Here is a 55,355-nt window from a genome sequence, read left to right on the forward strand (position 1 = left end):
ACACATCATGGTCCCGATTCTGCTTGTCCTGCTCCTCGCACTTCTTCTGTTCGGTCTCGGCTTCGCGGTCAAGATGCTCTGGTGGATCGCGATCATCGTGCTCGTCGTGTGGCTGCTCGGATTCCTGGTGCGTTCGACGACAGCGTCCGGCCGGTCGCGCTGGTACAGGTGGTAGCGGAAGGTTCAGGAACTCTCCCTCGGAAGCAGGGGGCCGAGCGGGCCGAGGTCGATATTGAGATCTTCCGGGCGCAGCCCGAATTTCGACCTCAGCTCGCTCATCCTGCTTTCCAGGAGCATCAGTGTGAGCCCGATCCGCTCTTCCTGATCCTCGGTGAGTTCGCCGGTCTCGACCCTGCGCAGGGCCTGACGCTCCATCAACTGCCGCAGTAGTTCGACGACGGTCAGGACCAGCCGTGCGAGATCGCGCTCCACGGTGTCGGGGTCGAGTTCCACCAGCCGTTCCGCCCGACGCCGGGGCCCTCCGCTCCCGTGCGCGTGGGGGCCCTTCCCCCTCACCCCGTCCACTGCGTCCGCCCCGTCCACCGCATCGCCGTTCACATCGACTCCTCACATGCCAACTCTTCAAAAGGGGACGGGACTTCGGCTCGGACCGAGCTGACGAGCGCGTTCAGGTCGATGCGTACGAGATCCACGTCCGCGATCCGCAGCGTGAGGTCGCCCGTGATGACCACGCCGCCGGCGAGCAGCCGGTCGAGCAGGTCCACCAGGGCGACCTCGCGCTGCGCGAGGGCTTCGCCGTCGCCGCTCACCGCTCCTCCTGCCCGTCGCCCGGTGCGCCGGCGAAGGAGTACGGCGCCCAGGGCCCGGTCAGCTCCACGCGTACGCCTTCGATGTGCGGGATGCGGTCCCGTACCGCCGCGACGAACTCCTCGCTCCGTTCGCGCGGGACCAGGTAGGCCGCGTTGAGCACGTTCTCGCCGGGCTCGCCGGACAGGCGTGCGTTCTGGGGGCGGTGCAGCCGCCCGGCCTCGGCGCGCTCGCACAGTTCCGCGTGCAGGGTGCGCGCGAGCGTTCCGGCGCGCCGCCAGGTCTCGTCTCGGGACTGCCGCTGGCCGAGCCGTCGGCGCAGGTAGTCCCGCCCGGTGGCTGCCTTCAACTCCCTTGCCGGTTCAGTCGGTTGCGCCTGGGCGTACACCTTGACGCCCCATTCGATGCGCCCGTCGAGGCGTTCGATGGCCGGTACGAAGCGGGCGCGTCCGGAGTCCAGCAGCCGCCGCACCCCGCTCCCGTCGCGGCACACGGTGGCGAGCCGGAGCGGCACGGGGCAGGTGACCGTGGCGAGCGCCGCGATCACCGCCTGGTGGACGCGGGCGGTCCGGCCGAGCCAGTCCAGGTCCTCCAGGTGGGCTTGGAGCGGGATGGCGTTGAAGTCCTCGGCGGAGACACGGCTCACCGCGGCACACAGGCCGCGGTGCTCGATCAGGCCGGGCGGCTCCCCGTCGAGCCCGCGCACCCCGTCGGGCAGCGCGGCGTCGAAGGGACGCGCCACGGCATACACATACAGCAACTCGCCTTCATGAACGCCATGGTCGCTATGCATGTTATGGACATCATTCATCGGCCACTGCCCCTTGTTCCTTCTTCGCGCTCGCCGACTCCCGCTCTTTCTTCACGCCCGTCGGCTCCTGTTCCTTCTTCGCGCTCGCAGCCCTTTTCTGCTGCGCCGCGCTCTCCGCGGTTTCGACGCTCCGCGCCGATTCCAAGGCGGCTATCCTTTCCTTCAACTCGTCGTTCTCTCTGGCGAGTTCGCGGCGGCGGGCGCCGGTGGAGAGGGCGGGGTCGTCCTCCCACCAGTCGATGCCCATTTCCTTCGCCTTGTCTATGGAGGCGACGATGAGCCGCAGTTTGATGGTGAGGAGTTCGATGTCGAGGAGATTGATGCGAATGTCCCCGGCTATGACGATTCCCTTGTCGAGGACGCGTTCGAGAATGTCGGCGAGGTTCGCGCCGCTGCCGTCGGGCGGGTAGGCGTCGGGAAATCGGGCGGGGGTCGCCATCAGTTCCTCCGGGGATCGGCGGCAGCGCGGGTGGAGTGTTCGAGGCGGTCGAGGAGCTCGTCCTCACGGCGGTCGAACTCCGCCTCGTCGATCTCCCCGCCGGTCAACTTCTGTTCCAGAGCGGCGAGTTCGCGTCGCACGGTCGCGGGGTCGTAGTACTGCCGCTCCGCCTCCGCGGCCACCCGGCCGAGCACCCAGAAGGTGCCGCGGACGGGTGCCGCGGGAAGCAGCAGCAGTTCCTTCAGGAGACCCACGCGCTCACCCCGTGAAGCTGTAGGGCGGCAGCGGGCCGTGGACCTGGAGGACCAGGTGCGGGGCGCGCTCGCGCAGGGCGTCCACGGCGGCGATGAACTCGGCCGTGCGCTCGCGCGGCACGAGGAAGGAGATGTTGGCCAGCCAGCCGGTGGACTGCGGCCCGGGGCTCCGCTCCTCGGAGGCGTCCTCAAGGGCGCGCTCCACCAGGACGGCGTCGGTCGCCTCGCGCTGCTGCACCGCGGCGGCGATGCGTTCGCCGAGCCGCAGTTTCTGTTCGTACGTGCCGCCGCCGGCCTTCCGGTTGGCGTCGCTCATGGCCCTCAACTCGGCGTTCTCCGCGAGGACTTGATGCAGCACGGCCTCTTCGTCGTGCGTGGCCTTCACGTTGTACTCGACCTTGCCGTCGAGTGCTTCGAGTCGCTCCAGGTAGCGCTTCTCGTGTTCGGCGAGCACGGCCCGTACGGCGTCGTCGTCGGGCGAGACCCCGCCGAACCGCATCGGCAGCACGGGCCCGCCCGCGCCCGCCTCGGCGAGGACGTTCTGGTGGGCGAGCAGATCGCGGCGCTTGGGCCTGAGCTCTTGAGGAGCGTCGCTGACCAGCGCCACCAGATCGCCCTGTTCGATGGTGCGGACCGGGCACGGCGGATCGCCGATGCCGCCCATCCGCTCCGGCAGCCGGCCGTGGCCGCGGCGGGCGATGCCATAGACGTACGTGGTCATTCCTGCTCCTCCTTCCGGCGCGACGCGGTGCGCCGGGCTCGCGGCCTGGGCTCCTGCTCGCCCTCCTCGCGGGCCTCCTTGAAGGCGTCGGAGATGGTCTGCGCGGCGCCCGAGAGCGCTCCCTTGGACTTGCCGCGGGCGCCGGACTCGGTGATCTCGCCGACCAGGTCGGGCAGTCCGGGGCTGCGGTGCGGGCCCGCCTCCAGGTCGAGGCGGTTGCACGCCTCGGCGAACCGCAGATAGGTGTCGACGCTGGCGACCACGACCCGTATGTCGATCTTCAGGATCTCGATGCCGACGAGGGAGACCCGCACGAACGCGTCGATCACGAGCCCCCGGTCGAGCACGAGCTCCAGTACGTCGTACAGGCCACTGGTGCCGCCGCTGCCGCCTTGCTGTGCCGGGACAACCGTCATGGTGTCCGGCCCTCCTTGTCTGTTGGCTTGTTGGCTTGTTGCCTTGTCGCGTTGTCGTCTGCCTTGTTGCCGTGTCGTCTTGTGGCTTCTGCTTCTTCCGCGCCCGGTGGCCCCTGTATGACTCCTGTAGGACCCCTGTAGGCCCCCTATGAGTGGGCGGGGTCAGTTGTTCCGGTCGGCCCGGCCGCGTTCGTACCTGCGCAGCCGCCGGTAACCGGTGAGTTCGCCGCGCGGGTCGAGGTCGACCTCGTACGAGGCGAGCAGGCTCATCGTGTCGGGGACCCGGGCGAGTTCGAGGACCTCGATCCTCAACTGCCAGCCGTTGTCGGAGCGTTCGAAGGACGAGACGGATTCGGCGGGCATGCCGATGAGTTCGGACAGCTGGGCGCGGGCGCCCCGCAGGACGTCCACCGCGCTCGGGTTCTCGGGTTTGTTGGCCATGTCACCTCGCGTGGTAGGCCTTCCGGGTAGCCACGGCGGGGCGGATCAAACCAGCGCGGGCGGGCCCGGCGCGAGGGGGTGGCACGAGGGGAGACACGGCAACGCCCGGCCGGGCGGCACGGTCGATCCGGGCCGCCCGCCGGGCGCGGGGGTGTGAGAGGTGTTGGGGGTGTTACTGCAACGGCTCCGGGGTCAGAGCGTGAAGCGTTCGGCCGGCTTGAGGAGGTGCAGCCGCTCGCCGAGCCCGGCCGCGCCGAACGCCTCGACGAGGGTGTCAGAGCCCTGGCTGAAGTGGGCCCAGTGCTCGAAGTGGAGCGGTACGACGTGCCGGGCGCCCAGGATCGCGGCGGCCTCGGCGGCGTCGGCGCTGGACAGTGTGAGGTAGGCGTCGATCAGCGGGGTGCGGGCGCCGCCCGCGAACAGCACGGCCACATCGACCGGCCCGAAGCGGTCGGCGATGCTCCGCACATGGTCGAGGGAGGCGTTGTCGCCGCTCACGTACACCGTGGGCAGGCCGTCCCCGTGCAGCACGAAGCCGGTCACCTCCCCGACCACGGGCTCGCAGCCCTCGGGGCCGTGCAGCGCGGGCACGCCGGTGATGCTCAACCGCCCACTGCGGTACGTCTCCCAGTTCGGCAGCACCGTGACGCGGTCGCCGAGCCTGCTGTGCGCGGCGGCCGTGGAGAGGACGACGGGAACGCGGTCGAGGTAGTCGCGGCCGGCGCCGTCGAGGTTGTCGGGGTGCTGGTCGTGCGAGAGCAGCACCAGGTCGGCGGCGCCGACCTCCTCGGCGTCGACGCCGGGACCCGCGCTCTTGACCAGCTTGCGGTCGCCCATCGGGTAGTCGCCGGGGGCGTCGAAGGTGGGGTCGGTCACCAGCCGCACCCCGCCGATCTCGATGACGGCGGTGGGACCGCCCACGTACTGGATGGCGAGGTCGCTCATGATTCCCTCCCGAGTGATCACTGCTCAGCAGGGAGACAACGAGCGCGGACGGCCGCTTGTTCCCTTCCCCCGGGCGGCCGCCCCGCCGCGTCTCCCCAGGTGGCTAGCGGCTCCTGTCGTGGGGTGCGCCGAGCGGGCCCCGGGGCGGTACGGGGGCGCCCGGCGGGACCATCGGCGGGATGACCGGGGCGCCGGGCGGCACACCGGGTTCCAGGGGCTGGGACACCGCGTCGGCGGGTGCGCCCCGACTCCTGCGGGCACCCCGGCTCAGCAGCACGGCGGCCCCGATCAAGAGCACCGCGATGATCAGCGCGGCCGCCCAGTAGGGCAGCGTCATCGCGAGGACGAGCAGCAGGAACGCGGTGAGCGCGGCGCCTCCGTAGAGCCCGGCCGCACCGGCTCCCGCGTACATCCGCGCGGCTCGGCGCTGTTTCCTGGTCTGTTCGCGCAGCTCGTCCCTGATGGCGTCCCGGACGACCTGGGAGAGCTGCTCCGGCAGGTTCGGCAGGTTCGTTTCCATGCCGGTCGAGTACCCGGATCGCGCCGCTGGATGTGCGGACGTTCGGCCATGGACCGTGGTCGGCCGGCCGCACTCCTGTGGTCCATATAGCAAGACGGCGATCTCAAAATCTGGCCGCTCGCTCTAAAGTGGCTCACCACCAGGGCAGTTCACGCTTCACCTCTCGGAGAGGAAGTCGCTCATGTCGCAGGAGACGCCCCCGGCCACGCCGGGCGAGACCGCCGTCTACACCCACGGCCACCACGAGTCCGTGCTGCGCTCGCACACCTGGCGGACCGCCGCCAACTCGGCGGCGTACCTCATCGGTGAACTGAAGCCGCACATGCGGGTCCTGGACATCGGCTGCGGGCCCGGCACCATCTCCGCCGACCTGGCCGCGCTGGTGCCGGACGGCCATGTGACGGCGGTCGACCACGCGCCGGGCATCGTCGAGCAGGCCCGCACGTACGCGGCCGGACGCGGCCTGGGCAACATGTCGTTCGCGGTCGCGGACGTCCACGCGCTGGACTTCCCGGACGACACGTTCTGCGTCGTGCACGCCCATCAGGTGCTGCAGCACGTCGGCGACCCAGTGCGGGCGCTGCGCGAGATGCGCCGAGTGACCAAGCCGGGCGGGATCGTCGCGGTGCGCGACAGCGACTACGGCGCGTTCACGTGGTTCCCCGAGACGCCCGCGCTGGACGGATGGCTGGAGCTGTACCACCGGGTGGCTCGCGCCAACGGGGGCGAGCCGGATGCCGGGCGGCGCCTCAAGTCCTGGGCGCTGGAGGCCGGTTACACCGACATCAGGGCTTCCGCGAGCACGTGGTGCTTCGCCACCGAGGAGGAGCGCGCGTGGTGGAGCGGACTGTGGGCGGACCGTACGGTCGCCTCCTCGTACGCGGGGCTCGCGGTCGACGGCGGGCACGCCACGGCGGACGAACTGACCGCGATCTCCGAGGCGTGGCGGTCGTGGGGCGCCCGGGACGACGCCTGGTTCATGGTGCCGCACGGCGAGATCCTCTGCCCCGTGTGAGCCGACGAGCCGGGCGGGCCGCCGCGAACGCCCCGCGCACGCGGCCCGCCGTCCGGGCCGGGCGGATCCCCTGCCGCGGGCGATCTCTCCCAACTAGGCTTCGGGACATGGAGATTCTGGGCACCACGCTGCGCATCTGCGTCGACGACCTGGAGAGCGCGATCGTTTTCTACGAGCGCGTCACCGGCAGTCAGGCGCTCCGCTTCGACCGCGGGGGCGTGTCCGTCGCCGCCGTCGGCGCCTTCCTGCTGATGAGCGGCCCCGAGGCCGAGCTCGAAGTGCTGAGGAAAGTGGCGGCGACGGTGGCCGTCAAGGACGTCGACGAGGCCCACACCACCCTCACCGCGGCCGGCGCGCACATCGTCGCGGGCCCTGTCCCGACCCCGGTGGGCCGCAACCTGATCGCCCTCCACCCCGACGGCTCGGTCTTCGAGTACGTCGACCGCAAACAGGCATAGCCGGCCGACCGCTGAAACCCTGCTCAGCCGCCAGGTCGCGGATGACCGCGTGGACCACCGTCCTGCGGGCCGGGCTCTTACCCCCCGGGCCGCATCCGGTAGTCGTAGCGGTCCGGGAGCGGGGCGTCGGTGAGGCGGGACCACACCTCGTTCAGGGTCTCCGCGCCCTCGCGCAGGTCGGCGACCTCGAAGCCCGCGTCGAAGAGGGCGCGGGCGGCGTCCGGCTCACCCTCCGCGAGGAGGAGCTGGGCCTCGACGAGCCGGAAGCGGCCGCGCTCGCGGACGGCGGGGCGCAGCCGGTCCCATATCGCCCGGGCGTCCGCCGGGCGGTCCGCGGTGAGCAGAGCCTCGATGGCCTCACGGCCGAGTGCGGCGTCAGCCGCGGTCCACGGCTCGCCGTCCCTGCGCTCGTCGCAGAAGTCGTCGTAGGCCTCGGCATAGCGGTCGGCGGCGCGGCTCGCGTGGCCGGACATCTGGTCGGCGACCGCGAGACAGCGCAGCAGCGGCCAGCGGGAGGGGGCGAGCGGCAGGCCGCGCTCCCAGCTGCGCACTGCCTGGGCGTGGTCGCCCGCATGCCACTGGGCGACGCCGAGGTGGTACTCGGTGAGCGGGTCGGCCGGTGCCGTCTCCAGCATGTCCCGCCAGTGCGGGGCGACCAGCGTGGGGCCGGGCGGGGTCACCTTGCGCGGCTCGGGGAGCACGCCGTTGTGCAGCAACTCAAGCCAGGGGCGCTGTTCCTGAGTGAGCGTCATCTCGTGGAACGGGGTGCCGGGCAGCTTCCCCCCCGTACGCAGGACTTCGAGGGCGCCCCAGCCCGATCCGGTGGCCAGGTACTCGCCCGGCTCGGCGTCGGCGAACGGGCGCCAGGCGGCGTACGCCTCCTCCACCGTGACGCGCGGAAGGGCGCGCTCCAGGCTGTCCTCGGTCTCGGCGCGGGCGGCCGCCCAGTCGGCGCCGTGCACCGGCGCCGGGTCGGCGGACAGCGGACCGTACGCCTCCAGCCAGGCGAACTCGCCGCCCGGGTCGAGCGGCACGTGCTCCAGCTGGGTGCGGGCGAGGCCCGCCTGTATCTCGGCGTACCCGGCGGTCCCCGGCTCGGTCAGCCACTCCTGCCAGCGGCGGCCGCCGCGCCCCGAGCCCCACAGGAACAGCTTGCGGCCGCGCAGGGTGTCCGTGGAGGTCTGAACGAGGCCGCGGCCGCTCTCGTCGAGGGAGGCGATCCAGCGGCGTGCGCCGTCGGGGACGTCGTAGAAATAGTCGGCGGGGTACTCGCTGCGCAGCGGGTACGTGCGGTCGATGCCGTCCGTGACGGGCACGGGCACGCGGCGCAGGGTGTGCTCGTACCCGAAGTGCCAGGCCTCGTCGGCCGGGGCGAGGACGCGGGTGCGCTCGCCCTCCTCGACGGCGATGTTGGACCACCAGTAGACGGGCGCCGTCTTCTCGTGCGGATTGCGGATGCGGACGCCCACGTACAGGAAGTCGGAGCCGTCGGGGAGCCAGAGGTCGACCTGGAAGGGGAGGTCGCGCAGCCGCTCCCACTCCCACAGGCGCACCATCTCGCCGCCGTCCGGGGCCGGGACGAGGGCCGCGTGGACGGGGGCGCAGGACAGGGTGGTGTGGCCGGTGGCGCCCATGTTCCACTCGATGCCGCCGGAGAACCAGGCGCCGTTCAGCGCGAAGTCGGCGGGCTGGAACACCGGGTTGACGTAGAGGAGTTCGCGGCCGGTCGGCTTGTGGAACAGGGAGTGGACGCGGCCGCCGAGGCCTGGCAGCACGGTGGCGCGCAGCCGGTCGTTCTCGATCACGATCGTGTCCAGCTCGACCGGGCCCCGCTCTCTCCCGTAGCCGTCGAGGACCCGTACGGGCAGCAGCGTCTTCAACGGTTCGTACCCGATCTGGCGGGCCATGTCCCGGGGCAGGCCTTCGCGGGCCCGCTCGTCGAGCCGGTGCGTCTCGTCGCGCGGCCGCAGCGCGGGCAGGGGGTTCGGCTCGCCCAACGGGGCGCCGGGCAGGGTCAGTACGGCACGTCGCACGGTCGTGGCCAAGGCAACCTCACTCCCTCGTACGGGGCTCCGGCAGCCCTTTCGGCCGATCCCCCGATGACCATGGAACACCGCGCCACTGACAACGGCCAGGGGACCCCCGCTCAGGATTGCGCAAAGGCGCCCACGACGAGCTCGGCGAGCAGCGCGCCGGCCGTGCCGTCCGGGTCCGGATCGGGGTCATGGATGGTGAGGTTGAACCCGACGCAGCGCTCTGACCGCACCAACTCGCGCAGAAGCGGGGCGAGTTCACCGGGTGGCAGGCGCCCGGGTCCGGACTGTCCACGGCGGGCACGACGGAGGGGTCGAGGACATCGGCGTCCAAGGGACGGGGGCGGTTGCTTCAAGGGCGCTTGTGGGACGGCTCGGGGCTTCGCCGTATAGCGGCCGTATATCGATCGACACGTTCCGATCGGTGGGCGACGATCTTCCCGCGACAGCGGTTCGGGCACAGAGGCTTCGGACGCGGAGACGCGGAGACGCGGACATGCGGTACGGAAGGACAGCAGGACATGAGCGAGCAGCACACCTACCGGGTCATCGTGCGCGGCGTGTGGGACGGGCTGAGCGAGGATTCACGCACGCGGCTGCTCGCGGAGGTCGACGACCATGGTCTGACCGCGATGACCTTCACCGAGGAGGGCTCGCTCACCTATGACCGGGCACTGAAGCACTTCTCGTGGCGCTACACCGTCGTCTCGGACGCCGCCGACGGCGAGGAGATGGCCGCGGCGATCGCCGAGGACAGGGCGGAGTCCGCGCTGGCGGCGCTGGGTCATGGGTTCCGCGAGCTGCGGTCGACCGTGACAGACCTCGACACGATGAAGATCAATTACAAGGGTGGGCGTCGGTAGGCCGTGTCCAATGGCTACGGCGTGCGGCTCATGCGGCTCAACGGCGGGCCGGCGACGACCGCCGCACCCTCGGCCAGGGCGGTGCCCGTCGAGGCCGCCGTCGCCAGGATCGGACCCGCCGTCACCGTCGCGGCGCGTGCCCGCGTGCGCATTACCTGCTCCGCCTCTTCATGAAGTAGCCGCCGCAGCACAGCCCCACCACGAACACCCCGAGCAGCGCGAGGTAGAGGGGCATCGAGACTTCGGGGATCAACAGCCGGATCTTGACCTGTCGCGTGTTCTCGAAGATGAAGACGAGCGCCAGGACGGCGAGGGCGAGGATCGCGATCCTGGCCGGTGTGAAGGCGCCGCCCGCTCTGCCCTGCGTGCTGCTCGACTCGTCCCTGGGGCTCATGACCCGGCCCTTTCCGCTGGTGCTGCCGTCGCTCCCTTCCGCCCAGGTTGACGGACACGCCGCTACGGGGTGCGGTGGAGCGGGCCGTACGGGTGAGCCCCTACGACCCCGGGCCGCCTTGTCAGACAAGTCGGGGCCGGGTCATGCTGGGCGTCCGGCATACCGAGGGGCAGGTTCATGGCCATGAGCGGGCAGCAGCGCAGGCCGGTCGTCGCGCTGTACGAGCGGATCGCGGACGCGATCCACGACGGCACCTATCCCCCGGGCTCCACCCTGCCTTCGGAGCCCAAGCTCGCGGGCGAGCTCGGGGTGAGCCGTCCCGCGCTGCGCGAGGCGCTGCTCCTGCTCCAGGAGGACGGGCTGCTCTCGGTACGGCGCGGGGTGGGCCGGACGGTGAACGACCGGCCGCCCCGGCGCGGCTTCGAACAGCTCCAGCCGCTCGACGACCTGCTCGGCCCGGTCCGGGTGCGGGCCCTGCTGCGCAGCCGCGAGGAGCCCACCGACTTCACCGCCCAGCACCTGCTCGCGCCTGCCGGGTCCGAGCTGCGGTTCTGGGAGTCGGTGCTGGTCGGGGAGGCTTTGGCGGTCGCACTCAGCCATGAGTGGGCGGCGCCGGAGGGCGTCCTGGAGAGGCTGCACCCCGCGTTCGGCGCGGCCCTGTCCGCCGAGCCCGCCGTCTCGATGCTCACCGTCCTCGCCGAGGCCTCGCGGGGCGTCCCGCTCACCGCGCACAGCGGGGTCAGCGCGACGCTGCTCGGCCGGCGCAGGGGCGAGCAGTTGGACCGCCCGGCGGACACCCCGGCCGTGCTGATCACCCAGGTCGTACGGGTCGACGGCACGCCGGTCATGGCCGCCAAGCACATGCTGCCGACGGGGGCGCCCGCGCTGCCGGTCCTCCAGTCCTCCTAGCACCCCGCAGGGCTCCGGCGCGACACGCTGTACACTCCCGCCTCATGCACTTGTCAGACAACCCTGCCGCCGCCGCTTCGGTCGCCCCCGCCGAGTGGATCCGCCGCGCTCCGAAGGCCGTCCTCCACGACCACCTCGACGGTGGCCTGCGCCCCGCCACCATCGTCGAGCTGGCCCGCGCCTGCGGGTACGCCGGTCTGCCGACCGAGGACCCGGCCGAGCTCGCGGTGTGGTTCCGCGACGCCGCGGACTCCGGCTCCCTGGAGCGCTACCTGGAGACCTTCGCCCACACCTGCGCGGTGATGCAGACCCGCGAGGCGCTGCACCGCATCGCGGCCGAGTGCGCCGAGGACCTGGCGGCCGACGGGGTCGTCTACGCGGAGGTGCGGTACGCGCCCGAGCAGCACCTGGAGGGCGGCCTGACCCTCGACGAGGTCGTGGACGCCGTCAACGAGGGCCTGCGCGAGGGCGAGCGCCGCACCGGCGGAAGGATCACCGTCCGTGCGCTGCTCACCGGCATGCGCCACACCCGGCGCTCCCTGGAGATAGCCAAGCTCACCGTCGCCCACCGCGACCGCGGGGTGGCGGGCTTCGACATCGCGGGCGGCGAGATCGGCAACCCGCCGGCCGAGCACCTGCCCGCCTTCCAGCACCTCAAGCGCCACAACTGCCACATCACCATCCACGCCGGCGAGGCCGTGGGCGCCGAGTCGGTGCACGAGGCGGTCCAGGTGTGCGGCGCCGAGCGCATCGGGCACGGCGTCCGCATCACCGACGACATCGCCGCGGACGGCACCCTGGGCCACCTCGCCGCGTACGTCCGGGACAACCGGATCGCCCTGGAGGTCTGCCCGACGTCCAACCTCCAGACGGGCGCCGCGCTCTCGTACGAGAAGCACCCGATCGACGAGCTGCGCCGGCTCGGCTTCACGGTCACCCTCAACACCGACAACCGCCTGGTGTCCGGCACGACCATGAGCGAGGAGTTCCAGCACATGGCGGACGCCTTCGGCTACGGCCCGGAGGTCTTCGAGGAGTTCACCGTCGCCGCGGTCGAGGCGGCGTTCCTGCCGCTGCCGGAACGCCGTCGCATCATCGACGCGATCGTGCGTCCCGGCTACGCGGCGATCAGTTCAACTTCCCACTGACCACGGGCAGTTGGAGCGTCCCCGGGTCACCGGGGGCACTCACGACGGTCACCGGCTTGATGCCCTTGTTGCCGAGGTAGGAGTCGTCGCTCGCGGCGACCACGAACTCGATGCGGTGCCCGGCCTCGTAGCGGTGCGCGATGCCGGGCAGCGCGACGGTGAACGGCTCGGTGACGTCGGGCACGCGCACCGGGGCGACCAGGCGGCGCACCAGCGTCTTGGTGCCGTCGGGCGCCACGTCGTACAACTTGGCGAAGAGGACCAGCTTGTCGGCGGCGTCACCGGAGTTCTGCACCTTCTCCGCCGCCGGTGAGGAGACCTTGAGGGTGGCCTTCGCCGAGCCGACCACGTCGACGGGCGCCGTCAGCGGGTCGGTGTCCCAGCCGAGGTAGGTGCCCGCGGTGTCGTACGGCACGGGGTCCGGCAGGCCGAGCATGCCCGCCAGCGGGCTCTCCGAATGGCTCGTCGGGACGAGCCAGTTGGTGTACGCGCGGCTGCCGCGCGCCACCTTCGCGCGGTTGTCGACGAGCTTGCCGTCGCCGGAGAGGTAGACCTTCTGTGTGAGCGGGGGCACCTTGGCAGCCTCCCCGTAGCCGCTCCGCCAGTCGCGGTAGTAGGCGAAGGCGGGCCCGGTGTCGGTCCTCTGCTTGCGGAGGTAGCGGTCGAACCAGGCCAGGATGCGCCGACCGGTGTAGCTGGTCTCCAAGTTGCCCAGGTCCACGTCGAGTTCACCGGGCGCCCGGCCGCCACTGTGGCCCCAGGACTGCCAGATCATCTTGGTCGTGGTGCCGTTCTCCTTCAGCGCCTCGTACGTCGCCGTCGCCTCGTTGAGGTTGAACAGGGCGTCGGTCTGGCCCTGGATGAGCAGGGTGGGCGCCTCGATCTGGTCGAGGTAGCCGACCGGGGACACGCTGCGGGCGTAGCGCTGCATCGCGGCGGTGGGAGCGGCCGGGTAGCTGCCCGAGTTGAGCAGCCCGATGGTCTTGCAGACGCCGGTCACGAAGTGCACACAGCCGAGCGAGCCCCAGCGGGACGGGTCGAGGTTCGGCAGCGTGATGGGCTGGCTCTCACCGATGAGGTAGAACCCGTTGGTCCACTGCCATTTGAAGGCTCCGGGCACATCGCGGTCGGCCACGTTGTTGGGGTCGAGCGCGTACGTCAGGTCGTTCCAGGTGATCATCGGGATGAGGGCGTCGACGCGGTGGTCGACGGCGGCCGTGGCCATCTGGATGGCGCCGCCGTACGAGCCGCCGATCATGCCGACGCGCGGGTCGCCCGGGTGGTCCTGGGTGACGTAGTCGATCCGGGTACCGTCGTCGGCGGCGCGGGTCCCGGCAAGGAAGTCGACGAGGCGGGACGCGGCGCGGCCGTCGAGACCCGGGTCGTCGAGGGAGATGAGGCAGCCCGACTTACCGAAGCCGAGCCCCGAATAGGCGAGCGCGACATAGCCGCGGGCGGCGAACGCCTTCGCGGTGGCGTCGGTCGAGCCGTCCGACTTGCTGCCCCCGAAGCCGTTGGTGGTGAGCACGGCGGGCGCGGGGTGGGCCTTGTCGACCCCGGCCGGGCGGTACACGTCGGCGTCGACGGCACAGGTCCGGTCCCCGACCCTGACGGTGAACCTCACCGCGGTGACGGTGACTTGGCCCTCGGCGGCGCCCCGCGACGCGGCGGCCGGTGCGGCGGCTGACGGCGCGGCCGCGAGCAGCGGTAGGGCGAGTGCGGCGCCGAGGGCGGTCGCCAGCGGTTTGCGGACTCTGGGCACGGTACGGCGACGGGTCACGGCGTCCTCCACGGCGAGCGAGCCTACCGATTGGTAGGTCGGGCTCATGCTGTGACACGTGCAAGTTCTGCGTCAACGACTGTGACACGGGCGGTTTGACGCGTTGTCGGACCGCTGAGGGTCGGCCGCGGCTCGTCGCTCTCCCGAAATCTCGGCTCCGCTCGAACAAGGGGACCCCCATCGCGGCGGAGCCGCGCCGTGTCACCGCCCCGCGCTCCTGACGGTGCGTCACCTTCAGGCCAGTGCGGGCCTCTCCAGCGTGATCGTCCCCCCGTCCGCGTCCAGCACCGCGGGCACCCCCAGCGGCATCGTCAGCGCCGTGTCGCAGTGGCCGAACCCCAGGTTCTCCACCACCGGCACGCCCAGAGGGGCCAGGCGGTCGTACAGAACCGGGCGCACCCTCTCCTCGTACGGTCCGCACTCCAGCCAGGAGCCGAGGGCGACGCCGGTGACGCCGTCCAGCCGGCCCGCGCGCAGGAGCTGGGTCAGCATGCGGTCCAGGCGGTAGTCCTCCTCGCCGATGTCTTCGAGCAGGAGCAGTCCGCCCGCGGCGGACGGGCGGGCGTGCGGGGTCGCGAGGTCCGCGGCGAGCAGGCACAGGCAGCCGCCGACGGTGACGCCGCGCGCCCGGCCGGGGATCAGCGCGCGGGCGCCCGGCAGGCCGAGGGTCATCGCGGCCTCCGGCTCGAACAGGGTGGTGCGCAGGGACTCCTGGGTGGCGGCGTTCTTGATGAAGGCGAGCGCCGAGGCCATCGGGCCGTACAGGGTGGCGAGGCCCAGGCGGACGGCGAACGCCTCGTGCAGGGCGGTCGCGTCGCTGTAGCCGATGAGCACCTTGGGGCCGGCCGCCCGCAGCGCGTTCCAGTCGAGGAGGTCGACCATGCGCTGGGCGCCGTAGCCGCCGCGTGCGCACATCACCGCGTCGACGGCGGGGTCGCACCAGGCCCGCTGGAAGTCGCGCGCCCGCTGCTCGTCCTCGCCCGCCAGATACCTCAACTCCCGGTTCAAATCGGCGACTTGGGGCGTGGCGACCGGGTCGAGGTCCCAGCCGCGCAGGACGTCGAGCCCGGCCTGGAGCCGCTCCTCGACGACGGGTCCACTGGGGGCGACCACGGCGATCCTGGCGCCGGGCCGCAGCCGGGGCGGGCGGGTGAGTTCGGCGGCGGTCACTTGGTGAGTTCCAGGAGGGGGATGTCGGTGCGGTCGATCGCGAACACCTGGGCGTACAGGGAGAATTCGGCCTCCAGGGCGCGGACCATGGTGTCCGCGCGGCGGAAGCCGTGGCCCTCGCCCTCGAAGGTGAGGTAGGCGTGCGGGATGCCGCGCCCCGTCATCTTCTCCAGGAAGTGCTCGCACTGCGCGGGCGGGCAGATCGCGTCGTCCAGGCCCTGGAGCAGCAGGAAGGGCGCGGTGATGCGGTCCGCGTGCTGGGCGGGCGAGCGTTCGCGGTAGCGGCCGGGCAGTTCGGCGTACGGGCCGACGAGGCTCTCCAGATACCGCGATTCGAAGTCGTGGGTGGCATCGAGCCAGCCCGCGAGATCGAGGACGGGGTAGCTGATCGTGCCGCAGGCGTACACATCGGTGGCGGCGAGGGAGGCGGCCGTGGTCCAGCCGCCCGCGCTGCCGCCGCGGATCGCGAGGCGCCGCGGGTCGGCGGTGCCCTCGTCGGCCAGGGCGCGGGCGACGGCGGCGCAGTCCTCGACGTCGACGACGCCCCACTGTTCGCGCAGCCGGTTGCGGTAGGCGCGGCCGTATCCCGTGGACCCCCCGTAGTCGACCTTGACGACGCCGATGCCGCGCGAGGTGAAGTAGGCGGTCTCCAGGTCGAGTACGAGCGAAACGTTGCTGGTGGGGCCGCCGTGCGCCCAGATGACATAGGGCGGCAGTTCGTCAGCGGGGGCGATGCGGTCGGGGCTGTGCGGCGGGTAGACGTGGGCGTGGATGTCGCGGCCGCCGGGCCCGGTGTAGGTGCGGATCAGCGGCTCGGGGTAGTAGGCGGGGTCGACCGCGTCGTCGTGGCCACAGCCGATCACGCGGGCACGGCCGGTGGCGGTGTCCAGTTCGACGAGTTCGTACGCGCTGCGCGGGCTCGCGGCGACGCCCACGACGCGGCTGCCGTGCGCGGCGAGCGTCGGGTTCCACTGGGTCCAGGGTCCGGCGGCGTCGACGAGTTCGCCGCTCTCCGGGTCGAGTATGCCGAGCGTGGTGGCGCCCCGGCCGTGGACGGCGGCGACCAGGCCGCTCTCCAGTGGCTGGAACCAGCGCCGCCCGACCTGCCACAGCGGTCCCGCGAACTCCTCCTCGCGGGGGCACAACGCGACCGCTTCCCCTCCGTCGGGGTCGGCGCGGTACAGGTTCCACCAGCCGCTGCGGTCGGAGGCGAACAGGAGCTGCCCGTCGGCGGCCCAGTCGGCCTGCGCGATGGATTCCTCGGGGCCGCCCGCGAACGTCCGGGCCCGGCGCAAGGTGCCGTCCTCGCCGACGTCCGCGAGGATCAGCTCGGTGCCGTCCCACGGCATCCGGGGGTGGTCCCAGCCGATCCAGGCGGCCCGCCGGCCGTCGGGCGAGAGCCGCGGTCCGGTGACGAACCGGTGCCGCCCGTCGCTCAACTCCCGTACGGCGCCCCGGTGTTCGGCGGCCGATCCGTCCAAAGGCACGGCCGCGATCACGCGGCGTACGTCGGTGGGGCCCTCCCCGGTGAACTCCTCCAGGACGCACCACACCTCACCCCGGTCGAGGTCGATCCGGGGATCGACCCAGCGCAGGCCCCCGCCGATCGGGGACAGCGGGGTGAGCGGCCTCGGCGCGGCGGTCGCGTTCGGCTCGTACGCGTAGAGCCGCTGGTCGGTGAAGTGCACGAACACGACGAGCGGGCCCTCGGCCGCCCGGGCGGCGCCGTCCCAGGGCCGGCCGCCGTACTCCATGACCCGGCTGCGCACGTTCCACGGCTCGGGCAGGACCGGCCGCGCCTCGCCTTCGGGGCGGCGACGCACCAGGACCCGCCTGCCGCCCTCGGTGGGGCGCGCCTCCGTCCACCACAGGTCGTCGCCGACCACCCCGACATGGTCGGGGTATCCGTCGTGAGCGGCGGCCAGGGCCGCGTCGATCGGCGACGGCCAGCTTCCGTAAGGCGCGATGGGCACCATCGTTGCAACTCTCCCTCGGGGCTATGCGGACCGCAGATAGTGGTCGAGGACCTGGACGCCGAAGTGCAGGGCGTCCACGGGCACCCGTTCGTCGACGCCGTGGAACAGCGCCTGGTAGTCGAGCCCGGCCGGCATGCGCAGCGGCGCGAAGCCGTAGCCGGTGATGCCGAGCCGCGAGAACTGCTTGGCGTCGGTGCCGCCCGACATGCAGTACGGCACCACCTGGCCCTCGGGCGCGAACCGCTCGATGGCGGCCTTCAGTTTGAGGTACGTCGGCGAGTCGACCGGCGCCTGGAGCGCGACCTCGCCGTGGTGGAAGTCCCAGTCGACGTCGGGCCCGGTCAGCCGGTCCATCGTCGTACGGAACTCGGCCTCGCCGCCGGGCACGATCCGCCCGTCGACGTAGGCGGTCGCGTGCCCCGGGATGACGTTGACCTTGTAACCGGCCTCCAGCATCGTCGGGTTGGCGGTGTTGCGGATCACCGGCTCGACGAGGGCTGCGGCCGGGCCGAGCTTGCCGAGGAGTTCGTCGGCGTCGAAGTCCTCGGCGTCCGGGTCGGCGTCGATGCCGTGCAGGGCGGCGAGTTCGACGAGGCTCGCGCGGACCGTGGGGGTGATCCTGACCGGCCACTCGTACGCGCCGATGCGGACGATGGCGCTGGCGAGCCGGCTGACCGCGTTGGAGCGGTTCACCTTGGAGCCGTGGCCCGCGCGGCCGTGCGCGGTGAGCCGCAGCCAGGCGGTGCCGCGCTCCCCCGCTCCGATCGGGTAGATCTCCATGCCCCGCCCGGCGTGGAAGGTGACGCCGCCCGACTCGCTGATCCCCTCCGTGCAGCCCTCGAACAGCTCGGGGTGGTGATCGGCGAGGAAGCCGGAGCCGTCGACGGCGCTTGCTTCCTCGTCGGCGGTGTACGCGATGACGATGTCCCGCCGGGGCCGCACCCCGTGCCGGGCCCAGGCCCGTACGACCGCGAGGACCATCGCGTCCATGTTCTTCATGTCGACGGCGCCCCGGCCCCACACCAACCCGTCCCGGACCTCGCCCGAGAAGGGGTGCACGCTCCAGTCGGCGGCCTCGGCGGGCACCACGTCGAGGTGCCCGTGCACGAGGAGGGCGTCGGCCGAGGGGTCGGTGCCCTCGATCCGGGCGACCACGTTGGTACGTCCCTTGGTGCGCTCCAGCATGTGGGGTTCTAGGCCCGCCGCGGCGAGGCGCTCGGCGACGTACTCGGCGGCCGGGCGCTCCTGGCAGTCGCCGCCGCCCCGGTTGCTGGTGTCGATCCGGATCAGCTCGGAGGTGAAGGCCACCACCTCGTCGAGCGCCACCTGATCGGCCGTCTCCACCTCAGCCATATTGCTCCTCCACGGCGGACGAGACGATCGTCGTGACCGCCTTGAAGGTGCGAATGCCCTCATACATCGTCAAACTGGTGTAGGAGACGCGCCGTTCACCCGTACGCGCCACGCCGGGCACCACAGTGGCCGCGTCGGCGAGGTGCTCGGCGTCGAACTCGATCTCCACGGTGAACGGGCCGCCGTCCACGGGCGCGGCCCTGCGCGCGAGGGCCGCGGCCTCCTTCGCCGCCGCCCTGATGTCCCCGGCGGTACGCGCGGGGGTGCGGCAGACCGCCGCGTACCGCGAGACGTGGTCCTTGACGGCCACCTTGCGGGCGTCCGGCGCATACCCCTCGGCGTCGGCACAGGTGAGGTCGTCGCCGGTCACCAGGACCACCGGCACCCCGTACTCGGCGACGACATGCGCGTTGAGCAGCCCCTCGCTGGCGCGGGCGCCGTTGAGCCACACCCCGGTGATGGAGTTGGCGAGGTAGGTGTGGGCGAGCACGCCCGCCGTACCGGCGCCCGTGTGGTAGCCGACGAAGGCGATCCCGTCGACGTCGCCGTGCTGGATGCCCTCCACCATGGACAGCGACTTGTGCTTGCCGGTGAGCATCTGGGCCCGTTCGTCGAGCCGTTCGAGCAGCAGATTACGCATGGACCAGTGCGCCTCATTGATGAGTACGTCGTCGGCGCCCCCGTCGAAGAAACCGAGCACGGCCGCGTTCACGTCGGACGTGAACATCGCCCGGCAGCGCTCCCACTGCGGTGTTCCCGGCAGCACATCGGCCGGCCAGGTGACTCCGGTGGCGCCTTCCATGTCCGCACTGATGAGGATCTTCATGGCGCCCCACGGTACCCGCCGCCGAATACCCAGGCCAGGGACCGGACGGTCACCAGAGGTCCACACCTTTGACGCCCCGGGCGCCGACCGGGAGCACTGCGTCCACGTGGCTCAGGCACACGGCACCCCTACGTCAACTACCTGGGCGGTGAAGTGAGTTGACCAGTGTCGGCGGCGCCAGACGGGCTCCCGGGATGGTGGGAGGACACCGGGCACGGGCGCGCCCGAGGTCCGGTCTCGGGCGCGGTGCCGCGCGCTCGGCATGCGGTGGCCGGGCGGGCGGACCACCCTGGGTACATGGGCAGACCGAGGGCAGTGAGCACCCGCCCACCCGTACGGCGCGGCGCGGTGCGCGCCCGGGCCCGGCGGGCGGGGTGGGCGGCCCGCCTGGCACGCCGCATCTGGGCGGCCGGGCGCGTCGCGGGCCGCTGGGAGGAGCGGCTGCGCCGGTTCCGGCGGCGCGTTGGATAGGTCCCGGCCGGCGGGCTCACCCGCGGGAGGTGGAGCGCGTCTTCCGCGGGCCGGTGGGGGCTGGCCGCTCGCGGTTCCCCACGCCCCTTTCGGGGCGCGTATTGCGCGGCGGACTGCACACCCCCTCAGCGGCCGGCGGCCGGCACCGCGTGCAGTTGCTCCAGACGCCGCTGTACGGCCTCCACCGCGCCGCGCTGGCGGCCTGGCACCTGTCGACGCAGGGCAACCAGATCAGGGGCCAGCGATCGGGCGCGTTCCGGGTCGCGGAGCTGCTCCCACTGGTGGTGCGCGCGGTCGACGGCGCCTTGGACGTCTGCGTCGTCGGTGGTCTGCCCACGCGCGAGCCTGGCCTGCGCGGAGGTCATCCACAACTCGCAGGAACGGGCCGGTTCCCCGGCGAGCCGGGCGAGGTCGGCACGGACCTCCAGCCAGTGGATCGCCTCCAGCGACCCCGGCCCGTACGCACGCAGTGCCTCGCTCTCCCACATCGCCGCCATCGAGGCCGCCTCACCGTGGCGCCCCGCGCCGGCGGCGGCCAGGATCGCGGGATGCGGGTCGGCCGAGGCCTGCGATACGGACTGCTGCGGCACCGGGGCCCGGCCCGTGTCGGTGGGCACTCCGTCCATGGCCAGGTACAGGGCGTCGCCGGGGCCCGCCCGGTCCGCCGCGTACGCGTGGAGCTCGGCGAGCGAGGGCCGGGCGCCGCCGCGCCACACCTCGGCGTACACCTTCAGATAGTCGGGGGTGGCGATCTCGCGGCGCGGCGCGGGCGCGGTGATCCGCCCGTACAGGCGGACGCCGTGGCCGAGGGCGAGGCCCTCCTGCCGCAGCCGCTGCCAGGCCGCCGGGTCGGCGACGAGGTCGACGACCACCGTGGTCATGCCGGGCGGGCGCACCTGGAACTCGTGCGCCAGCCAGGCCCAGGGAAGGCCGGTGTAGCGCACGGTCGCCTGTGTGGTGCGGGCGAGTGCGACATGGATCCGCCGCTGTTTGGCGTCCACGTGCACCTGTCCGGCCAGGTAGACGAACAGCGGGCCGGGCGCGGCGGCCACGGCGCGGATCCGGGTCAGTACGGTCTGCGGGTCGACCGGATCGGCGAGCTCCACGACGGTGGCCGCGCCGGTGCCGGCCAGCACGCCCGGGGCGACCGCGGCCAGGCCCGGCAGGACCGACGCCGCGTCGATGAGACGGCCCTTGTTCGCCGGGGCGGCCGCCAGTAGCAGCGCCGTCCCCGGGTCCTCCCCCTTGATCAGCACAGCAGCACCGTATCCGGTCTCCCGGTAAGGCGCCCCGTCGATCGGCGGGAAGGGGTTCCGGGAGTGCGGGCCGCGACGTACGTCGCTGTCCGGGAGGACGCCACCCTGCGCGCGGCGGCGACGAGTTCGAGCCATTCGCGGCGAGCTCCGCGCAGGCCCGCCGGGCGCCGACCGCCCCGGACCGCGGGGCCCGCGGCTGTCTGGTGGGTCACACTTTCCTGACGGATCATCACCCCTGGCTCCGTGTAGGCATCACATAGTTCGTGAAGACGCCGCACCGCACCCCCCACGCCCCTCAACTCCTCGGAGAAGTCCCCATGTTCTTCCGCCTCGACGAGTTAGCCGTTCCGATCGTGCAGTCGCCCATGGCGGGCGGCGCCTCCACCCCCGAACTGGTCGCAGCCGTCAACAGCGCGGGCGCCCTCGGGTTCCTGGCCGCCGGATACCGCACCGCGCAGGGCATGCGCGAGCAGCTCGCCCGCACCCGTGAGCTGACCTCGCGGCCGTTCGGCGTCAACCTCTTCGTGCCGGGTGTCTCGGATCCGGGCGCCGTCGAGGCCGTCGGCGTGTACCGCGAGCAACTGCGCGCCGAGGCCGACCGGTTCGGCCTCACGCTGCCGATGCCCGACGCCGGGTTCGACGACGACGGGTGGGACGAGAAGATCGAGGTGCTCCTGAGCGAGCCCGCGCCTCTCGTCTCCTTCACCTTCGGGCTGCCCTCGCCCGAGACCGCCGAGGCCCTGCAACGGGCGGGCAGCCACCTCGTGGCCACCGTCACCACGCCCGCCGAGGCCGTGGCGGCGGAGGCCGTGGGCATGGACTCGCTCTGCGTCCAGGGGCCGCTGGCGGGCGGCCACCGCGCCACGCACGATGTCGCGGCGCGGCCCGAGGACGTACCCCTGCTCGATCTGCTGACCTCGGTACGCGACCGCGTACGACTGCCGCTCATCGCCGCCGGTGGGCTCGGCACGGGCGCGGACGTCGCCGCCGTACTGCGCGCGGGGGCGTGCGCGGCCCAGCTCGGCACCCTGTACCTGCGCGCCGACGAGTCGGGCGCCTCGGCGACCCACAAGGACGCCCTCGCCGACGAGCGCTTCGGGACGACGGCTGTCACCCGGGCCTTCTCCGGGCGCCCGGCCCGCGGCCTTCGCAACCACTTCATCGACACCTACGACGCCGCGGCCCCCAGCGCGTACCCGCAGGTGCACCACCTGACGCGCGCGCTGCGCTCGGCCGCCGCCGAGGCCGGGGACGCCGAGCGGCTCCACCTGTGGGCTGGGACCCGCCACCGCCTCGCACGAAGCGCGCCGGCCGCCGAGATCACCCGCACCCTCTGGGCGGAGACCCACGCGGCGCGGCACGCACCGCACTGAGGACGCCGATGAGCGGGTTCCCGGCCCTCCGGGTAATCCGCTCGCCGTGCGAAGAGCGTTACGGTGAAGGTCGTTTCAGCCTCGTTCAGCCCAAGGACCGCCATGCCGAGCAGCACAGTCCCGTACACCGCGGTGGACGGATCCGCGCCCCGACTCCTCGACGTGTACCGCCCGCAGGGCGCCCAGGCGACCACTCCGGCGGTGCTGCTCTGGCACGGCATGGGCCCCGACTCGCGGTTCGAAGTCGGCGCCCTCGCCGAGGAGACGGCCTCGCACGGACTGACCGTGTTCGTGCCGGACTGGCGCTCGGACGCCCCCGACGGCGGCCGCGCACACCTCGTCGCGTCGTTGCGGTACGTACGCGAGAACGCGGCCGGCTTCGGCGCCGACCCGGAGCGGCTCGTCGTGGCGGGCTGGTCGGCGGGGGCGGGCGCGGCGATCGGCACGGCGCTGCGGCCGGACCTCACCGACGGCCGGCTTCCGAAGGCGGTCGTCGGCATCGCCGGCCTCTACTGGCACCCCGCCCGCAGCACGGGTTCCGTCCCCCTGGACGACTTGGCGGAGGCGGCCACGTCCGAGGTGCCCGTCGTGCTGATCCACGGCACGGCGGACACGGTGGTCGAGTGCCACCACTCCCGCGACTTCCTCACCGCGCTGGAGAAACGGCACCGGCCCGCGAGGCTGCACGAGGTGGACACCGACCACGCGGGCATCATCATGACGACGTACGACCCCGGGCTCGGCCACTGCGTGCCCGCCACCGACGCCGACGCCCTGCGGGCCGGGCGCGAGACGGCCCGGGTCCTCGCGGAGGCGGCGCTCGGCTGACACCGGGGGCCCGGGCGGGGTTCAGACACAGGCTCTCACCTGCCTCGCGTGGCTCGTGCCGGTCGGTGCGCCCATGCTGGAAGCGTGATGACCGTCCTGCTGGTAGCCGACGACGAGGAAGCGGCCCTGCTGCGCGAGCGCATCCACCGCAACCGCCACTTCCGCGTCATCGCGCACACCCCGAGCCCCCGGCTCGCCCTGGCCCAGGCCCATGTCCTGCTGCCCGACGTCACCGTCCTCGACCCCAGCATGGACGGGGACAGCGATCCGGCCGCCCTGTTCACGGGGCTGCGCTCGCTGACTCCGCCCAGCGGCGTCATCCTGCGGACGACGCCCGCCACCGCCGGGCTCCCGGAGCTGCACGCCGTCCTTGAGGAAGGCGCCGTCCACGTGGCGGCCCGGGACGATCACGACGCCCTCATGGCCGCGCTGATCACGATCGGACGGCGCAGGGAGAGCTGCGACCCCGACCAGTGACCGGCGCCGGACGGCTCCGGCGTGCGAGCGGGGGCCGGAAGCGGGACAATAAGGGGGCCATGTGCCGGTATGCCGAAATTCCTGAGAGCGAGGGGCTTTCGTGACGCCGTCACCGAGCAACGCCGACACCGCTGCGGATCCGCGCACGCCCGCCGATTCGAGCGCGGCCGTGTGCGGGGCTCCGTGCTGGGTGAGTCTGATGGCCCGCGACCTGGGTGCCGCGCTCGACTTCTACGGCGCGACGATGGGCTGGACGTTCCGGGCCGGGTCCCTCGGTGAGGAGTTCCGGGTCGCCCTCGCGGACGGCGTTCCGGTCGCCGGTATCGGGGCCCTCGCGCCGGCCCTCCAGGTCGCGGTCGCCTGGACGCCGTACTTCGCGGTGGAGGACGCCGATGTCACCGCGGGCCGCATCCGCGAGCGGGGCGCCACCGTGGCAGTCGGCCCGGTCGCCCTGCACACCGGGCGCGGCGCGCTGGCCGCCGACCGCGACGGGGCCGTCTTCGGCATCTGGCAAGGCCCACTCCTGTCGAACTGGGAGGCCTGGCGCGACGCCGCGCCCGCCTGGACGCGGCTGCACACCCGCAACGCCTTCGACGCGGCGATCTTCTACGGCGAGGTCCTGGAATGGGCCTGCGACCGGCCCGGCTGCTGCGACGTCCAGTACGAACACGACGAAGTCGTCCTGCGCCACGCGGGACACATCGTCGCCCGCCTCACCTCCGGCGCCGTGGAGGCCGCCCCCGACCCCAGCCTGCGCCCCCACTGGCACACCCACTTCGCCGTCGAGGACCCCCACGGCCATGCCGAGAAGGCCCTTGCCTACGGCGCCACCGTCCTGGCCGACGGCGTCTCCCGCACCGGCACCTGGGTCCGCGTCAAAGACCCCGACGGAGCGACCTTCACGCTGAGCGCCACCGCGCGCTGAGGCCGGCTATCCGCGCCGCCGGCGCAGGCGATGGCGCAGGACGAGGGCGAGGACCCCGGTCAACGCCAGCGCGACGGCCCCCGCGGTCAGCCAACCGCCGTGCCGCGCAAGGGATTTGCCGCCCACCTTGAGGTGCGCGGTGCTGGTGTTGCGGCCGCCGTGGCTGACGACGGTGAGCGGGTACGTCCCCGCCGGGAGGTCGCCGCGGACGGTGGTGTGTCCGGAGTACACGGTGGCGCCGTCGTCGCACTTGCAGCCGGGGTCGTCATCGTCGTCGTCGGTGGTGATGGTCATGGGCGCTTCGAACGCCCTGGACCTGACGGTGAGGGTGTCCTCGTCGGGGGCGGGGTTGTGGTCGGCGAGCAGCACGACGATCTGGCTGCCGGGCCGCACGGTCACGCGGGGTGTGGAGTCGGCCCTGCCCAGGTTGCCGCTCTTGGGCCCTGCCACGAAGCGGGTGATGAGCGCGGGGGCCTGCGGTGTGACCGTCAGCCGGGCGCTCGCCACGGTGTGCCCGTCGCGGGTGGCGGTCACGGGGTAGGTGCCCGGCGCGATGTCGCCGCGGACGTCCTCGCCGTCCGATTCGGGGAACCGGCGCGAATCCGGACCGCCCGGCTTCTTGGGCGTGAGGCGGACCGGTGCGGTGAGGGCGGGCGAGCTGACGGTCACCGCGTCCCAGCCCGGCGGCATGCCCGTGATCGCGACCCCAGCCCAGCCGCCCACTTCGACCTGGTCCCAGTCGAGGGTCAAACGCGGCCCGGCCTGGCTCGCTCCGGGCACGGGGGCGCCCGTGTCCGCGACGGCCGCGCCGGATCCGGCCCCCAGGAGCGGAAGGGCCAGGCCGGCGACGGCCACGGCGCGGGCTGCGATGCGGAACACGGTGCTCCTTCTGGCGGGAGCCGGCCCGGCTCCCGGGCGCTCTCGGGGGTTGCTCGTCCGAGAAGAGGGAGGCCGGGTGCATTGCGTTGCTCCGCGTCCAGGTGAATTCGCGGGAGGTCGTCCAGGTGATTTTCGCGGGAGATCGTGCGAGTGAATTGGCGGGAGATCAGGGCTCCTTCGGGCCTTCGCTCCCCGCCGGGCCGACCACCAGCCATCTGGACGGCAGCTCGATGCGCCGGCCGTCGGCGGTGTATTCCGTGGTGGTGAGCGGGAGTTCGCCCTGCGCGAGGACCGTCAGGCCCGCGCTGGTGAGCAGTTCCACGAGCGCGGCGTCGGAGACCTCTCCGGGTGCGATGCCGTGGGCGAAGACCGGGCGGAGCTTGGGCGGCGGGCCCGCCGGGCTCTGGGCGAGCCCCATCAGGACGGGCTTGGCGGCCTCGGCGAGCTCCACCACGAAGGCCCGGCCGTGCGTGCCGAGCAGGGTGGCGATGGCGTCGGCGACGGGCCGGCGGTCGGCCGGTTCGCACTGGTGCAGGACGCCGCGCACGTACACGTTGGCGTCGCCGAGGCGGGTGTGCAGCTCGTGGACGGCCTTGGTGTCGGTGGCGTCGAGCTGCTCGAACTCGGCCTCGCCGTCCGGGTCTTGACTCCGGGCGTGCTCGACGGCGGCGGGCGAGAGGTCGACTCCGGTCACCTTCGGGTAGCGGGCCGCGAGGTAGCGGGTCTGGGTGCCGTTGCCGCAGCCGAGGTCCACCAGGGGCAGGTCGGGGCGGTCGATACGGGCGCCGAAGTGGGCCAGGTGGCGGGCCGCGGTGAGGGCTGGTTCCGCGTCCCAGAAGACCGCGCCCTGCTCGTCCGGCGCCTCGCGCCAGAACCCCTCCCAGGCGTCCTTGTACCGACTCGTCACGCTCATGACCGACTCCCCAGGCTGCACGCACAGTGTCAAGATCGGTCTATCGCGCGGGGCGCACGCGGGCAAGCACCCGGCGCATACCTTCACCCGCCGTTCGACCGGCGGGAGTTGGGCCGCCTCTGGGCTGCGGCCGGTCTGGGTGGCCGCCGAGCGTGCGGCCGATATCAGCGCGCCCGGCGTTCCGTGCGCGGCAACGTCACATCGAACCAGACGGTCTTGCCGTTGCCGGTGCGGCTGGTGCCCCACTCCCGGGCGAGCGCGCTGACCACGCGCAGGCCCCGGCCCGCCTCGTCGCGCGGGCCGGCGCTGAGCAGCGTCGGCAGGGTGTGGTCGTCGTCGACCACCTCGCAGAGCAGCGCCTCGGCCCGCACCAGGCGCAGCTCGACCTGACGGCCGTGCGCGTGCCGGATGCCGTTGGTGACGACCTCGCTGACCAGGAGCTCGACCGTTTCCGAGACGGCCGACAGGCCCCAACGGGCGAGCTGTTCGCGGACCAGGCGGCGGGCCCTGCCGACCTCGCGCGGGTCGGCGTCGAGCCGCCACTCGGCGACGTGCTCGCGGCTGATGCCGTTGAGCCGAGCCATGAGGAGAGCCACGTCGTCCTTGCGGCCGCCGCGGGTGTTGAGGGCGCGGATGATCGTGTCGCAGGCGTCGTCCATGGAGGCCGCCGGGTGCGCGGCGAACTCGCAGAGCGTGGCGAGACCGACGCCTATGTCCTCGCCTCGCACCTCGACGAGCCCGTCCGTGCACATGACGAGCCGGTCACCGGGCTCGACCCGGATGCGGGCCGTCTCGAAGGGCACTCCGCCGACGCCGATCGGCGCTCCGGTGGGCAGTTCGAGGAGCTCGCTGCGACCGTCCGCCGACCGTACGATCACCGGCGGCACATGGCCCGCGTTGGCCATCAGGAGCTCGCCTCTGATGGGGTCGTACACGGCGTACAGGCAGGTGGCGAGGTAGTGCTCGCCGAGGCGCTGCGCCAGGTCGTCGAGGTTGCGCAGGAGTTGGTCGGGCGGCAGGTCGAGCGCGGCCATGGTCTGCACGGCCGTACGCAACTGGCCCATCATCGCCGCCGAGTTGAGGCCGTGGCCCATGACGTCGCCGACCACCAGGGCGGTCCGTGAGCCGGGCAGTTTGATCGAGTCGAACCAGTCGCCGCCGACCCGGCCGAGCAGGGTGCCGGGCAGATAGCGGGTGGCCGTGTCGCAGCCCGCCATGCGCGGGGTGACCTGCGGCAGCATCGAGTCCTGGAGGGTGTCGGCGACGCTTTCCTGGTAGGTGTACATGCGGGCGTTGTCGAGTACGAGCCCGGCGCGCGCGGCGAGTTCGGCGCCGGTGACTCGGTCCATGTCGTTGAACTCGGCGCGCTCGGCGTGCCGCAGCAGGATCATGAAGCCGAGCACCACGTTGCGTGCCTTGAGCGGGACGACCAGCATCGAGCGGCCGTTGATGAGCGGCCGGATGTCGCGCTTCTCGAACTGCGAGGCGATGGCGGTGCCCATCTGCTCGCTGATCCGCGGCACGAGGACGGGCTCGCCGGACGTCATGCACTGGAAGAACGGGGTGTGTGCGGGGAACGGCATGGACTCGCCGACCGGCACCACGTCGTCCCAGCGGCCCGGCTCGTCCACGTGCTCCAGGGCGACCCGGTGCCACAGGGTCCGCTCGTCGGGCGGCCCGTCGGGGAAGCCCTCGCCCGCGATGACCTGCTCGCGCAGATAGGTGCCCGCGACGTCGGTGAAGCGCGGCACGACGGCGGCGCTGACTTCCTGGATGGTGCGGGACAGGTCGAGCGAGGATCCGATGCGGCCGCTGACGTCGTTGAGGAATTCGAGCCGCTCGCGCACCGCCGCGTATTCGAGGTCGGCGGCGAACTCGGGCGAGGGCGGCTGGGTCCGCGCCACGGGCTCCATGGGGTGGCGGCGCCGGGCGGGCCGGTGTTCGGCGCGCCGGGGCACTCCCCAGTCGGGGGTGACGGGCACTCGGTCGTGCTGGCTGAACTCCAGGACCGGATAGCCGAGTTCGAGGACCTGGGAGACGATCCGGGAGCTCTCGCCGACGCTCATGCTGGGCAGGATCTCGGGCAGCCTGCGGGCCAGTTCGTCGGAGCCGGGGAAGTCGGTGTGCAGGGCGAAGCCGGGCGCTATCCGCTCGACGGAGCCGCCGTCGTCGTCGGCCTCCCGGTGCAGCTGGGCCGCGTCCGCGGCGAGTACCAGGAGCCGCTCGGGCCCGGGTCCGACGAGCGGGTAGGCCCACCACAGCACGTCGGTACGGTCCCGGCCGGGCTCGGTGAGCGCGGCCCGGCCCGCGGTGGGGTAGGAGGTGCGTCCGGTCAGCGGGCCGTCGAGGCCGGGGCCGAACTCGTCGAACACGTCGTAGTCGTCGAAGCGTTGCTCCAGGGCGCCGGAGACGGGGAGCAGATCGGCGGCGGGCCTGCCGACCGCGTCCTCCTTGCCGGGACCGAACAGCCTGCGCGCACCGGAGGACCAGTGCGACACGAGGCCGTCGCCGTCCACGACGATCACGGCGAGCGGGATCCGGCCGGCCACGGCGAACTGCTGCGGCAGCTTCGGCGGAGTACCACTGTCCATGGGTGGGAGGCTCCTTCCCCGCCGCGAGGATCGGCGGCTGTAGCACCACCGTACGGCCATCGCGGGGCCGCGCGGGAGGCAACCCGTGAATAGGCGTACGCCCGCGCGAAACCGGCTCCGGCATTGAAGAAAGGTCAGTCCTCGTGGCCGAGTTGGAGATCGCGTTCGGTGCGTCCGCCGCCCGCGACCTGCAGGACCGTGGCCACCGGCGGATAGCCCGCCGCGATCACGGTGTACTCGCCGGAGGACAGGTCGACGAACCGGAAGGTGCCGTCGGGACCGGTGGTGAGGGTGTCCACGACATTGCCCGCGGCATCGAGGAGCGTCACCCGGGCGTCCTCCACGGGCCGCCCGCCGCCGGCCCGCACGGTGCCGCGAAGGACGGCCCCGCCGGCCAGCTCGATGTCCTGCCGGGTCTCGCGCGAGGCCTGCACGCTGACGGGCAGGGCGGCCGGGCGGAAGGCGGGTGCGCTGGCGGCCAGGGTGTACTCCCCCGCCACCAACTCGCCCATCACATAGGCCCCTTCGCGCCCGCTGCGGGTGCTGGCGACGACTTCGCCGCGTACGTCGGTGAGCGTGACGGCGGCGTCCCGCACCGGGCTTCCGTCCGCGGTGACGACGCTGCCGGCGAGGCGTCCGGCGCCGCCGAGCACCACGTCGAGGTCGACGGGGCGTTCGCCGACGGTCACGGCGACGGCTTGGGGCTGGTGGCCGCCGGCCGCCGCGATCAGGACGTACGATCCGGCGCCGGGCACGCTCAGCGCGTACCGCCCGTCGGCGCCGCTGGCCCCGCGCCCGACCTGCTGGCCCCGTACGTCGACGAGGGTGAGGGCGGCGCGCGGCACGGTGGTCCCGTCGTGGTGCTGGACGGTGCCGGTGACCGGAACGCCGCTGAGGTAGCCGGAGCCCGCGGTGCGGGCGTGGGGCAGGGGCGCGGTCTCGGCGGCGGGGGCGTTCTGGGACACCAGCGGTTTCTCCTTGAGAAGGAAGGCGAGGACGAAGCCGAGCACGAGCACCGGCACGAGGTACAGGAAGATCCGCGGCATGGCGTCGGCGTATGCCCGGATGTAGCCGTCGCGCAGCGCGGGCGGCATGGCGTGCACCAGTTGCGGGGTGATCGACTCGGGGTCGGGCAGGTGGGCTCCGGCCGGGAGTCGCTCGGTGAGCGCGTCGGCGAGGCGGTTGGTGAAGAGGGTGCCGAAGACGGCGGCGCCGACGCTGCCGCCGATCTGCCGGAAGTAGTTGTTGGCGCTGGTGGCGGTGCCGAGGTCGGCGGGGTCGACGGTGTTCTGCACAGCCAGGATGAGGACCGGCATGACCAGGCCGATGCCGGCTCCGAGCACGGCCATCCAGATGCTGTAGTCGAGCCGCGGGGTGTCGGTGCCGAGCTTGGAGAGCAGCCACATGCCGACGGCGGAGACCGCGCCGCCGAGGATCGGGTAGATCTTGTAGTGCCCGGTGCGGCTGATGAGCTGGCCGGAGATGATGGAGGCGCCGACGATGCCGCCCATCATGGGCAGGACGAGGAGTCCGGACTCGGTGGCGCTGGCCCCGTCGACCATCTGCAGGAACGTCGGCAGATAGCTGGCGGCGCCGAAGAGGGCGACGCCGATGACCGCGCCGACGAGCCCGGAGACGTTGAAGATCGAGTCGCGGAACAGTCGCAGGGGGATGACCGGTTCGGCCGCGAAGTTCTCGACGACGAGGAACAGCAGGGTCGTTCCGGCCGCGCCCGCGGCGAGCCCCAGCATCGGCCGCGACTCCCAGGCGTACTCCGTACCGCCCCAACTGGTCAGCAGGACCAGGCAGGTTGAGGCGGCGGTGAGCAGCAGCATGCCGAGCACGTCGAGCCGGGGCCGCACGCGGGGCCTGGGCAGTTTGAGTACGACGGTGATGACGGCGAGGGTGACCAGGCCGAACGGCACGTTGATGTAGAAGCACCAGCGCCAGGAGGCGTGGTCGGTGAAGAAGCCGCCGAGCAGCGGTCCGGCCACCGAGGCGAGCCCGAAGACGGCGCCGATCAGGCCCATGAACCGGCCGCGCTGCCGGGGCGGCACGATGTCCGCGATGATCGCCTGCACGCCGATCATGAGCCCGCCGCCGCCGATGCCCTGGACCGCGCGGAAGGCGATGAGCTCGTCCATCGTGCGCGACCAGCCGGCAAGGGCCGAGCCGACGACGAACACGACGATCGCGAACTGGAAGACGGGTTTGCGGCCGAACTGGTCGCCGAGCTTGCCGTAGATCGGCAGTCCGACGGTGGAGGCGAGGAGATAGGCGGTGACGGCCCACGAGACCTTGTCGAGGCCGTGCAGATCGCCGACGATCTTCGGCAGCGCGGTCGCGACGATCATCTGGTCGAGCGCCGCGAGCAGCAGGGTGAGCATCAGTCCGAGGAAGACCGTGCGCACCCGGCGGGGGTTCAACGGCGCCTCGGGCACCGGGAGTTGGTCCACCGGCGGAGCCGCCGGGGCCGGAGCGGGCTCGGCGGCCCGCTCGTCCTTCACCAGAGTGATCCCGCCCACGAAACTGCTCCCCTCGTCGCGCTTGCGCCGACCATTTCTCGCATTACGCGACAACCGGGGCAACCGAGACGAGTGGAGCGGGAGGCGTGCGCCGGGGGCTTAAGCGCTGGCGGGAGCCCCTACGGCGCACTACGGGCCGGAACGGAAGTCCACCCGAACCGGTGACCGCAGGGAGGGTTCAGTGGGCTGCTACTTCTCCACTTCCTCGGCCAGCTTGGCGAGCATCGCGTCGTAGATGCGGCCAAGTCCCTTGGGCGCAAAGGTCCTTTCGAAGAATCCGCCGATGCCTCCCGCGCCGTTCCACACGGTGCTGACGACGACCTTGGAGCGGCCCTCACCCGCGGGTGTGACCGTCCAGGTGGTGACCATGGAGGAGTTGCGGTCCTTCTCGACCAGCTGCCCGTCGGTCGGCTCGGTGACCTCCAGGAGGCAGTCGCGGACGCGCTTGCTGGTGGCCTGGAGCTTCCAGTGGACGAGGGTGCCCTCGCCGTCGCCGCCCTCGCGCACCTGGTACTCGCTGAAGTGCTCCGGCAGGAGCCCCGGGCGTCCGTCCTTGTAGTCGGCCAGCTTGTCGAACACGGTCTCCGGATCCGCCGCGACGATCCGCTCCGTCGTGGCCTCGACCTGCGCCATGGCACTTCCTCCAGCACTTGTGTTTCCGGGGTTTCGGGGGTGGGCCAAGCCAACCACCTCGGGGTCGGCCGTCATAATCCGGGTTGCGATCAAGAAGGGAACATGTGTTCTATTCAGGGGTGGGAGTGACCGAACAAGGCCCACGGGAACAGAGGAGGCGTTCATGCGCTGGGAGAATCTCGCCGATGACGACGCCCCGTCCGGCCGGGCCCGTACGGCCGCGCTCTTCGCCGCGGACGCGGTGACGACCCGGACGTTCGACACCCCCGAGTTCCGCGGGATCACCTTCCACGAGATCCGGGCGCGCTCGATCGTCAACCGGGTGCCGGGCGCCTCCCGGATGCCGTTCGAATGGACCGTCAACCCGTACCGGGGCTGCTCGCACGCGTGCGTGTACTGCTTCGCACGCAAGACGCACAGCTATCTGGATCTGGACACCGGGCTGGGTTTCGACTCGCAGATCGTGGTGAAGGTCAACGCGCCGGAGCTGCTCCGTCTCCACCTCGCCTCGCGCCGCTGGCAGGGCGCGCACATAGCGATGGGCACGAACGTGGACTGCTACCAGCGCGCCGAGGGCCGCTACCGCTTGATGCCGGGCATCATCGCGGCCCTGCGCGACCACGCGAACCCCTTCTCCATCCTCACCAAAGGCACGCTCATCCTGCGCGACCTGGAGCTTCTCAAGGAGGCGGCCCAGGTGACCGAGGTGGGCATCTCGGTCTCGGTCGGCTTCCTCGACCAGGAGCTGTGGCGCACGGTCGAGCCGGGCACACCCGCCCCGGACCGCCGCCTCGACGCCGTGCGCACGCTGACCGAGCACGGCATCGGCTGCGGAGTCCTGATGGCCCCGGTGATCCCGTTCCTCGGCGACCACCCCGACCAGCTGCGCGCCACCGTCCGCGCCATCGCCGCCTCAGGCGCCACCTCGGTGACCCCGCTCGTACTCCACCTCAGGCCGGGCGCGCGCGAGTGGTTCATGGCATGGCTGCGGCAACACCATCCCCATCTGGTGCGGCGGTACGAGCGGCTGTACGCGGAGGGGGCGTACGCGCCGAAGTGGTACCAGCGCCGGATCACCGGCCAGGTGCACGAACTGGCCACCGAGTACGGCATAGGCCCGGCCCACCGCGGCGCGGCCCGCCGCATCCCGCCAACCCCGCAGCCGACCCAACCGGAGCCGACGCAGCTGACTCTGCTCTGATCCCCGCGTCCCCGACAGATTCGCCGACCAGGCCTAGCCCCGCCCCCGCCCCGCCTCGATGCGGCGTAGTGCCCACGCCGCCGGGCGGGCGAGGCGGGGGTGGGCCAGGGCCTCGGTCAGTACGTCTACGGCTTGCTTGTCGCCGAGTTCGCCCAGGCCTTCGATGCAGGCCTGGGCCACGCGCCAGTACGGGCTGTGCGGGGAGAGCAGCGGGCGCAGGGTCTTGATCAGGGCCGGGACGGATTCCGGGGCCCGCAGCGCGGTGAGCAGGCGGACCGGGTGCAGGGCGTAGGCGGTGCGCAGTTCGTTGGTGGCCAGGGCCGCCGCCGCGCGCGCGGTGCGCGGGTCGCCGAGTCTGGCCAGCGCGTACGCGGCGCTCACGCAGCGCTCCGGGTCGCGGTGGTTGAGCAGCAGGATCAGCGCCTCGAAGGCCCGGCGGTCTCCCGCGACGCCGAGCCGGAACGCCGCGACCTCCCGCGCCCAGAGCGGGCGTTCGCGCTCGGTGAGCACCGCCGCGAGCTCGTCGCGGTCGGTACAGGCGATCAGCCGCTCGTACGCCGCCGACCCCCCGGTCTCGGCGCGCACCCGGTCCGCGAGCGACCTGAACTCCTCATCCATGCCCAAAAGGGTAGTGGCGTAAGGGAGTTGGCACCCCAAGGATGATCGGATGCCGGGCTCCAGAAAGCGGGTGAAGTGGCCAGTAACCATGCTTCTCCCCGCGGAACGGGCGCGAGCCAGATCACACCGGTTGGGCGCGACAGAGGTCTGGCGCGCTCGTTACTCGCCGGTTAACCTCAAGTGAGCGGGTAACCCCCGCCGACTCCGGTGGCCTGGTGACGCAGCCACCGCGAGTGCTTGTCGGTTCGGCAGTTCTGTACGACGCGCCCCGGGACAGGGCCGTCGACCCTTTGCACCACGACACAACTCCCGCACGCCGTGCGCCCGTTGGCGTATTCGAGCGCCCCCTGATGCCGGTCGCGTGCGCCCTCTCAGTCGTCACTCATCCCTGGAGTCCCGTGATGGACATCCCCCTGAACACTGTCGCCGTGGTCGGCCTCGGCACCATGGGCACCGGCATCGCCGAGGTCCTGGCCCGCGCCGGCCGCGAGGTCATCGGCATCGACATCAGCGAGCGCGCCGCCCGCCAGGCCGTGGCCTCCCTTGAGGCCTCCACGGCCCGCGCGGTGTCCCGCGAGCGGATCACCCCGCAGGAGCGGGGCGACATCCTCGCCCGGTTCCGTACCTTCACCGACCTCCAGGCCGCGGCCGAGGCCGAGCTCGTGATCGAGGTCGTGCCCGAGTCGTACGAGCTCAAGAGCCAGGTCTTCCACGCGCTCGACGCCATCGTCGCGCCCACCGCGATCCTGGCGACCGGCACCAACGCGCTCTCGGTGACCCGCCTCGCCGCCGACTCCGCGCACCCCGAGCGCGTCCTTGGCCTGCACTTCTTCAACCCGGCACCGGCGATGAAGCTCGTCGAGATCGTCTCGTCCGTGCTCACCGCGCCCCCGGCCGTCGACGCGGTCACCGCGCTCGCCCTCGACCTCGGCAAGGAGCCCGTCGCCGTCGGCGACCGCCCCGGCTTCGTCGCCGACGGACTGCTCTTCGGCTACCTCAACCAGGCCGCCGCGATGTACGAGTCGAAGTACGCCTCGCGCGAGGACATCGACGCCGCGATGAAGCTGGGCTGCGGCCTGCCGATGGGCCCGCTCGAACTGCTCGACCTGATCGGCATCGACACCGCCCGCACCGTCCTGGAGGCGATGTACGCCTCCTCCCAGGACCGCCTCCACGCGCCCGCCCCGATCCTCGGCCAGCTCGCCGAGGCCGGTCTGACCGGCCGCAAGAAGGGCCGCGGCTTCTACACGTACGAGGGCGAGGGCAGCTCGGTCGTGGTGGCCGACGCCCAGACCCCGAGCACCATCGCGGGCGCCGGCGGCGGCCGCGAGATCCGCTCGGTCGGGGTGGCCGGCTCGGGCACCATGGCGTCCGGCATCGCGGAGGTCTTCGCCAAGGCCGGGTACCACGTCGTGCTCGCGGCCCGCAGTCTGGAGAAGGCGGAGACCGCCAAGTCCCGTATCGGCAAGTCGCTTTCGCGCTCCGTCGACAAGGGCCGGCTCACCGCCGACGCCCGCGAGGAGACCCTGAACCGGATCACGGCAGCGGGCGCCCTGGAGGCCTTCGCCGAGGTCGACCTCGCGGTCGAGGCGGTCGCCGAGGACCTGGAGGTCAAGCAGCAGCTCTTCGCGACCCTGGACAAGATCTGCAAGCCGGGCGCGGTGCTCGCCACCACCACCTCCTCGCTGCCCGTCGTCGCCTGCGCCCGAGCCACCTCGCGCCCCGAGGACGTCATCGGGATGCACTTCTTCAACCCGGCCCCGGCGATGAAGCTGGTCGAGGTGGTCCGCACCGTGCTCACCTCCGACGAGGTGCACGCCACCGTCCGCGAGGTCACCGCGAAGATCCGCAAGCACCCGGTGGACTGCGGCGACCGCGCCGGGTTCATCGTCAACGCGCTGCTCTTCCCGTACCTCAACAACGCGATCAAGATGGTCCAGGAGCACTACGCGACGCTGGACGACATCGACGCCGCGATGAAGCTCGGCGGCGGCTACCCGATGGGCCCGTTCGAACTGCTCGACGTGGTGGGCCTGGACGTCTCGCTCGCCATCGAGAAGGTGCTGCACGCCGAGTTCCGCGACCCGGGCCTGGCCCCGGCGCCGCTGCTCGAACACCTCGTCGCGGCCGGCTGCCTGGGCCGCAAGACGGGCCGCGGATTCCGCGAGTATGCCCGGCGCTGATCCCGAGGCAGGGTGGGGCGGGCTGCTGCAACCTCCGGGCAGCTCGCCCCCGCGGGCGCGACTTCCTGCAAATATGCAGTACGTTCGGTCCATGCCCCAGCCAGCCAGGTCCTCCCGTACGAACGCCGTGCCCGACGCCCCGGAAAGTGCCGCGGGCAGCCGGGCGGCGGCCCAGCGGCTCAAGATGCGCCGGGAGCTGGCGGCCGCGGCGATGGACCTGTTCTCCGCGAAGGGGTACGAGGCCACCACCGTCGACGAGATCGCGGCCCGGGCCGGGGTGGCCCGGCGCACCTTCTTCCGCCACTTCCGCTCCAAGGAAGAGGCGATCTTCCCCGACCACGACGACACCCTGGTGCGGGCCGAGGCGGTCCTCAACGCCGCACCGTCGCACGAGCACCCGCTCGACACGGTATGCCGGGGCATCAAAGAGGTCATGAAGATGTACGCGGGCTCCCCCACGGTGTCCGTGGCCCGCTACAAGCTGACCCGCGAGGTGCCGACCCTGCGCGAGGCCGAGATCGCCTCGGTCGCCCGCTACGAGCGCCTCTTCACGCGCTATCTGCTCGGCCACTTCGACGAGCACGACCACCAGCCGGGGAACGACGACCCGCTGCTCGCCGAGGTCGCGGCGTCCGCGGTGGTCACCGCGCACAACCACGTGCTGCGCCGCTGGCTGCGGGCCGGCGGGCAGGGCGATGTGGAGACCCAGCTCGACCACGCCTTCGCGATCGTGCGGGAGACCTTCGGCTCCGGCATCGGAGCGGGCCGCACGGCCAGGCCGAAGCCGCCCGCCGCCTCCATCTCGACCGGCGACGAGGTACTCGTCGCGGTCGCCCGCACGGACGCCCCGCTCGACGAGATCATGCAGACCATCAAGCAGGCCCTCAAGACCAAGTAGGACGCACCTGGCACCCCGGTGGCCGCATCCCTCACTGAGGGGTGCGGCCATCCGCGTATCCGGCGACGCCCCTGACCTGCAACGATCGATCATCGCTCATCTGCGCAGGTCAATCGGCAATTGAGAGAAACTCTTGGCACGCAGTGTCTTGTCACTTGGCACCGGGTGCCATACGTTGATGTTGTCCGGGCGGCCGGCGTGCAGAGCAACCTCGTATGCCGGCTGTCCCCACAAGCCGCCACTGGTGAGTGCGCCCGGACGCCTGCGTCACAGGCAACCCTCCCGCGCCCACCAGGCGCTGCCGTACTTGCACCACACCGCCGAACCGACGGCACACCTCCACAGCACCACCCCCGAAGACCCTCAACGCCCCCCGTCGGGCGCTTCGCCGGAGGCAACACCGTGAAGGAAATCCTGGACGCGATCCAGTCGCCGGAGTCCACCTCCGCCGACTTCGCCGCTCTGCCGCTCCCCGAGTCGTACCGCGCGATCACCGTGCACAAGGACGAGACGGAGATGTTCGCCGGGCTCAGCACCCGCGACAAGGACCCCCGCAAGTCCCTGCACCTCGACGAGGTGCCGATCCCCGAACTCGGCCCGGGCGAGGCCCTGGTGGCCGTCATGGCCTCCTCGGTCAACTACAACTCCGTGTGGACCTCGATCTTCGAGCCGGTGTCCACCTTCAGTTTCCTGGAGCGTTACGGGAAGCTCAGCGAGCTCACCAAGCGCCATGACCTGCCGTACCACATCATCGGCTCCGACCTCGCGGGCGTCGTGCTGCGCACCGGGCCCGGCGTGAACGCCTGGCACCCCGGCGACGAGGTCGTGGCGCACTGCCTGTCGGTCGAGCTGGAGAGCTCCGACGGCCACAACGACACGATGCTCGACCCCGAGCAGCGCATCTGGGGCTTCGAGACCAACTTCGGCGGCCTCGCCGAGATCGCCCTCGTCAAGTCCAACCAACTCATGCCCAAGCCCGGGCACTTGAGCTGGGAGGAGGCCGCTTCTCCCGGTCTGGTCAACTCGACCGCGTACCGCCAGCTGGTCTCCCGCAACGGCGCCGGCATGAAGCAGGGCGACAACGTCCTGATCTGGGGCGCCAGCGGCGGACTCGGCTCCTACGCGACGCAGTTCGCGCTCGCGGGCGGCGCCAACCCGATCTGCGTGGTGTCCAGCGAGCAGAAGGCGGACATCTGCCGGGCGATGGGCGCCGACGCGATCATCGACCGCAACGCCGAGGGCTACAAGTTCTGGAAGGACGAGCACACCCAGGACCCGAAGGAGTGGAAGCGCTTCGGCAAGCGCATCCGAGAGCTCACCGGCGGCGAGGACGTGGACATCGTCTTCGAGCACCCGGGCCGCGAGACCTTCGGCGCCAGTGTGTACGTCACCCGCAAGGGCGGCACCATCGTGACCTGCGCCTCGACCTCGGGCTACAACCACGAGTACGACAACCGCTACCTGTGGATGTCGCTGAAGAGGATCGTGGGCTCGCACTTCGCCAACTACCGCGAGGCGTGGGAGGCCAACCGCCTGGTGGCCAAGGGCAAGATCCACCCGACGCTCTCCAAGGTGTACTCCCTGGAGGACACCGGGCAGGCCGCCTACGACGTGCACCGCAACCTCCACCAGGGCAAGGTCGGCGTGCTCGCCCTTGCTCCCCGCGAGGGCCTCGGCGTCAGCGACCCCGAGCTGCGCGCGCAGCACATCGACGCCATCAACCGCTTCCGGAACATCTGAGGTTCTTTAGATGACAGAGCGTCAGAAGGATCGGCCGTGGCTCATGCGGACGTACGCCGGTCACTCGACCGCCGAAGCGTCCAACGAGCTCTACCGCAACAACCTGGCCAAGGGCCAGACGGGTCTGTCGGTCGCGTTCGACCTTCCGACGCAGACCGGATACGACCCCGACCACATCCTCGCCCGCGGCGAGGTAGGCCGGGTCGGGGTCCCGGTGTCCCATCTCGGTGACATGAGGCGGCTGTTCCAGGACATCCCCCTGGAGCAGATGAACACCTCGATGACGATCAACGCCACCGCGATGTGGCTGCTCGCCATGTACCAGGTGGTCGCCGAGGAGCAGGGCGCCGACATCACCAAGCTCCAGGGCACCACACAGAACGACATCGTGAAGGAGTACCTCTCGCGCGGGACGCACGTCTTCCCGCCGGGCCCTTCGCTGCGGCTGACAACAGACATGATCTGTTACACCGTGAACAACATCCCCAAGTGGAACCCCATCAACATCTGCAGTTACCACTTGCAGGAGGCGGGAGCCACCCCGGTCCAGGAGATCGCGTACGCGATGTCCACCGCGATCGCCGTGCTCGACTCGGTGTTCGCGTCGGGCCAGATCCCCGAGGACCGCAAGGGCGATGTCGTGGCCCGCATCTCCTTCTTCGTGAACGCGGGCGTCCGCTTCATCGAGGAGATGTGCAAGATGCGCGCCTTCGGCCGCATCTGGGACAAGATCACGCGGGAGCGGTACGGGATCGAGGACGCCAAGCAGCGCCGCTTCCGCTACGGCGTCCAGGTCAACTCGCTCGGCCTGACCGAGGCGCAGCCGGAGAACAACGTCCAGCGGATCGTGCTCGAAATGCTGGCCGTGACGCTGTCCAAGGACGCCCGCGCCCGGGCCGTCCAACTCCCGGCCTGGAACGAGGCGTTGGGGCTTCCCCGCCCCTGGGACCAGCAGTGGTCGCTGCGCATCCAGCAGGTCCTGGCGCACGAGAGCGACCTCCTGGAGTACGAGGACATCTTCGCCGGGTCGCACGTCATCGAGGCCAAGGTGGACGCCCTCGTCGAGGAGTGCCTGGCCGAGATCGACCGCATCCAGGAGATGGGCGGGGCGCTGGCCGCCGTCGAGTCGGGCTACCTCAAGTCGCAGCTCGTCTCCTCGCACGCCGAGCGCCGGGCCCGGATCGAGGCCGGCGACGAGAAGATCGTCGGCGTCAACTGCTACCAGTCGACGGAGCCGAGCCCGCTCACCGCGGACCTGGACGGGGCGATCATGACGGTGGACCCGGCCGTCGAGGCCCGCGTCGTCGCCTCGCTGAAGAACTGGCGCGACACCCGCTACCAGCCGCCCTTCAACCACCCGCGCCCCTGCAAGGCGCTGGAGAAGCTGAAGGAGGCCGCCAAGGGCACCGGGAACCTCATGGAGGCGACCCTGGAATGCGTGCGCTCCGGGGTCACCACCGGCGAGTGGTCCCAGGCGCTGCGCGAGGTGTTCGGCGAGTTCCGAGCGCCCACGGGCGTCTCCTCCGCCCCGGTGGCGGTCACCGCGGAGGAGGGCACTCCGCTCGCGCTGGTCCGCGAGAAGGTGGCTCGGACCGCCTCGGACCTGGGCTCCGGGCGGCTGCGCCTGCTGGTCGGCAAGCCGGGCCTGGACGGGCACTCCAACGGCGCCGAGCAGATCGCGGTGCGGGCGCGCGACGCCGGGTTCGAGGTGGTCTACCAGGGCATACGGCTGACCCCTGAGCAGATCGTGAGCGCCGCCCTCGCCGAGGACGTGCACTGCGTCGGCCTGTCCATCCTGTCCGGGTCGCACGCCGAACTCGTCCCGGACGTCCTGGTGCGTCTGCGCGAGGCCGGCGCGGCCGACATTCCGGTGATCGCCGGCGGAATCATTCCGCCCGCGGACGCGGAGGAGTTGCGCAAGGCGGGCGTTGCCGCCGTTTTCACCCCTAAGGACTTCGGTATCACGGAGATCATCGGCCGTATCGTCGACGAGATCCGGAAAGCGAACAAGCTCGACCCGTTGGAGGTCCCCGCATGAGCACCCCCGTCAGCCCTGTCAACCGGCTCCGCCCGCGTCGCTCCTGCCTCGCGGTCCCCGGGTCGAACCCCCGCTTCCTGGAGAAGGCCCAGGGCCTGCCCGCCGACCAGGTCTTCCTCGACCTGGAGGACGCCTGCGCCCCGCTGGCCAAGCCCGAGGCCCGGCACACCATCGTCAAGTTCCTCAACGAGGGCGACTGGACGGGCAAGACGCGCGTCGTGCGCGTGAACGACTGGACGACCGAGTGGACGTACCGCGATGTCGTCACCGTCGTCGAGGGCGCGGGTCAGAACCTCGACTGCATCATGCTGCCGAAGGTGCAGAGCGCCGACCAGGTCGTCGCCCTCGACCTCCTCCTGACCCAGATCGAGAAGACGATGGGCTTCGAGGTCGGCAAGATCGGCATCGAGGCGCAGATCGAGAACGCGCGCGGCCTGAACAACGTCAACGCGATCGCGGAGGCCTCGCCGCGTACGGAGACGATCATCTTCGGCCCGGCCGACTTCATGGCCTCCATCAACATGAAGTCGCTGGTCGTGGGCGAGCAGCCGCCCGGGTACGGCGCGGACGCCTACCACTACATCCTGATGAAGATCCTGATGGCCGCGCGCGCCAACGACCTCCAGGCGATCGACGGCCCCTACCTCCAGATCCGCAATGTGGACGGCTACCGCGAGGTCGCGCGGCGCGCCGCAGCCCTCGGCTTCGACGGCAAGTGGGTGCTGCACCCGGGCCAGGTCGAGGCGTCGAACGAGATCTTCTCGCCCTCGCAGGAGGACTTCGACCACGCCGAGATGATCCTCGACGCCTACGAGTGGTGCACCTCCGAGGCGGGCGGCAAGAAGGGCTCGGCGATGCTCGGCGACGAGATGATCGACGAGGCCAGCCGCAAGATGGCCCTGGTCATCTCCGGCAAGGGCCGGGCCGCCGGCATGAAGCGCACGACGAAGTTCGAAGCCCCGGAGGCGTGAGACATCATGCAGTTCGGTCGCACCTACGAAGAGTTCGAAGTCGGCGCCGTCTACAAGCACTGGCCCGGAAAGACGGTCACCGAGTACGACGACCACCTCTTCTGTCTGCTCACCATGAACCACCACCCGCTCCACATGGACTCCAACTATGCGGAGAACACGACCGACTTCGGCAAGAACGTCGTCGTGGGCAACTACATCTACTCGCTGCTGCTCGGCATGAGCGTGCCGGACGTCTCCGGCAAGGCGATCGCCAACCTGGAGATCGAGTCGCTGCGGCACGTGGCGCCGACCTTCCACGGCGACACGATCTACGGCGAGACGACGGTCCTCGACAAGACCCCCTCGAAGTCGAAGAACGACCGCGGGATCGTCTACGTCGAGACCAAGGGCTACAAGCAGGACGGCACTCTGGTCTGCGTCTTCCGCCGCAAGGTGATGGTGCCCACCGAGACGTACATCAAGGAGCGCGGCGGCGAACAGCCCGGCCGCCCCCAGCTCAAGTCGCAGGAGAAGTAGCCATGGCCCGTCTCGCGCAGACCGCCGGTCTGACCGACGTCCAGCAGGAAATCCTGGCCACCGTGCGGGACTTCGTCGACAAGGAGATCATTCCGGTCGCGACCCAGCTGGAGCACAAGGACGAGTACCCGACGCGGATCGTCGAGGGGCTCAAGGAGTTGGGCCTGTTCGGCCTGATGATTCCCGAGGAGTACGGCGGCCTCGGGGAGTCGCTGCTCACCTACGCGCTGTGCGTCGAGGAGATAGCGCGTGGCTGGATGTCGGTCTCCGGCATCATCAACACCCACTTCATCGTGGCGTACATGCTCAAGCAGCACGGCACCCAGGAGCAGAAGGACACCTTCCTGCCGCGGATGGCGCTCGGCGAGGTGCGCGGCGCGTTCTCGATGTCGGAGCCGGCGCTCGGCTCGGATGTGTCGGCGATCACGTCGAAGGGCGTCAAGGACGGCGAGGAGTACGTCCTGAACGGCCAGAAGATGTGGCTGACCAACGGCGGAACGTCGTCGCTGGTGGCCGTTCTGTGCCGGAGTGACGAAGGACACCCCGAGGGCACCGCCCCCCACAAGTCGATGACGACCTTCCTGGTGGAGAAGGAGCCGGGCTTCGGCGAGGTCCGACCCGGCCTGACCATCCCCGGCAAGATCGACAAGATGGGCTACAAGGGCGTCGACACGACCGAACTGGTCATGGACGGACTGCGCATTCCGGCCAATCGGGTGCTCGGCGGGGTCACCGGCCGAGGGTTTTACCAAATGATGGACGGCGTCGAGGTCGGTCGCGTCAATGTCGCGGCCCGTGGCTGCGGAGTCGCGCAGCGTGCATTTGAGCTCGGTGTCTCGTATGCCCAGCAAAGGCACACTTTCGGCAAGCCGATCGCCCAGCACCAGGCGATTCAGTTCAAGCTCGCCGAGATGGCTACCAAGGTCGAAGCCGCCCATGCGATGATGGTGAACGCAGCACGCAAAAAGGACTCCGGGGAACGAAACGACCTCGAAGCAGGGATGGCGAAGTACCTCGCCTCCGAGTACTGCAAGGAGGTGGTGGAAGACGCCTTCCGCATCCACGGCGGCTACGGCTTCTCCAAGGAGTACGAGATCGAGCGCCTGTACCGCGAGGCGCCGATGCTGCTCATCGGTGAAGGTACCGCCGAGATCCAGAAAATGATCATTGGTCGGCGACTTCTTGAGGAGTACCGGTTCCAGGGTTGATTGTCGCTTTTGGGTCGGTTTGGCCGCGAAGAACATCACACCCTGTCATCGTCTTCCGGCCGCCGACTCGGCTTCTGGCTTGCCCAGTTGCGGCTCGCAACCGATACCATCGCCGGTAAACCTGCCGCCGTCCCCCGTTGCCAGCGCGGCATCATCCGCTACGAAGGTCATCCATGCCCCACAGCCAAACCTCTGCACCACGCGACGGCTTCCTCAAGGGACGCCTTGCTCGCGGAGCATCGCCGTGGCTTCTGCCGACCGTCGCCACCGCAGCCCTCAGCCTGGCCCGCTCGCGCCGCTCCAAGAGTGCCGCGATCGTGGCCGTGCCCACCACCGCCCTCGCGGCGGGCATGCTGTGGTTCTTCCGCGACCCCGAGCGTGAGATCACGCAGGGGCGGGTCATCTCCCCCGCCGACGGTGTGGTGCAGAGCATCATGCCGTGGAAGGACGGACGTACCCGCGTCGCGATCTTCATGAGCCCGTTGAACGTCCACGTCAACCGCGCGCCTCTCGCTGGCACGGTGACTTCGGTGGAGCACATCCCCGGTGGCTTCGTCCCGGCGTTCAACAAGGAGAGCGAGAACAACGAGCGCGTTGTCTGGCACTTCGACACCGAGCTCGGCGACATCGAGATGGTGCAGATCGCCGGCGCGGTCGCGCGGCGCATCGTGCCGTACGTCCCCCGGGGCACCAAGGTGGAGCAGGGCGAGCGCATCGGCCTGATCCGCTTCGGCTCGCGGGTCGACATCTACCTCCCCGAGGGTGTCGAGGTCGCGGTCGAGGTCGGGCAGGCGACCACGGCGGGGGTGACTCGAATTGACCGTGATTGATCCCGAGACGCAGGCCGGCTGGGTCCCCGAGGCGGAGTCCGAGGACGACGTCGAGGAGATGCCGCTGTCGCTGCGCCTTTCGATAGCGGACACCCTCACGCTCGGCAATGCCACGTGCGGATTCATGGCGGTGTACTTCACCACCACGGGCATTCTCATCCCGCACCTCTCCGGCAGCCAGGAGACCGGCATGGCGCGGCACTCCGCCGCGACCGCCGTGATCCTGATGCTGCTCGCGGCGATCTTCGACCTCTGTGACGGTCTGGTCGCTCGCAAGCTGCGCAGCTCCCCGATGGGCGCCGAGCTGGACAACCTGTCGGACCTGATCAGCTTCGGGCTCGCCCCGGCCTACTTCGTGCTCGTGTACGGAATGGTCGCGGACGACGCCCACCAGCGGGTTGCCGCGGTCGCCGCGATCACGGTGCTGCTCGCCGTGGTGCTGAGACTCGCGCGCTTCTCGTGCGTGACGATGAAGGACGGCATGTTCCAGGGCATGCCGAGCCCCTTCGGCGCCCTCACGGTCGTCTCGATCGTCCTGCTTGAGCTGCCGTTCATCCCGACGCTGCTCGCCGTCATAGGAGTCGCCTGGCTGATGGTGAGCCGGGTCGAGTACCCGAAGCCGCGGGGCATCCTCGCGGTGGCGATGCTCAGCTGGATCATCGGTGCGATGGGTCTGCTCGCGGCGTGGGCGTTCGACGCTCCGGGCGGCCAGATGCTGCTCCAGACCGGCTGCGCCCTGCAGATCGTCCTGGCCGCCACGATCCCCCTCTTCGCGACGGCCCGCCGGGTGAACACCTTCCGCGACAACCGCCGCGAGGCGCGTGCGGCTCAGCTGCCGTAGTTCCTCACGGTGCTGGAAAGGGGCCCAGGGTTCTTGAACCCTGGGCCCCTTTTCGTATGGCCTTTCCTCGTGTCGGCGGGGGCTGGTGGCGCTTGCGCAGTCCCCCGCGCCCCAAACCCCTCGGTCGTGTGCAGATCGTGGTCGCTTCTCGCGCCCACGCGGCGGAGCCGCACAATGGCACAGCCCCGCGCCCCTGGCAGGACCGGTGCCGGCCCGCATGGGTCAGTGCGCGTTCTCCGTCGGCCTGAGGTCCTTGGGGATCTTCGCCCAGGCCAGTACGGCGGCCGCCAGCGGCAGGGCCGCGGCGAGGAGGAACGTCGGGGTCATGCCCGAGGTGAAGGCTGAGGACGCCTTCTCCAGGAGCAGCGCCCCGGCGGGCCCGCCGATCTCGGCGGCCACGTGGGCCGCCTCGCCCACCGAGTCGCGTACGGACGCGGTCGCGGCGCCGTCCAGGGCGAGCTCGGGCAGGTGGCCGCGGTACAGGGCCGCCGCGACGCTGCCGAGGATGGCGACGCCCATGGCCGCGCCCAGTTCGTAGCAGGTCTCCTCGACGGCCGCCGCCCCGCTGACGTGCTCCTTCGGAGTGGAGGCCATCAGGGTCACCGAGGCGGCCGTGGTCGCGATGCCGACCCCGCAGCCGAGCACGCCGAGCGCCACGGCGACCCCGGGGTAGGCCAGTGGCCCGGACTGCTGGAACAGCCACGGCAGCGCGAGGCCCGCGGTCATCAGGAGCAGCCCGCCGCCGATCACGTGCCGGATCGGCAGCCGGTGCATCAGGACCGGGGTCACCAGCGAGGTCAGGACCAGGCCGAGCGGTGCCGGGAGCAGCCGGAAACCGGCCTCCAGCGGGCTGTAGCCCTGCCCGTACTGGAACCACTGGGTGACCAGGAACAGTGCCGAGCCGAGCGCGATCATCCCGAGGAAGATCGCGGCGGCGGCGATGCTGAACGAGCGGTTGGTGAACAGCCTTACGTGGAGCAGGGGCTGGGGCAGCCGCAGCTGGCGGCGGACGAAGACGGTCAGCGCTACGGCGGCGACCACGAGCAGCGTCCATGCGACCGGGTCGGTGGGGCCGCCCTTGCCGAGCTGCTTGATGCCGCCGGCCAGGGCTAGCATGCCGACGATGGACTGGCCCACGCCCCACCAGTCCCAGCGGCCTTCGCGGGCTTGGCGGGATTCGGGCAGCATCCAGGCGCCGAAGGCGATGATCACCAGGGCTACGGGGATGTTGATCAGGAACGCGGACTGCCAGCCGTTCCGCTCGACGAGCAGCCCGCCGACCACCGGCCCGAGCGCCATGCCGCCACCGAAGACCGCCGCCCACACCGCGTAGGCGAGAGCGCGCTCGCGGGCGTCGGTGAAGACGTCGCGCAGGATCGACAGGGTGGACGGCATGATCGCCGCGCCGCCGACGCCGAGCAGCGCACGGGCGGCGATGACCTGCCACGCCTCGGTCGCGAAGACGGCCATCAGCGAGGCGAGCGCGAAGATCGCGAAGCCGCCGAGCAGCAGCCGCTTGCGCCCCCAGCGGTCGCCGAGCGCACCGGCCGTCACGAGCAGCCCGGAGAGCGCCAGCGCGTAGACGTCGATGATCCACAGCTGCTGTACGGAGCTGGGCTGCAGGTCGCTGACCAGCGAAGGGAAGGCGACGTTGAGGATGGTGGTGTCCATCGCGATCAGCAGCAGGCTGCCGGAAAGGATCGCGAGGACGACCCAGCGCCGAGGGTCGAGGGACGACATAATGAAACACTCCAGTATTGAATGAGACATTAGTGTCTCACATGGATGTCTCGCATGACGCTGCGGAGACGTGCCCTCGCACAGGGCCTCACGGCTTCAGGGAACGACGGAACGGGCCCTCTCGCGACTCGCGAGAGGGCCCGTTCCGGTGACGAGGATCTACAGCAGGAAGTCGGCCGCGATGTTCTGGGCGACGCGCTCCAGGAGCGGGCCCGCGTTGGCGATGCACTGGGCCGGGTCCGGCTCCAGCTCGGTCAGCGGGTAGGCGCGCCGGATGCCCGCCTCGCCGAGCTGCCCCGGCTGGAGCAGGAGGCGGCCGCACACCGCGACGACCTCGATGCCGGCCGCGCGGGCCGCCGCCGCGACGCCCGCCGGGGCCTTGCCGTGCAGGGTCTGCTCGTCGAGCGAGCCCTCGCCGGTGATCACCAGGGTGGCCCGGGCGAGGGCGGGCGCGAAGCCGAGTACGTCGAGCATGACCTCGATGCCGGGGCGGAACGCGGCGTCCAGCGCGACCAGCGCGCCGTAGCCGATGCCGCCGGCCGCACCGGCGCCCGGGGCGAGCGCCGCCTCGGCGGCCTTCGCGCCGAGCACGCCTTCGAGGACCTTGGCGTAGCGGGCCAGGGCCGCGTCCAGGGTCGCCACGTCCTCGGGCGAGGCGCCCTTCTGCGGGCCGTAGACCGCGGGGGCGCCCTTCGGGCCGGTCAGCGGGTTGTCGACATCGCTGGCGAGGACGAGTTCCACGTCCTTGAAGCGGGCGTCGAGGCCCGAGAAGTCGGCCGTCGCGAGGCCTGCGAGCGCGCCGCCGCCGGGCCCGACGGGCTCGCCCGCCGCGTCCAGGAAACGGGCGCCGAGCGCGGCCAGCATGCCCGCGCCGCCGTCGGTCGTCGCGCTGCCGCCGACGCCGAACACAATGGTCCGCGCTCCCGCATCGAGCGCGGCGAGCAGCAGTTCGCCGGAGCCGTACGTGGTGGCGGTGAGCGCCGCGAAGACGCCCTCGGGAAGGTGCTGGAGCCCGGAGGCCTCCGCCATCTCGACGACGGCCACACCGTCGCGTACCGCGTACGCGGCGGTCACCGGGGTGCCGACCGGGCCGGTGACCCGCACCTCGCGGCGCTCGAATCCGGCGGCCACCGCGGCCGCGACCGTGCCGTCACCGCCGTCGGCGACCGGCAGGGTCTCCACCCGCAGATCCGGGACGACCCGCCGCAGCCCGGCCGTCACCCGCTCCGCGACCTGTACGGCCGTGAGCGAGCCCTTGAACTTGTCCGCCGCCACGAGTACGCGGGCGGTCTCCAAAACTGCGCCGTCCGTCACTTGCTATCCCTTGCTTTCGAACAGGCAGTCGCGCCGCTTCAGACCCTATCCGCCCGGCGCGCGCCTGCCCATAGCCACCAGGGCTCACGGACGGCGCGCCACCCCATAAAATGCGTACATTCCACACCATAGTGGGCCGACATGAGTATGGATTCGATCGATCATTCCGGCTCCGGCGCCCCTCCGGACGGCTCTCCCCCGGCCTCCGGGCCCTCCCCCGACCACACCGTGATCACCATCGGTGTGCTCGCGGTGGCGGCCGTGGTCGGCTGGGCGGCGCTGGGCAAGAGCTCGTTCGACAGCGCCTCCTCGACGGCGCTGGCCTGGGTCCTGAACAACTTCGCCTGGCTCTTCGTGGTCGCCGCCGACGTCTTCCTGGTGCTGTGCGTGGTCCTCGCGATCAGCCGGTACGGGCGGATCAGGCTGGGCGCCGACGACTCCGAGCCGGAGTTCACCAACCTGGCCTGGATCGCGATGATGTTCAGCGCCGGCATGGGCATCGGCCTCATGTTCTACGGGGTCGGCGAACCGCTCACGCACTTCCTCAGCCCGCCCCCGGCGACCGGCGCCCAGCCCGGCACGGGCGACGCCGCGCGCACCGCCCTGGAGTACTCCTTCTTCCACTGGACGCTCACCCCCTGGGCGATCTACGGCATCGCGGGGCTCGCGCTGGCGTACGCGGGGTTCCGCAAGGAGCGCGGCAACCGGCTGTCCTCCGCGTTCGTGCCGCTGATCGGCGAGCGACGGGCGGACGGCTGGCCCGGCAGGTGCATCGATCTGCTCGCCGTCTTCGCGACCGTCTTCGGCACCGCGACGAGCCTCGGCCTGGGCGCGCTCCAGGTCGCCGAAGGCCTGGACATCACCTCGAACGTGAGCAACTCCCGGACGACCCAACTCGTCATCATCGCCTCGCTGTCGGCGGCCTTCGTGCTCTCCGCCTTCTCGGGCCTGCACAAGGGCGTGAAGTGGCTGTCCACCATCAACATCGTGCTCGCCGCGGTGCTGATGCTCTTCGTCTTCCTGCTCGGCCCGACCGTCTACGTCCTCGACACCATCCCCGCCTCGATCGGCGGCTATCTGCACGACCTGCTCCCGATGGCCAGCCGCACCGGCGCCTTCACCGACCGCGAGTGGCTGGGTGCGTGGACCGTCTTCTACTGGGCGTGGTGGCTGTCCTGGGCCCCGTTCGTCGGCACCTTCATCGCCCGGATCTCGCGCGGCCGTACGATCCGCGAGTTCCTCATCGGGGTGCTGCTCGTGCCCAGCGGGGCGACCGTCATCTGGTTCTGCGTCATGGGCGGCACGGCGATCCGGCTGGCGTCCACCGGCGCGGCCGACCTGGCCGGCGCGGTGAAGGACGGCGCCGAGGCCTCGCTCTTCGCGATGCTGGACGCGCTGCCGATCGGCACGGTCACCTCGTACATCGCGATGGCCCTGGTGATGACCTACTTCATCACCAGCGCGGACTCGGCTTCCCTCGTCATGGGCTCGCTCACCAGCCGCGGCTCGCTGCACCCGCCGACGTGGCTCGTGGTGATGTGGGGCGTGCTCATGGCGGCGGTCGCGGCGGTGCTGCTCGTCGCGGGCGGCCTCAAGTCCCTCCAGACCGCGACGATCCTGGTCGCGCTCCCCTTCGTCCTGGTGATGCTGGGCCTGTGCTGGTCCCTGGTGAAGGAGCTGCGCGAGGACCCGGGCGCGGGGCCCTCCCGCCACGGCGCCCTGCACGGTCTGGGCGACGCGGTACGGGCGATGGTCGGCGACGCGATCACCGAGCAGGGCCCGGCCCTCCATCACCGGCTGCGCCGGGCCGCCAAGTCCCGTACGGGTGAAGACAGTTCGGGCCCGCCGCAGGCCTAGCAGGGGTGGGAGCCAGCACTGCGAAGCGGCCCCTGACCAGGCCCCCTACCCTTCTCACCATGACGACCGAGAACACCACAGCGCCCGACAACGGCTACGCCGCCTACATCGCCGGACTCCCCCGCGTGCTCGCCGGAGCCGCAGCGCTGTTCCGGGACGCCGAGGGCCGGGTGCTGCTCGTCGAGCCCAACTACCGCGAAGGCTGGACGCTGCCCGGCGGGACCGTGGAGTCCGACACCGACGAGACCCCGCGCGGGGCGGCCCGCCGCGAGACCCTCGAAGAGATCGGCCTCGACGTGGAGCCGGGCCGCCTGCTCGCGGTGGACTGGGTGCACGGCACGGCGCGTCCGCCGATCGTCGCGTACGTCTATGACGGCGGGGTCCTCGACGACGACCGCCTGACGTCGATCCAACTCCAGGAGGAAGAACTCCTCTCCTGGCGCCTGGTCCCCCGCGAGGAACTCCCCGCCCACCTGCCGGGCGCCCTGGGCCACCGCGTACTGGCCGCGCTTGACGCCCTGTTGGAGGGGCGGGGGACGGTGGAGCTGGAGAATGGGCGGCGGGTGGGGTGAGCGGGCGGTGAGGGCGGAGCCGACAGGGGGCGCGCCGAAATACGTTCGCCCTCGTACCTGGCGCCCCCTACGCTCCCCCGCATGAGCAAGCCACTCGTCGCGATTCTTTCCGGGGCCGGCATTTCCACCGATTCGGGGATCCCTGACTACCGCGGGCCGAAAGGGCTGTGGCGGCGCGATCCCGAGGCCGAGAAGCTGGTGACATACGACTTCTACATGGCCGATCCGGAGATCCGGCGCCGGTCCTGGCTGATGCGCCGCGACAGCCCAGCCCTCAAGGCCGAGCCGAACGCCGCGCACCGGGCGGTCGCCGCGCTGGAGAAGTCCGGCGTGCCGGTGCGGGTACTCACACAGAACGTCGACGGGCTGCAGCAGCGCGCGGGCTTCCCGGAGCGCAAGATCCTCGAACTCCACGGCACGGCAAGGGCGGTGACCTGCACCCGCTGCCACGCGCGGTCCTCGATGGACGAGGCGCTGGCGCGGGTGGCGGCGGGCGAGGCGGATCCGCCGTGCACGGTCTGCGGGGGCATCCTGAAGTCGGCGACGGTCATGTTCGGCGAGCGGCTCGACCCCGAGGTGCTCGCCCAGGCGATGGCGATCGCCAAGGCGTGCCAGGTCTTCATCGCGGTCGGCACGACCCTCCAGGTCCAGCCCGCCGCCTCGCTCGCGGGGATCGCGGCGGACGGAGGCGCTCGGCTGATCATCGTGAACGCCGATCCGACCCCGTACGACGCACTCGCCGACGAGGTCGTACGGGAACCGATCGGCACCGCGCTGCCCCAACTCCTCGGCGGGCTCGGAGAGTTGACAGCACCGTCCTAGAACAGCGCGTCCTCCGCATCCCCCCGCTCGAACGCCAGCAGCCGCTGCTTGCGGTCGAGGCCTCCGCCGTAGCCGGTGAGGCTGCCGTTCGCGCCGATGACCCGGTGGCAGGGGACGATGATGCCGACCGGATTCTTGCCGTTGGCGAGGCCCACCGCGCGGGAGGCGTTCGGGTTGCCGAGGGCTTCGGCGAGCTCACCGTAGGAGCGGGTCTCGCCGTACGGGATCTGCTGGAGCTGGTGCCAGACGCGCTGCTGGAACGGCGTGCCCTGGAGGTTCAAGTCCAGTTTGAATTCGGTTAGTTCGGCGGCGAAGTATGCGGCGAGTTGGCGGATGACCTCCGGGAAGGGGCCGTCGTCGTCGCGCTCGCCGAAGGTTTCCTGCGGTGGCCTGTGGCGCTGGCCCTCCATGTACAGGTGGCTGAGGACGCCGTCGGTGGCGACCAGGGTGAGTGGGCCGTAGGGGCTGTCGACGACCGTGTGGGTGGTGTGCACGAGTGAACTCCCTTATGCGGGAAGGTGGTTGATGGCGTGGTCTTCCGTCGCCCAGAGGTACTGGACGGCGTAGGCCCGCCAGGGTCGCCAAGCCGCGGCGCGCGCGGTGAGGGCGGCGGGGGTGGAGGGCAGGCCGAGGTTCTGGGCGGCGCGGCGCATGCCGAGGTCGGTGGGCAGGAAGGCGTCCGGGTCGCCGAGGGCCCGCATCGCGATCGCCTCGACGGTCCAGGGGCCGAAGCCGGGCAGTTCCCTGAGCTGGGCCCTGGCCAGGTCCCAGTCGCTGTCGATGCCGAGTTTGAGGGTGCCGTCGGCGAGGGCGGCCACCAGCGTGGTGAGCGTGACGCGGCGGCTGCGCGGCAGGGCCAGCGTCTCCGAGGCGATCTCCGCGAGCTGGGCCGGGGTCGGAAAGAGGTGGGTCAGGCCGCCTGCCGGGTCGTCGATGCGCTGCCCGTGCGCTACGACAAGTCGGGCCGCGTGGGTGCGGGCCGCGGCCGTCGACACCTGCTGCCCGAGCACCGCCCGCACCGCGAACTCGGCGGCGTCGACCGTACGCGGCACCCGGCGCCCCGGCGCCTTGTCGACCAGCGGCGCGAGCAGCGGATCGGTGCGCAGCCGGTCGTCCACGGCGACGGGATCGGCGTCCAGGTCGAGCATCCAGCGGCAGCGGCTGATGGCGATGGTGAGGTCGCGCAGGTCGGTGAGGTGCAGCACGCATCCGATGTGCTCGGGCTGCGGGGTGAGCTCCGCGATGCCGTGCCCGTACGGGAGGGACAGCGTGCGGCGGAACGCGCCGTCGCGCCACTCCTCGATACCGGGCACGCCCGTCGCGGCGAGGTGGCCGAAGAGGTTGTCGGGGGTGAGCGGGGCACGGAAGGGGAGCCGCAGGGTGATCGCGCCGGGCGTCTGACGGGCGATGCCGCGTGCGGCGCGGGCCCGCAGCTCGGTCGGGGCAAGGGCGAACACCTCGCGGACGGTGTCGTTGAAGGTGCGGATCGAGGAGAACCCGGCGGCGAAGGCGACCTCGGCCATGGGCAGCGGGGTCGTCTCGATGAGCAGCCGCGCGGTCTGGGCGCGCTGGGCGCGGGCCAGGGCGAGGGGTCCCGCGCCCAGCTCGGCGAGCAGTTGGCGCTCGATCTGGCGGGCGCTGTAGCCGAGGCGGGCCGCGAGCCCCGGGACGCCTTCGCGGTCGACGACTCCGTCCCTGATGAGGCGCATGGCGCGGGCGACGGTGTCGGCGCGGGCGTTCCACTGGGGCGAGCCGGGCGTGGTGTCGGGGCGGCACCGCTTGCAGGCCCGGAATCCGGCCTGCTGGCAGGCGGCCGCGCTCGGGTAGAAGGTCATGTTCTCGACCTTCGGCGGCACGACCGGGCAACTGGGCCGGCAGTAGATGCGGGTGGTCAGGACGGCCGTGAAGAACCAGCCGTCGAAGCGCGCGTCCTTGGACTGGACGGCGCGTACGCAGCGCTCGGTGTCGGTGTGCATCGGGGCGGGAGCGACGGGGGGCATGCGTCAAGCATCGGGCACGACCGCCCGCCCCGGCTGGCGAGAATCCGACATTGACCTCGCGGGGCCAGGGGCGGAGGAATGCCCGGTCCGGCGGGGGCAGGGTCCTCGGTATCCCCCGCCGGGCTTGGGACGCGGCCGGGTCAGACGCGGTCGGCGGCGATGAGGAGGTAGTGGAAGCTGCCCTCGCGGTACGCCGTCAGGAACGGGTCCTCGACGCCGGTGGCCAGGGAAGACTGGGCACGCAGCTCCCAGTACGGGATCGCGTCGGCGGTGAGGTCGACGACGTTGATCGGGACGAGACCGTTGGCGGCCATCGCCTTGAAGTAGGCGCTGCGGGGGTGGATGTTGCAGGTGTAGTGCTCGTCGATGCGGCTGACCGCCTTGGAGCGGCCGCCGGTGACGTCGTTGTAGCAGCCCGTGATGACGACGTAGCGGCCACCGAAGGCCAGCTGGCGGGCGTGCTCGGAGAAGAGCTCGAAGAGGTCCACGTACATGGTGGACTCGTTGTTCCAGATCCCCTGGAAGGCGCCGGTCGGGAAGCCGGTGTCGAGCATGTTGCCGAAGTGGTAGCGGACCTTGTCGTCCACGCCGCGCTTGCGGGCCTGCCCGTTGGCGAAGTCGACCTGGGACTGGGAGATGGACACGCCGTCGACCTCGCAGCCGAAGCGTGCGTTGGCCATGATGCTGGTGCCGCCCCGGCCGCATCCGGCGTCGAGGAGGCGCTGGCCCGGGGCTATGGGGCCGAGGTGGTCGAGGAGGACATCGGCCTGTGCCGACTCCAGGCGGTGCAGCTCCTCGACGATGCGCGCGTCGCGGGTCTCCTGCGGGCCCTCCAGGACGGAGGGGTCGTAGTCACCGAGCCCGTAGTGGTGGTGGTAGAGGCCGTCGACATCGCCCAAGCGCAGGTTGACCGGGTCCTTCTCGTTGTTCCAGTACTCGGCGACGGCCTTCTGGTAGGCGGTGCGCAGCACGCCGGCGGGGGCGGGGGTGGTGGTCATGGGGGCTCCTTACTGGGGTGCGGGCATACCGCTGGGGGTGCTGATGAGGCGAGTTGCTTGGGTGCGGGCATACCGCGGGAGGTGCTGAGGGGGCGAGTTCCTTGGGCATTCCGCAGGGGGTGCTGATGGGCCGAGAGAGGCTCGGCTCAGGCGTCGTTGTAGCGGAGGCTGCCGCTGTGCCATTCGCGGTTGCCGCCGAGCCAGGCCCACACCCCCGCGAGGAAGTGGCGCAGCTGAGGCGATCCGGTGACGGCGAGGGCCGCGGCCTCGCTCTCGTAGGCGCGTACCAGCTCGTCGTGGATCTCCACGCTCCGCTCCACCGCCTCGCTCGGCGAGCACCGCTCTTCCTCGGCGATCACGGTGGGCAGGTTGAACTCGACGCCCGATGACTGGTGTTCCTTGGTCATCGAGTACAGGTCATTGACGAGCGTGCTGGCCGTGCCGGCCATCGTCACGACGCGGCGGACCCGGGGGTCGGCGTACTCGGCGGCCGCCAGCGGGCTGCCGCTCACCACGTCGACCAGGGCGATGCAGGGGAGGAAGCTGTTGATCTGACGGTGTGCCAGATATTCGCGGACGGTGGGCATGTGGCCCCGGGAGCGCCAGGATCCTTCCTGTCCGTAGCCGACGAACAGGACGGCGACCTCGTGACGGAGCCGGGCCAGTTGGGCGGAGTCCGCATACCCGGCCAGGTCCTGGAGCGCCGAGCGCAGGGCGACCCGTACGGGGTCCTCAGCCATGTCCGCTTCCCACGCGGAGGCGTAACGGGCCGGAAGGTGGGCGGGGTCGAGGGCCGCGTGGGCGAGACCGAGTTGCGAGCCGAGGAGTTCGGGCCGGGACCCCATGGTCTCGTCGTCGCAGTAATAGTCGTCCGTGGCCCACTCCGCCAGTGCG

Annotated in this window: 55 protein-coding genes and 1 pseudogene (1 of these 56 only partly in view); 24 read left to right on the plus strand and 32 right to left on the minus strand. The window is 71.4% G+C overall.

Annotation, left to right across the window (positions count from 1 at the left end):
• Positions 1–7: 7 nt before the first annotated feature.
• A complete protein-coding gene (locus ACWC2B_RS10030; RefSeq protein WP_450715988.1) occupies positions 8–175 on the plus strand; it encodes a DUF5670 family protein in 168 nt (55 codons plus the stop codon).
• Positions 176–183: 8 nt separating this feature from the next.
• On the opposite strand, the gene ACWC2B_RS10035 is transcribed toward ACWC2B_RS10030, so the two are convergent.
• The 10 genes from ACWC2B_RS10035 to ACWC2B_RS10080 form a co-directional block, all read right to left on the minus strand.
• Positions 184–453: a gas vesicle protein K gene (locus tag ACWC2B_RS10035; protein WP_053728774.1), complete on the minus strand. Its 270-nt coding sequence runs from the start codon at positions 451–453 to the stop codon at positions 184–186.
• Positions 454–554: 101 nt separating this feature from the next.
• Positions 555–770 carry a gas vesicle protein gene (locus tag ACWC2B_RS10040; RefSeq protein WP_450715989.1) on the minus strand — a complete coding sequence of 72 codons (216 nt, stop codon included), beginning with the start codon at positions 768–770 and terminating at the stop codon, positions 555–557.
• Entirely contained in the window at positions 767–1,561 is a 795-nt protein-coding gene (locus tag ACWC2B_RS10045; protein ID WP_450715990.1) for a GvpL/GvpF family gas vesicle protein, read from the minus strand. Before ACWC2B_RS10045 ends, ACWC2B_RS10040 begins: the two co-directional genes overlap by 4 nt.
• A gap of 10 nt (positions 1,562–1,571) precedes the next feature.
• Positions 1,572–2,018 carry a gas vesicle protein gene (locus ACWC2B_RS10050; RefSeq protein ID WP_450715991.1) on the minus strand — a complete coding sequence of 149 codons (447 nt, stop codon included), beginning with the start codon at positions 2,016–2,018 and terminating at the stop codon, positions 1,572–1,574.
• A complete protein-coding gene (locus ACWC2B_RS10055; RefSeq protein WP_450715992.1) occupies positions 2,018–2,272 on the minus strand; it encodes a gas vesicle protein GvpG in 255 nt (84 codons plus the stop codon). Before ACWC2B_RS10055 ends, ACWC2B_RS10050 begins: the two co-directional genes overlap by 1 nt.
• A gap of 4 nt (positions 2,273–2,276) precedes the next feature.
• On the minus strand, positions 2,277–2,993 hold the full coding sequence (locus tag ACWC2B_RS10060) for a GvpL/GvpF family gas vesicle protein (protein WP_450715993.1): 717 nt from the start codon (positions 2,991–2,993) through the stop codon (positions 2,277–2,279).
• Positions 2,990–3,409 (minus strand): gas vesicle structural protein GvpA, encoded by a 420-nt coding sequence (locus ACWC2B_RS10065; protein ID WP_406505133.1) that lies wholly within the window; start codon positions 3,407–3,409, stop codon positions 2,990–2,992. The genes ACWC2B_RS10060 and ACWC2B_RS10065 overlap by 4 nt, the downstream gene beginning before the upstream one ends.
• A 162-nt stretch (positions 3,410–3,571) precedes the next feature.
• A complete protein-coding gene (locus tag ACWC2B_RS10070; protein ID WP_450715994.1) occupies positions 3,572–3,850 on the minus strand; it encodes a gas vesicle protein GvpO in 279 nt (92 codons plus the stop codon).
• Positions 3,851–4,042: 192 nt separating this feature from the next.
• Positions 4,043–4,795, minus strand: a complete 753-nt coding sequence (locus ACWC2B_RS10075) for an MBL fold metallo-hydrolase (RefSeq protein WP_450715995.1) — start codon at positions 4,793–4,795, stop codon at positions 4,043–4,045.
• Between the two features lie 103 nt (positions 4,796–4,898).
• A complete protein-coding gene (locus tag ACWC2B_RS10080; protein ID WP_450715996.1) occupies positions 4,899–5,315 on the minus strand; it encodes a phage holin family protein in 417 nt (138 codons plus the stop codon).
• 181 nt (positions 5,316–5,496) lie between these two features.
• Here ACWC2B_RS10080 and ACWC2B_RS10085 point away from each other — a divergent pair, with 181 nt between their 5' ends.
• Together ACWC2B_RS10085 and ACWC2B_RS10090 are read left to right on the plus strand one after the other, a co-directional pair.
• Positions 5,497–6,330, plus strand: a complete 834-nt coding sequence (locus tag ACWC2B_RS10085) for a class I SAM-dependent methyltransferase (protein WP_450715997.1) — start codon at positions 5,497–5,499, stop codon at positions 6,328–6,330.
• A 107-nt stretch (positions 6,331–6,437) separates the two neighbouring features.
• Positions 6,438–6,788: a VOC family protein gene (locus ACWC2B_RS10090; RefSeq protein WP_450715998.1), complete on the plus strand. Its 351-nt coding sequence runs from the start codon at positions 6,438–6,440 to the stop codon at positions 6,786–6,788.
• Positions 6,789–6,865: 77 nt separating this feature from the next.
• On the opposite strand, the gene ACWC2B_RS10095 is transcribed toward ACWC2B_RS10090, so the two are convergent.
• Complete coding sequence (locus ACWC2B_RS10095; protein WP_450715999.1) at positions 6,866–8,833, minus strand: DUF5107 domain-containing protein; 1,968 nt, start codon at positions 8,831–8,833, stop codon at positions 6,866–6,868.
• Between the two features lie 101 nt (positions 8,834–8,934).
• Positions 8,935–9,155, minus strand: a pseudogene (locus ACWC2B_RS10100) (arginase family protein); the annotation flags it as partial.
• A gap of 187 nt (positions 9,156–9,342) precedes the next feature.
• On the opposite strand from ACWC2B_RS10100, the gene ACWC2B_RS10105 reads away from it, so the two are divergent.
• Positions 9,343–9,684: a DUF6204 family protein gene (locus ACWC2B_RS10105; RefSeq protein WP_450716000.1), complete on the plus strand. Its 342-nt coding sequence runs from the start codon at positions 9,343–9,345 to the stop codon at positions 9,682–9,684.
• 14 nt (positions 9,685–9,698) lie between these two features.
• Here ACWC2B_RS10105 and ACWC2B_RS10110 read toward each other — a convergent pair whose 3' ends face one another.
• Both ACWC2B_RS10110 and ACWC2B_RS10115 read right to left on the minus strand, forming a co-directional pair.
• Complete coding sequence (locus ACWC2B_RS10110; RefSeq protein WP_450716001.1) at positions 9,699–9,836, minus strand: hypothetical protein; 138 nt, start codon at positions 9,834–9,836, stop codon at positions 9,699–9,701.
• On the minus strand, positions 9,836–10,078 hold the full coding sequence (locus tag ACWC2B_RS10115) for a LapA family protein (RefSeq protein WP_450716002.1): 243 nt from the start codon (positions 10,076–10,078) through the stop codon (positions 9,836–9,838). The genes ACWC2B_RS10110 and ACWC2B_RS10115 overlap by 1 nt, the downstream gene beginning before the upstream one ends.
• A 177-nt stretch (positions 10,079–10,255) precedes the next feature.
• Between ACWC2B_RS10115 and ACWC2B_RS10120 the strand changes: the two genes are divergently transcribed.
• Positions 10,256–10,987, plus strand: coding sequence for a GntR family transcriptional regulator (locus ACWC2B_RS10120; RefSeq protein ID WP_450716003.1), 732 nt, complete (start codon positions 10,256–10,258; stop codon positions 10,985–10,987).
• 44 nt (positions 10,988–11,031) lie between these two features.
• Positions 11,032–12,135: an adenosine deaminase gene (locus ACWC2B_RS10125; RefSeq protein ID WP_450716004.1), complete on the plus strand. Its 1,104-nt coding sequence runs from the start codon at positions 11,032–11,034 to the stop codon at positions 12,133–12,135.
• On the opposite strand, the gene ACWC2B_RS10130 is transcribed toward ACWC2B_RS10125, so the two are convergent.
• The 5 genes from ACWC2B_RS10130 to ACWC2B_RS10150 all read right to left on the minus strand — a co-directional run bounded on the left by ACWC2B_RS10130 (position 12,116) and on the right by ACWC2B_RS10150 (position 19,240).
• A complete protein-coding gene (locus tag ACWC2B_RS10130) occupies positions 12,116–13,963 on the minus strand; it encodes a CocE/NonD family hydrolase (RefSeq protein WP_450716005.1) in 1,848 nt (615 codons plus the stop codon). The genes ACWC2B_RS10125 and ACWC2B_RS10130 overlap by 20 nt on opposite strands.
• 186 nt (positions 13,964–14,149) lie before the next feature.
• The gene (locus ACWC2B_RS10135) at positions 14,150–15,085 is read right to left on the minus strand and encodes a S66 peptidase family protein (protein ID WP_450716006.1); all 936 of its coding nucleotides are present in this window, start codon (positions 15,083–15,085) and stop codon (positions 14,150–14,152) included.
• Positions 15,082–17,061: a dipeptidyl-peptidase 5 gene (locus ACWC2B_RS10140; protein ID WP_450716007.1), complete on the minus strand. Its 1,980-nt coding sequence runs from the start codon at positions 17,059–17,061 to the stop codon at positions 15,082–15,084. Before ACWC2B_RS10140 ends, ACWC2B_RS10135 begins: the two co-directional genes overlap by 4 nt.
• A gap of 21 nt (positions 17,062–17,082) precedes the next feature.
• Complete coding sequence (locus ACWC2B_RS10145; RefSeq protein WP_450716008.1) at positions 17,083–18,414, minus strand: M20/M25/M40 family metallo-hydrolase; 1,332 nt, start codon at positions 18,412–18,414, stop codon at positions 17,083–17,085.
• The gene (locus ACWC2B_RS10150; protein ID WP_450716009.1) at positions 18,407–19,240 is read right to left on the minus strand and encodes a M55 family metallopeptidase; all 834 of its coding nucleotides are present in this window, start codon (positions 19,238–19,240) and stop codon (positions 18,407–18,409) included. The genes ACWC2B_RS10145 and ACWC2B_RS10150 overlap by 8 nt, the downstream gene beginning before the upstream one ends.
• A gap of 315 nt (positions 19,241–19,555) precedes the next feature.
• Between ACWC2B_RS10150 and ACWC2B_RS10155 the strand changes: the two genes are divergently transcribed.
• Positions 19,556–19,711, plus strand: a complete 156-nt coding sequence (locus tag ACWC2B_RS10155; RefSeq protein WP_450716010.1) for a hypothetical protein — start codon at positions 19,556–19,558, stop codon at positions 19,709–19,711.
• Between the two features lie 125 nt (positions 19,712–19,836).
• Here the strand turns inward: ACWC2B_RS10155 and ACWC2B_RS10160 are convergent, their stop codons facing one another.
• The gene (locus tag ACWC2B_RS10160; RefSeq protein ID WP_450716011.1) at positions 19,837–20,967 is read right to left on the minus strand and encodes a hypothetical protein; all 1,131 of its coding nucleotides are present in this window, start codon (positions 20,965–20,967) and stop codon (positions 19,837–19,839) included.
• Positions 20,968–21,230: 263 nt separating this feature from the next.
• Here ACWC2B_RS10160 and ACWC2B_RS10165 point away from each other — a divergent pair, with 263 nt between their 5' ends.
• The 4 genes from ACWC2B_RS10165 to ACWC2B_RS10180 all read left to right on the plus strand — a co-directional run bounded on the left by ACWC2B_RS10165 (position 21,231) and on the right by ACWC2B_RS10180 (position 24,570).
• Positions 21,231–22,340, plus strand: coding sequence for an NAD(P)H-dependent flavin oxidoreductase (locus ACWC2B_RS10165; RefSeq protein WP_450716012.1), 1,110 nt, complete (start codon positions 21,231–21,233; stop codon positions 22,338–22,340).
• 102 nt (positions 22,341–22,442) lie between these two features.
• On the plus strand, positions 22,443–23,168 hold the full coding sequence (locus ACWC2B_RS10170; RefSeq protein WP_450716013.1) for an alpha/beta hydrolase: 726 nt from the start codon (positions 22,443–22,445) through the stop codon (positions 23,166–23,168).
• A gap of 84 nt (positions 23,169–23,252) precedes the next feature.
• Positions 23,253–23,645 (plus strand): hypothetical protein, encoded by a 393-nt coding sequence (locus tag ACWC2B_RS10175; protein WP_450716014.1) that lies wholly within the window; start codon positions 23,253–23,255, stop codon positions 23,643–23,645.
• A 100-nt stretch (positions 23,646–23,745) separates the two neighbouring features.
• The gene (locus ACWC2B_RS10180) at positions 23,746–24,570 is read left to right on the plus strand and encodes a VOC family protein (protein WP_450716015.1); all 825 of its coding nucleotides are present in this window, start codon (positions 23,746–23,748) and stop codon (positions 24,568–24,570) included.
• A gap of 6 nt (positions 24,571–24,576) precedes the next feature.
• Here ACWC2B_RS10180 and ACWC2B_RS10185 read toward each other — a convergent pair whose 3' ends face one another.
• The 5 genes from ACWC2B_RS10185 to ACWC2B_RS10205 all read right to left on the minus strand — a co-directional run bounded on the left by ACWC2B_RS10185 (position 24,577) and on the right by ACWC2B_RS10205 (position 32,111).
• Positions 24,577–25,449, minus strand: a complete 873-nt coding sequence (locus tag ACWC2B_RS10185; protein WP_450716016.1) for a hypothetical protein — start codon at positions 25,447–25,449, stop codon at positions 24,577–24,579.
• A 166-nt stretch (positions 25,450–25,615) separates the two neighbouring features.
• On the minus strand, positions 25,616–26,362 hold the full coding sequence (locus tag ACWC2B_RS10190) for a class I SAM-dependent methyltransferase (RefSeq protein ID WP_450716017.1): 747 nt from the start codon (positions 26,360–26,362) through the stop codon (positions 25,616–25,618).
• A gap of 164 nt (positions 26,363–26,526) precedes the next feature.
• The gene (locus ACWC2B_RS10195; protein WP_450716018.1) at positions 26,527–28,953 is read right to left on the minus strand and encodes a SpoIIE family protein phosphatase; all 2,427 of its coding nucleotides are present in this window, start codon (positions 28,951–28,953) and stop codon (positions 26,527–26,529) included.
• Positions 28,954–29,087: 134 nt separating this feature from the next.
• Entirely contained in the window at positions 29,088–31,478 is a 2,391-nt protein-coding gene (locus tag ACWC2B_RS10200) for an MFS transporter (protein ID WP_450716019.1), read from the minus strand.
• 189 nt (positions 31,479–31,667) lie between these two features.
• The gene (locus ACWC2B_RS10205; RefSeq protein WP_450716020.1) at positions 31,668–32,111 is read right to left on the minus strand and encodes an SRPBCC family protein; all 444 of its coding nucleotides are present in this window, start codon (positions 32,109–32,111) and stop codon (positions 31,668–31,670) included.
• Between the two features lie 163 nt (positions 32,112–32,274).
• Between ACWC2B_RS10205 and ACWC2B_RS10210 the strand changes: the two genes are divergently transcribed.
• On the plus strand, positions 32,275–33,312 hold the full coding sequence (locus ACWC2B_RS10210) for an Rv2578c family radical SAM protein (RefSeq protein WP_450716021.1): 1,038 nt from the start codon (positions 32,275–32,277) through the stop codon (positions 33,310–33,312).
• 33 nt (positions 33,313–33,345) lie between these two features.
• Here ACWC2B_RS10210 and ACWC2B_RS10215 read toward each other — a convergent pair whose 3' ends face one another.
• Complete coding sequence (locus ACWC2B_RS10215) at positions 33,346–33,930, minus strand: adenylosuccinate lyase (RefSeq protein WP_450716022.1); 585 nt, start codon at positions 33,928–33,930, stop codon at positions 33,346–33,348.
• A gap of 401 nt (positions 33,931–34,331) precedes the next feature.
• On the opposite strand from ACWC2B_RS10215, the gene ACWC2B_RS10220 reads away from it, so the two are divergent.
• The 9 genes from ACWC2B_RS10220 to pssA all read left to right on the plus strand — a co-directional run bounded on the left by ACWC2B_RS10220 (position 34,332) and on the right by pssA (position 45,158).
• Complete coding sequence (locus ACWC2B_RS10220; protein WP_450716023.1) at positions 34,332–36,113, plus strand: 3-hydroxyacyl-CoA dehydrogenase family protein; 1,782 nt, start codon at positions 34,332–34,334, stop codon at positions 36,111–36,113.
• Positions 36,114–36,204: 91 nt separating this feature from the next.
• On the plus strand, positions 36,205–37,011 hold the full coding sequence (locus tag ACWC2B_RS10225; RefSeq protein ID WP_450716024.1) for a TetR family transcriptional regulator: 807 nt from the start codon (positions 36,205–36,207) through the stop codon (positions 37,009–37,011).
• 402 nt (positions 37,012–37,413) lie between these two features.
• Entirely contained in the window at positions 37,414–38,751 is a 1,338-nt protein-coding gene (gene ccrA, locus ACWC2B_RS10230; RefSeq protein WP_450716025.1) for a crotonyl-CoA carboxylase/reductase, read from the plus strand.
• A gap of 10 nt (positions 38,752–38,761) precedes the next feature.
• Entirely contained in the window at positions 38,762–40,789 is a 2,028-nt protein-coding gene (locus tag ACWC2B_RS10235) for a protein meaA (RefSeq protein ID WP_450716026.1), read from the plus strand.
• Positions 40,786–41,760 carry an HpcH/HpaI aldolase/citrate lyase family protein gene (locus tag ACWC2B_RS10240; RefSeq protein WP_450716027.1) on the plus strand — a complete coding sequence of 325 codons (975 nt, stop codon included), beginning with the start codon at positions 40,786–40,788 and terminating at the stop codon, positions 41,758–41,760. Before ACWC2B_RS10235 ends, ACWC2B_RS10240 begins: the two co-directional genes overlap by 4 nt.
• Before the next feature lie 6 nt (positions 41,761–41,766).
• On the plus strand, positions 41,767–42,279 hold the full coding sequence (locus tag ACWC2B_RS10245) for a MaoC family dehydratase (RefSeq protein ID WP_450716028.1): 513 nt from the start codon (positions 41,767–41,769) through the stop codon (positions 42,277–42,279).
• Positions 42,280–42,281: 2 nt separating this feature from the next.
• The gene (locus tag ACWC2B_RS10250) at positions 42,282–43,487 is read left to right on the plus strand and encodes an acyl-CoA dehydrogenase family protein (protein WP_450716029.1); all 1,206 of its coding nucleotides are present in this window, start codon (positions 42,282–42,284) and stop codon (positions 43,485–43,487) included.
• Between the two features lie 173 nt (positions 43,488–43,660).
• Positions 43,661–44,317: a phosphatidylserine decarboxylase gene (locus ACWC2B_RS10255; protein ID WP_450716030.1), complete on the plus strand. Its 657-nt coding sequence runs from the start codon at positions 43,661–43,663 to the stop codon at positions 44,315–44,317.
• On the plus strand, positions 44,304–45,158 hold the full coding sequence (gene pssA, locus ACWC2B_RS10260) for a CDP-diacylglycerol--serine O-phosphatidyltransferase (RefSeq protein WP_399058572.1): 855 nt from the start codon (positions 44,304–44,306) through the stop codon (positions 45,156–45,158). Before ACWC2B_RS10255 ends, pssA begins: the two co-directional genes overlap by 14 nt.
• Positions 45,159–45,380: 222 nt before the next feature.
• Here pssA and ACWC2B_RS10265 read toward each other — a convergent pair whose 3' ends face one another.
• Together ACWC2B_RS10265 and ACWC2B_RS10270 are read right to left on the minus strand one after the other, a co-directional pair.
• On the minus strand, positions 45,381–46,898 hold the full coding sequence (locus tag ACWC2B_RS10265; protein WP_450716031.1) for an MFS transporter: 1,518 nt from the start codon (positions 46,896–46,898) through the stop codon (positions 45,381–45,383).
• Positions 46,899–47,057: 159 nt separating this feature from the next.
• Positions 47,058–48,212, minus strand: a complete 1,155-nt coding sequence (locus ACWC2B_RS10270; protein ID WP_450716032.1) for a glycerate kinase — start codon at positions 48,210–48,212, stop codon at positions 47,058–47,060.
• 141 nt (positions 48,213–48,353) lie between these two features.
• On the opposite strand from ACWC2B_RS10270, the gene ACWC2B_RS10275 reads away from it, so the two are divergent.
• From ACWC2B_RS10275 to ACWC2B_RS10285, 3 genes are all read left to right on the plus strand, one after another.
• Positions 48,354–50,069 (plus strand): BCCT family transporter, encoded by a 1,716-nt coding sequence (locus ACWC2B_RS10275; RefSeq protein WP_450716033.1) that lies wholly within the window; start codon positions 48,354–48,356, stop codon positions 50,067–50,069.
• A 59-nt stretch (positions 50,070–50,128) separates the two neighbouring features.
• On the plus strand, positions 50,129–50,641 hold the full coding sequence (locus ACWC2B_RS10280) for an NUDIX domain-containing protein (protein ID WP_450716034.1): 513 nt from the start codon (positions 50,129–50,131) through the stop codon (positions 50,639–50,641).
• Positions 50,642–50,722: 81 nt separating this feature from the next.
• The gene (locus ACWC2B_RS10285; RefSeq protein WP_450716035.1) at positions 50,723–51,463 is read left to right on the plus strand and encodes an SIR2 family NAD-dependent protein deacylase; all 741 of its coding nucleotides are present in this window, start codon (positions 50,723–50,725) and stop codon (positions 51,461–51,463) included.
• Here ACWC2B_RS10285 and ACWC2B_RS10290 read toward each other — a convergent pair.
• The 4 genes from ACWC2B_RS10290 to ACWC2B_RS10305 form a co-directional block, all read right to left on the minus strand.
• Positions 51,460–51,957, minus strand: coding sequence for a methylated-DNA--[protein]-cysteine S-methyltransferase (locus tag ACWC2B_RS10290; protein WP_450716036.1), 498 nt, complete (start codon positions 51,955–51,957; stop codon positions 51,460–51,462). The genes ACWC2B_RS10285 and ACWC2B_RS10290 overlap by 4 nt on opposite strands.
• A gap of 12 nt (positions 51,958–51,969) precedes the next feature.
• Positions 51,970–53,439 carry an AlkA N-terminal domain-containing protein gene (locus ACWC2B_RS10295; RefSeq protein ID WP_450716215.1) on the minus strand — a complete coding sequence of 490 codons (1,470 nt, stop codon included), beginning with the start codon at positions 53,437–53,439 and terminating at the stop codon, positions 51,970–51,972.
• A 164-nt stretch (positions 53,440–53,603) separates the two neighbouring features.
• The gene (locus tag ACWC2B_RS10300) at positions 53,604–54,461 is read right to left on the minus strand and encodes a geranyl diphosphate 2-C-methyltransferase (protein ID WP_450716037.1); all 858 of its coding nucleotides are present in this window, start codon (positions 54,459–54,461) and stop codon (positions 53,604–53,606) included.
• A gap of 146 nt (positions 54,462–54,607) precedes the next feature.
• Positions 54,608–55,355 carry the 3' portion of a family 2 encapsulin nanocompartment cargo protein terpene cyclase gene (locus tag ACWC2B_RS10305; protein WP_450716038.1) on the minus strand. The gene runs 428 nt beyond the window's last position, so 748 of the gene's 1,176 nt are visible here — the last part of the coding sequence; its start codon lies beyond the right edge, outside the window; the stop codon is at positions 54,608–54,610.

Source organism: Streptomyces sp. NPDC001415 (assembly GCF_053597395.1).

Bases quoted from the DNA above. Each gene is read 5' to 3' on its own strand.
- ACWC2B_RS10030 (WP_450715988.1), top strand. From the start codon at position 8: ATGGTCCCGATTCTGCTTGTCCTGCTCCTCGCACTTCTTCTGTTCGGT.
- ACWC2B_RS10045 (WP_450715990.1), bottom strand. From the start codon at position 1,561: ATGCATAGCGACCATGGCGTTCATGAAGGCGAGTTGCTGTATGTGTAT.
- ACWC2B_RS10050 (WP_450715991.1), bottom strand. From the start codon at position 2,018: ATGGCGACCCCCGCCCGATTTCCCGACGCCTACCCGCCCGACGGCAGC.
- ACWC2B_RS10060 (WP_450715993.1), bottom strand. From the start codon at position 2,993: ATGACCACGTACGTCTATGGCATCGCCCGCCGCGGCCACGGCCGGCTG.
- ACWC2B_RS10065 (WP_406505133.1), bottom strand. From the start codon at position 3,409: ATGACGGTTGTCCCGGCACAGCAAGGCGGCAGCGGCGGCACCAGTGGC.
- ACWC2B_RS10070 (WP_450715994.1), bottom strand. From the start codon at position 3,850: ATGGCCAACAAACCCGAGAACCCGAGCGCGGTGGACGTCCTGCGGGGC.
- ACWC2B_RS10075 (WP_450715995.1), bottom strand. From the start codon at position 4,795: ATGAGCGACCTCGCCATCCAGTACGTGGGCGGTCCCACCGCCGTCATC.
- ACWC2B_RS10080 (WP_450715996.1), bottom strand. From the start codon at position 5,315: ATGGAAACGAACCTGCCGAACCTGCCGGAGCAGCTCTCCCAGGTCGTC.
- ACWC2B_RS10085 (WP_450715997.1), top strand. From the start codon at position 5,497: ATGTCGCAGGAGACGCCCCCGGCCACGCCGGGCGAGACCGCCGTCTAC.
- ACWC2B_RS10090 (WP_450715998.1), top strand. From the start codon at position 6,438: ATGGAGATTCTGGGCACCACGCTGCGCATCTGCGTCGACGACCTGGAG.
- ACWC2B_RS10105 (WP_450716000.1), top strand. From the start codon at position 9,343: ATGAGCGAGCAGCACACCTACCGGGTCATCGTGCGCGGCGTGTGGGAC.
- ACWC2B_RS10110 (WP_450716001.1), bottom strand. From the start codon at position 9,836: ATGCGCACGCGGGCACGCGCCGCGACGGTGACGGCGGGTCCGATCCTG.
- ACWC2B_RS10115 (WP_450716002.1), bottom strand. From the start codon at position 10,078: ATGAGCCCCAGGGACGAGTCGAGCAGCACGCAGGGCAGAGCGGGCGGC.
- ACWC2B_RS10120 (WP_450716003.1), top strand. From the start codon at position 10,256: ATGGCCATGAGCGGGCAGCAGCGCAGGCCGGTCGTCGCGCTGTACGAG.
- ACWC2B_RS10125 (WP_450716004.1), top strand. From the start codon at position 11,032: ATGCACTTGTCAGACAACCCTGCCGCCGCCGCTTCGGTCGCCCCCGCC.
- ACWC2B_RS10130 (WP_450716005.1), bottom strand. From the start codon at position 13,963: ATGAGCCCGACCTACCAATCGGTAGGCTCGCTCGCCGTGGAGGACGCC.
- ACWC2B_RS10140 (WP_450716007.1), bottom strand. From the start codon at position 17,061: ATGGTGCCCATCGCGCCTTACGGAAGCTGGCCGTCGCCGATCGACGCG.
- ACWC2B_RS10145 (WP_450716008.1), bottom strand. From the start codon at position 18,414: ATGGCTGAGGTGGAGACGGCCGATCAGGTGGCGCTCGACGAGGTGGTG.
- ACWC2B_RS10150 (WP_450716009.1), bottom strand. From the start codon at position 19,240: ATGAAGATCCTCATCAGTGCGGACATGGAAGGCGCCACCGGAGTCACC.
- ACWC2B_RS10170 (WP_450716013.1), top strand. From the start codon at position 22,443: ATGCCGAGCAGCACAGTCCCGTACACCGCGGTGGACGGATCCGCGCCC.
- ACWC2B_RS10190 (WP_450716017.1), bottom strand. From the start codon at position 26,362: ATGAGCGTGACGAGTCGGTACAAGGACGCCTGGGAGGGGTTCTGGCGC.
- ACWC2B_RS10195 (WP_450716018.1), bottom strand. From the start codon at position 28,953: ATGGACAGTGGTACTCCGCCGAAGCTGCCGCAGCAGTTCGCCGTGGCC.
- ACWC2B_RS10205 (WP_450716020.1), bottom strand. From the start codon at position 32,111: ATGGCGCAGGTCGAGGCCACGACGGAGCGGATCGTCGCGGCGGATCCG.
- ACWC2B_RS10210 (WP_450716021.1), top strand. From the start codon at position 32,275: ATGCGCTGGGAGAATCTCGCCGATGACGACGCCCCGTCCGGCCGGGCC.
- ACWC2B_RS10215 (WP_450716022.1), bottom strand. From the start codon at position 33,930: ATGGATGAGGAGTTCAGGTCGCTCGCGGACCGGGTGCGCGCCGAGACC.
- ACWC2B_RS10220 (WP_450716023.1), top strand. From the start codon at position 34,332: ATGGACATCCCCCTGAACACTGTCGCCGTGGTCGGCCTCGGCACCATG.
- ACWC2B_RS10225 (WP_450716024.1), top strand. From the start codon at position 36,205: ATGCCCCAGCCAGCCAGGTCCTCCCGTACGAACGCCGTGCCCGACGCC.
- ACWC2B_RS10235 (WP_450716026.1), top strand. From the start codon at position 38,762: ATGACAGAGCGTCAGAAGGATCGGCCGTGGCTCATGCGGACGTACGCC.
- ACWC2B_RS10240 (WP_450716027.1), top strand. From the start codon at position 40,786: ATGAGCACCCCCGTCAGCCCTGTCAACCGGCTCCGCCCGCGTCGCTCC.
- ACWC2B_RS10245 (WP_450716028.1), top strand. From the start codon at position 41,767: ATGCAGTTCGGTCGCACCTACGAAGAGTTCGAAGTCGGCGCCGTCTAC.
- ACWC2B_RS10250 (WP_450716029.1), top strand. From the start codon at position 42,282: ATGGCCCGTCTCGCGCAGACCGCCGGTCTGACCGACGTCCAGCAGGAA.
- ACWC2B_RS10255 (WP_450716030.1), top strand. From the start codon at position 43,661: ATGCCCCACAGCCAAACCTCTGCACCACGCGACGGCTTCCTCAAGGGA.
- ACWC2B_RS10265 (WP_450716031.1), bottom strand. From the start codon at position 46,898: ATGTCGTCCCTCGACCCTCGGCGCTGGGTCGTCCTCGCGATCCTTTCC.
- ACWC2B_RS10275 (WP_450716033.1), top strand. From the start codon at position 48,354: ATGAGTATGGATTCGATCGATCATTCCGGCTCCGGCGCCCCTCCGGAC.
- ACWC2B_RS10280 (WP_450716034.1), top strand. From the start codon at position 50,129: ATGACGACCGAGAACACCACAGCGCCCGACAACGGCTACGCCGCCTAC.
- ACWC2B_RS10285 (WP_450716035.1), top strand. From the start codon at position 50,723: ATGAGCAAGCCACTCGTCGCGATTCTTTCCGGGGCCGGCATTTCCACC.
- ACWC2B_RS10295 (WP_450716215.1), bottom strand. From the start codon at position 53,439: ATGCACACCGACACCGAGCGCTGCGTACGCGCCGTCCAGTCCAAGGAC.
- ACWC2B_RS10300 (WP_450716037.1), bottom strand. From the start codon at position 54,461: ATGACCACCACCCCCGCCCCCGCCGGCGTGCTGCGCACCGCCTACCAG.